The organism is Candidatus Eisenbacteria bacterium, from assembly GCA_016867715.1.
Classification (GTDB): domain Bacteria; phylum Orphanbacterota; class Orphanbacteria; order Orphanbacterales; family Orphanbacteraceae; genus VGIW01.
In genome coordinates, this window is sequence record VGIW01000022.1 from 1 (window position 1) to 40859 (window position 40859).

Sequence of the window (40859 nt, forward strand, 5' to 3'; positions counted from 1 at the left end):
CATCCAAGAGCCGCCGCAGGCGTAGATCTTCCCGGTCTCCGCGTCCAGGCAGAGTTCGTGGACGTTTCCCGCCATGTCCTCGATCCCATCGGGCGTCGCACCTTCCGGGTAGACGCCGACCGGCGAGGTCATGCCCAAATATCCCGCATGCCAACAGTTGCACCGTGAAGGATCCGGCTCGTCTCCCCACGGGTAGAGCCGTCCCTCCTTTCCCCGCGCACCCGCCTGCCACTCCGCGACGGTCGGAAGCCGATAGGTTCGCCCGTCGCGCGCCGCCCGCGTGAGCCAGCGGCAATACGCCTCCGCCTCGAACCGCGCGATCCCCACGACCGGCTGGTTCGACTCGTTGTACGCAGGGTTCGTCCAGAAGTCCGGACGGCGGTTCTCCCCGCCGTTCTTCTGGAGCCACTCCCAAGCCGCGTCTCCCGCCTCGTCGCCCATCCAGAACGCCCGGGTCCCGTAGCCTCCAGTCTCGACAAACCGCGTGAAGTGAGCGTTCGTCACCGCGTACTTCCCGAGCAGAAACGCCGAGAGAACCTTCTCACGAGCCGGATGTTCCGACGGGGCGATCGTCGAGGACTTCCTGCCGGAGACACGCAAGAGCCTCTTCCGGTCATCCTCGGAAAGACCGATGCGGTACGTGCCGCCCGGAACGAGCGCGAGCTTCGGAACGATCGGCCGGGCCGGCTCTTCCCACAACCGAGGATCCCCGAGCATGCCGAGAGCGCGTCCGAACACGACGCGCTCCAGAAGGCTCCGATCTCCCGAAACGACCTCATCGAGATAGACCCGCACGAGCTCGGCGCGGGTTGCCTCGTCCTCGGGCGGCGAGCCGCGGTCGGCGAGGAGGGAAGCGGACAGTGCGGGGTTCCTGCCGAGAAGCCATCGATAGAAGTTCGCGCGATGCTCCCCCTGAAGCAAGCCAGAAAGGAACCGGCAGGCGCCGATCCAATGCAGCTCCGCTCGGGCAGCCGGCGGCAGCGGCGCGAACTGATCCTGTGCGGTTCGCACGAAGTCGGCCCGTCGACTCCGCTCCGTTCGATGCGGCAGCTGCTCGGGCTTCTCCCCGCGCACAAAACGCCGAGCCATCTCTCCCGACGCCAGCACGTCCCGCCACAGCGCGTGCGTGAAGAACAGCTGCTCGTTCTCGTAGTCGGCCTGGATCAGTCCCAGCGCCGCGGCAGCCTCCAGCAGGCTGTCGCGGGGACCCGGACGCGGATCGGGAAGGAGGGGCAGCCCGATTGGAAGCCTCAGGTCCTTCGCGAGCTCATGGGCCCTTGCGCGAAGCGACGACCAGTCAATCCGCATCTCTCCCCCGGATTCGAGCGAAGAGAGCGAGACGCGGCCGAGAACATGAAGGACGAGATCTCCGACGTCTTTCGCGCTCCACGTCTTCTCGGTCAAGGTCCTCCAGCCAAGCCCCTTCCCGTGTGATCGAAACTCCCGCTCGATCCGCTTGCGAAGGAGATCGAGAATCGCGAGGCCCGGATCGTCGGGGAGCGACTCCCCTTCTTCAAGAAGCTCCGCGATGACGCTGACGAAGAAGGGGCTTTCCCCCATCACCTCCGCCGCGGTTCCCGGCTCCGCAATCCAGGGCGGGAGGCTTCTCCCCAGCGCCTGTCCTTTCCGCGAGAGCCACTTCAGCAATCGCTCACGCCCCTCAGCGTCGAGGCGAGGAACGTGGACCTCGGTGAAACCCCATCGCTCCCCCGCGCCGCGAGGAAGAGTCCCCGGACGCGCGCTGACTACGATGCGGTTACCGCGGTCCATCGAGCAATACCGTTCGAGAAACGCGCGTACGGCTTGAAGGCGCTGTTCCCACTCCTTGCTCGGCATCTCGTCCAGTCCGTCGAGGAGGATCAGGCAGCGCCCATCTTCCAGAATCCTCGCAATCCGATCCCAAGGTCTCCCGTACCGGCCGAGGAACCCCTTGAGCCCTCCGGCCGCGAACCGCTCCATCGCGTCGACGCTGGGGTTTTCGCACTCGAAGTGCAACGCCTGGAGCCAGAGTGGAATGTGCGCATCCTGCTCCGCTCCACCGTCGATCCTCTCAACGAGACCGCGCAGTTTCGACTTCAGCTTGTTCGCCGCCTCCATCAGAAGCTTCTTCATCACCACCGTCTTGCCGCATCCGGAGGAGCCGACGAGAGCCGCGCGAGAATAAGGCGCCATCACTTTGGAGAAGGGGCCTGGGACGGATCTCCTCTCGCTTGGCGAGCGCACTTCCCAAACAAGGTGAAGATCGGGCGCCTCGTCGACCGGCCGGCCGGCGGGGCCGTCCTTGAGAAGGCTGCTTTCGAGAAGCCTCTTCGGGTAGTCCCACAACCACTCGAGGTCCGGGAGCACGTTGTGAGCCAGCCGCACGATGCGCACTCTGAGGTTATCGATGGAGTCGAAAGGCTGCGCGGTGTGCTTCGTCTTCAACTTGTTGAAGTGTTCCGTTTGGAGCTTCGTCTTCTCGGCATCCTCCTTGGAAGCGCCGTCGATCATGCATTTGGACGAATCCGGGTAGTAGACGAAGACCGGCTTGTCGATCTTGATCGCGAGATCGTACTCCAGCTGTGTATAGGACCTTCGAGGTCCGGACTGTTCTTTCGGTTCCGATCCATAGTGCGATCCCACGAGGCAGACGACGGCGATGCACTCCCCGATCCTCTTTTCGAGGGAGACGGGAAGAGGAGATGGGTCCGGATCGGAATAGTCCTGGACGTCGAAATCAAAGCCCGCTTGGTGCAGCTCTTCGCAGACCGCACGACGGTGGGTGCCGAGGTCGGCGGTAGTTGCGCTCACGAAGACGCGCGGCCGATCAGCCTCCACTCGGGAGCCCTCGCGCGGCAAGGTGGTCGGAAGCGCTCCCCCCTCGGGACCGGGCCGGCCCTGTCAGCGGACCGCGCGGAAGAGCCTTGCGCGGGTTCCCCGCTCCCTTGGAACGAGCACGCGACGGCCTGTAGCCTGGCGGATGCACGCATTTCTAACTGCCGACGCGGTTCGCGGCCTTCGAGGCCTCTCTTCCGTCGCCTCTTCCTAGAGCGTAGCTCCGGGCCTGCGCTTCCGGGAGCGGCTCGTACCGGTCGGCCTCTCGGCTCGCGCCCCGCACCTCGCAACGAAAACGCGTGCACCCTCCAGGCTGGGACCGCCGCGCGTCTCTCAACAGGCCTTCGAAGTTACTTCACGTTCTCCGCGAGCCACTTCATGCTCACCGACTTCGGCCGCGTGATCGCGGTCCCGACCGCGCGGTTCCAGATGAGCTGGGCGAGCATCCCCATCGCGCGCGAGACGCTGAAGAGAACCGTGTAGTACTCGAACTCGGTCATGCCGTAGTGATAGAGGAGCGCTCCCGAACCCGCGTCCACGTTCGGATAGAAGTTCGCGATCGCGCCCTTCCCCTCCTTCACCCTCTCCTCGGAGAACTGCTGAAGCACCTTCGGCACCACGTTGAACACTCGGTCGACCGTGAGGAACACCGGATCCTCGGGGATGTACTTCTTGCCGAAACGATTGAACCCGATGAACCGAGGATCGGCCACCCGAAGGACCGCGTGCCCGTACCCCGGGATCACCTGGCCGGAGCGGAGCGTCTTGAAGGCGTACGCTTCGATCTCCTCCTCGTTCGGAACGCCGCGGAAGAGCTCGATCGTGTCGAGCACCCAACGGAGACATTCCTGATTCGCGAGCCCGTGGAGCGGGCCGGCGAGCCCGTTCAATCCGGCCGACACCGAGTAGTACGGATCGGAAAGCGCGGATCCCACCGTGTGGCAGGTGTTCGCGCTGACGTTTCCCCCCTCGTGATCGCAATGGAAATGCAGATAGAGCCGCATCAGCTCGGCGAACTGTCCGTGCGGATCGGGAATGCCGAGCATGTTGGCGAAGTTGCCGCCGTAGTCGAGCCCCGACGTCCAGCGGATGTAGTCGCCCTTTTTGTAGCGCAGCCGATAGACAGCCGCGGCGAGCATCGGGATCTTGGCGAGGAGGTTGAGCGCGTCGTCGAGCGTCGCCTTCCAGTAGTCCTCCTTCCGCATCCCCTTGTCGTACATCTTTCGGAACGTGCTCTCCCTCTGCATCACGAGGATGCCCGTGTCGAGCATGCACATCGGATGGCTGTCGTCCGGCATCGCCTCGAGCACGTTGTACACGTATCCGGGGAGCCATGCGCGCTTGTCCATCTCCGCGCGGAAGGAGCGGATAAGATCGCTCTCCCGTTCGTGGATCTCGCCTGTGAGCAGGAGGACGAAGGTCTGTTCCGGCCAGAGATCCATGATGTCGAGAAGGAAATGGTCGCGGATGAAGAGGCCCTTGTTCGGGTCGACGACCGATGTGTCGCAGATCATCCCCTTCACGCCGCGCATCCCGCCGAAGGCTTGGGCCACGGTGACCTCGCTGATCACCTTCTGCCCCTTCTCCTTGAGAAGGTTGGCCCTCTCGGCGCGCCACTTTGGAACCAGCTCGTCCAGTCTCTCCTGCAGAGTCGCCATGCTCATCCCCCTTGCAATCGAACGGCTTTCGCTCCGATCCAACCGCTTGAACCCGGAGATTCCGGCGGGGCGTCCGGCCATCGGCAACGAGTGATCGGACACGAACTTGCGATCGGCCGACCGGGCCGGGCAAAGAGCCCATCCCCAACTTGAACAATCTCAAACGCTTCGCCCTTCTGTCAAGCGGATTCCCCGCGCTCTCGACCGCACGCCGAACAGGAGAACCCGCCTCGGAACGGAACGCCGCGCGGGAGCGACGCGGGATCGAGAAGCCGAGAAAAGAGTTGCGGAAGCGGACCCATAGCCGTATCTTACAGGCTTGTTTTGCCGCCGGCCCCCGCGGGCCGCCGATGAACCGGCCGTCGAACGAACCCGGCTCCCTCACCCCAGCGATCGCAGGAGACCGAGGCCGCTCGAGCCCGGGTTTCCCGGGAGGACGGAGCGCGAGACGAGAGCATGACGACGAACACCGATCGGGTCCGCAACATCGGGATCAGCGCTCACATCGACTCGGGGAAGACCACGCTCACCGAGCGGATCCTCTACTACACCAAGCGCATCCACGAGATGCACGAGGTGAACGGGAAGGACGGCGTCGGGGCCACGATGGACTCGATGGAGCTCGAGCGGGAGCGCGGGATCACCATCCAGGCGGCGGCGACGAACGTCCGCTGGGCGGGCCGGCAGATCAACCTCATCGACACGCCGGGCCATGTCGACTTCACGATCGAGGTCGAGCGCGCGCTTCGCGTTCTCGACGGCGCGGTGCTCGTCCTCTGCGCCGTCGCGGGGGTCCAATCTCAATCGATCACCGTCGACCGCCAGATGCGGCGCTACGGCGTCCCGCGCATCGCCTTCGTCAACAAGTGCGATCGCTCGGGGGCGGATCCGAGGCGCGTGGCCGAGCAGCTCCGCTCGAAGCTCGGCCACAACGCCGTTCTCCTTCAGCTCCCGATCGGTTTGGAAGTGAATCATCGCGGTCTTATTGATCTTGTCTCGATGAAGGCGGTCTCTTTCGACGGCGAGCGCGGCGAGATCGTGCGCGAGGAAGAGATCCCGGCGGAAGTTCGCAAGGAAGCCGAGGCAGCACGCGAGAAGATGATCGACGACGTCTCGCATTTCTCCGAGGAACTCACGATCGCCGCCCTCGAGGATCGCGTCGGCGAAGAGCTGATTCATGAAGCGATCCGCCGCGGAACGCTCGCGATGAAGATGACGCCGGTTCTTCTCGGATCCGCCTACAAGAACAAGGGGATCCAGAAGCTCCTCGACGCGGTGGTCCGCTACCTCCCCACCCCCACGGACATTCGGAACGAAGCGCTCTCCCTCGACTCGCCGGTGGAACGGATCACCCTCTCGAACTCGCGCGAGGACCCCTTTCTCGCCCTCGCGTTCAAGCTCGAGGATCGGCCGTACGGGCAGCTCACCTACGTCCGCATCTATCAGGGCGTCCTCCGGAAGGGGGATAGCGCGGTCAACACGCGCACGAACCGAAAGGTCCGCATCGGGCGGATCGCGCGGATGCACGCCGACGAGATGGAAGACATCGGCGAGGCGGAGGCCGGGGACATCGTCGCGCTCTTCGGAATCGACTGCGCCTCCGGCGACACGCTTGCCGCCGAGGGCTATCGGTACAGTCTCCTCTCCATGCACGTCCCAGATCCGGTCGTCTCACTCGCGGTGCGGGCGAAAGACCGCGATTCCCTCGACCGGCTCGCGCGCGCGCTTCTTCGCTTCACCCGCGAGGACCCCACCTTCCGGGCGCGCGTCGACGAGGAGAGCGGAGAGACGGTGATCTCCGGGATGGGCGAGCTGCACCTGGAGGTTTATGTCGAAAGGATGCGGCGCGAGTATCAGGTCGAGACGGAGACGGGCCAGCCGCAGGTGGCCTATCGCGAGACGATCACCGCGAAGACGGATTTCGACTACACGCACCGGAAGCAGACCGGAGGAGCGGGTCAGTACGGACGTGTGCAAGGCGCGATCGAGCCGGCGCCCGGAACGGAGTTCGAGTTCGTAAACGCCGTGCGCGGGGGGAACATCCCCTCCGAGTTCATCCCGGCGTGCGAGAAGGGATTCCGAGCGGAGACGGCCGAGGGCCGCCTCGTCGGCTTCCCGGTCACCGGAATCCGCGTGACCCTCTCCGACGGCGCGCACCACAGCGTCGACTCATCCGAGATGGCCTTCCAGGCCGCCGCGCGCGGCGCGTTTCGCGAGGCTTACCCCCGCGCGAAGCCGATCCTTCTCGAGCCGATCATGAACGTCTCCGTGGAGGGGCCGGCCGAGTTCCAGGGAGAGATGCTGCGCACGCTCCTTCAGCGGCGGGGCGTCATCATCGGCACCACGGACGAGAACGAGTTCGTGCGGATCGACGCCGAGGTTCCGCTCGCCGAGATGTTCGGATACGTCACCTCGCTCCGATCCGCCACTCAGGGAAAGGCGGAGTTCACGATGGAGTTTGCGCGCTACGCGCCGGTCCCGAGGGAGATCGCCGAGAAGCGCATCGAGGAGCTTCGGAAGAAGAAGGAGGGGAAGACGCATGTACCGTAAGGACGTGAACGAACGAAGCCCCTTGAGGATCTTCGAGCGATCGATCCACGGGGGCCTCGGGCGCGGCAACCTCGGGGTGGTCATCGCCCGCGCCGGCGTGGGGAAGACCGCGTTTCTCGTGGATGTCGCCCTCGACGACCTCCTCCGCGGACGAAAAGTCCTCCACGTGGCGATCGGCCACGCGGTCGAGCACGCGCGGAGCTTCTACGACGAGACGTTTCGCGAGCTCGTGCGAACCGCCGATCTCGCCGACGCGGCCGCCGTGCGCCTCTCCGTCGAGAAGAACCGCCACATCCACTCCTACCAGCCGGGGACATTCACGGCCGCCAAGCTTTGCGCCGAGGCCCGTTTCCTCCGCGAGCACGCCGACTTCGCGCCGGATACTCTCGTGGTGGACAACTTCCCGTTCGCCGCGGCGGAGGAGCAGGATCTCGCCTCGATCCACGCGCTCGCCCGCGAGCTGAACGCCGAGGTCTGGTTTTCGGCTCTCTCGCACCGCGACACCCCGACGCGCACCGCCGGCTACCCGGACCCGCTCGTCCGGTTCGACCGCTTCCTCGCGGTCAAGATCTTCCTCGAGTCGTCGGGAGACTCGGTCCGCCTTCGAATCTTGAAGGATCACGAGAACCCGGACGTCGGCGATCTGTCGATCGAGCTCGACCCGAGGACCCTCCTCCTCAGGGAATCGGCGGAGCGCTGATCGGGCAGCCGCGGGGCGCCGCGCGCCCGCGGGCTGCGAGCCGCAACCTATTGACATTCCGTCGGAAACGTGGTTAGGTGTTGATGGTCCCCCTGACGCGCTTCACCCTCCCGCAGCGGGTGTACGAATGACTCGCCTCTTCAGAAGATCCTCGGGCCCGCCCTGGGTCTATTTCGCGTCTTGGGCCCGGCTCCCCGTCGGAGCCTTCCTTCTCGTCTTGTTCCAGACCTCGTTCGCCGGACCGGCCTGTGCCGAGGAGGTCCTTCTTTTTCTTCATATTTCGAATATCGATGACCTTTGGGATTTCGTCGACGAATGGGAGACCAAGGGGGCTCGTTTCCCCCACGTGTATCCGCCCGACGCCGTCGCAGGCGATGTCCCACCCGCATTGGAGAGTGCGATCCTCGAGGACCCGCGCGTCTTCGAGATGCATCGGAGACCGGTTGTCCGCCCGCCCGAGAAGGACGGCGGCCGGCGCGCGATCCTCCTCGACTCATGGCGGGAAGGGCTCCGCGCGGAAGATCTTCCCGTCTTCCCGGAAGCGAGAACCGAGTTCCGCTCGCTCGTCGTTCCCCCCTTCGCGCCGGGGAAGCACTCGCCCCCGTTCCCCGATATCGGATCGAAGGTCTATGGGCAGGCGTTCGGGGCGAACTTCATCCAAACCTCGGAGTGGATGCTCGGAAGGGTCGCCGTCGGCGTGATCCTCCCCGATTGCCCGGGCCACACGTACTCCGCGAGCGAGATCGCATCGGTCGTCGAGGCGGTCCGGGCGGCGATGGGCTTCTGGGCGTCCAACGTGAAGGTCCTCCCCGGCGTGCGCTTCGTGTACGAGATCCATCACGGCATCCCGACGGTGAAGGACTTCGCAGCCGCGCCGCCGAGAATCGACGAGGAGGTGTGGATCCCCGAGATTCTCGGCTCGCTCGGTTATCGACTTCGCATCGAGGGAACGACTGCGGGCCCGGTGTACGAGATGATCGACTCGCTCCGGACGAAGCTCCGCGCCGAGTGGGGGATCTGCATGATCATCCCGAAGGTCCCGAGCTTCCGCGCGGCGTACACCTCCTACTCGCACTTCGGCGGACCGCTCCTCGTAGCCCCGGCGGGCATCAAGAAGGAGAGCGGCCGTCTCGTCGCCGGCACCGTCTGGCTTCCCCATCTTCTCATGCACGAGACAGGGCATCTATTCTGGGCGCTGGACGAGTCGTGCGAGAGCGGCTTCTGCTCCCCGTGCCATGTCGGCTCCGGATATCTCCACGTGAAGAACGCGAACAGCACAAACCATGACTATTGGTGCGACCGCCACGTCGATTGCTGCATGGACATCCCCGGTCCGTTCGTCTGCCGGTACACGCTCGGACAAATGGGCATCCAAGACATCGACGAAGATCTCATCCCGGACGTTCTCGACACGCATCCGTACGTGGCGCTCGACTCCCTCCCCGACACGGTGGACACGATTGCCCCGCTCCTCACCGGCCTCGCCGCGGAGATCCCGATGGTGAACCGCGCGATCTACTCCGGCTCTGGAAAGGAGGAGGTCTCCGCGACGGTCTTTCCGCGGAACAACGTCACGTTCAACTCGATCGAGCACGTGATCTATCAAATCGACGGGATCGTCGGCGAGAACGGTCAGGATCTTTGGCTGTACGCGGACCCGCCGGGAGGCTGGGAGCGGGATACGACCTTCCAGCGCTTCGCCTTCCGGCCCGACTCGCTCACGGGGGGGGACCAGACGATCACGATTCGCGCGGTGAACACGATGGGGAACCGCTCGACGTGGGGCGAGCAGCGCCTGCGTGTCTTCGTGAAGGCGATCGCCCTTCACGACTTCGCGGCGTATCCGGACTACGACGGAAATGTGCGGATCTCTTTCCGCGTGCGGGGCGGAACGTTTGGAGCGACCGCCGCCCTGTATCGAACCGATGCAGGCGGCGTCGAGACGCTGGCGCGGACCTTCCCGCTCCGGCCGAACGCGCCGGAATCGCTCGTCGATTCGCTTTCAACTCCGGGCGCAATCGTTCGCTACCGCCTCGAGATCTCCGCCCTCGGCAAGAGCTGGAACTACGAGACCGAGATCATATCGCCCGCTCCTCTCGCGCGCGGGACCTTTCTCTCGCGCGTGACCCCGAACCCGTTCCGCGACCGGACGGTCATCACCTATCGCATCCCGCGCGGTGAACCGACGCACCGACCCTACGACGGCGGGAAACCGAATCCCGCGACGAACCCGCCCCCCACCGGCGATCTCGCGCCGCAACGCGCGGAAGCGGCCGGCGGACGGTACAAGATCGTCCGCGCGGAGATCGACATCTTCAACTTGGCCGGACGCAGGGTCCGCTCCTTCCCTCACATCCACTCCTACGAAGGGATCTACGCGGATCCGGTCGTTTGGGATGGGAGGGACGACGCGGGGAGGCGCCTCCCCGCGGGCTTCTACTTTATCCGCCTCCGCGCGAACGACGTCTGGGAATCGCGCAAGGTGCTTCTGTTGGACTGACCGGTCCGTCCCGCTCGAGGTCTTCGATCTCGCCCCTCGCGCCGAACATTGACGCCCAAGCCTCGCTCGCTTACGCTGAACGTGTTACGGGCGATCCGTTTCCTCCCCGGGCGGAGGCATGCACATGACCCGCGCTTCTTTCTCGCCTCCATCGCACTGTCTCCGACCGAAAGGCGTTCTCGTTTCGCTCTGCGCGCTCGCGGTTCTCCTCGCCCCGCCCGCGGTCTCGAGGGCGGACGAGCGCTCAACCGGCAACGCGCTTCTTCATCTTCGCGTCGGATCGATGGAGGAAGCGCGCGCTTTCATCGACGAATGGGAGGCGAAGGGCGCGCGTCTACCCCATGTCTATCCGCCGGACATTCTGATCGGCGATGTGCCAGAGAATCTCGCGCGCGCGATGGCGCGCGACCGGCGCGTGCGCGCGCTGTACCGGAAGCCCGCACTCCTGCGGGAAGCGGAGGATCCGCATCTTCGAAGGATCGCGGATTCATGGAATCGGGAGCGATCGATCGGCTCATCGCCGGAAGAACCGGTCCTCTCCCCCGCCCTTCCGAGCCTCGCGCTCCCCCCGTATGTCCCGCGGGACTCCGAGCGAAAGCGGGGGGATCGCGGCGACGCTCCGGCGCGCTACGGCCGCGCGTTCGGAGCCGGCTACTACCAGACCTCGGAGATCTTCACGGGGCGCATCGCGGTCGGCATCGTCCTCCCCGATTCGCCCGAAGCGGCCTACGCTGAGCACGAGGTCGAGGCGGTTCTCGACGCGGTGCGGGGAGCGATGCAGTTCTGGATCGACAAGGTTCCCTATCTCGGCGTGCGCTTCTACTACGACGTTCGGACCGGCGTCTCGTGCGCGAGGAACTTCGTCACGACCCAGCCCCGCTTTCTCGACGCCGAGTGGATCGGGGAGATTCTCGGACAGATGGGATACGAGGCGTCGGGCGATGATGCGGCCGCGCTTGTGTATCCGTACATCGAGGATCTCCGGACCGGGTTCGGCACGGAGTGGGGGATCTGTTTCTTCATTCCAAAAGTTTCCGTGTTCAACGCGAACTACCTCACGTACGGAAGAACCGGAGGGCCCTATTCCGTGCTCCCCGCAGGAAGCCCGCGCGAGGGGAACCGATGGGTCGCCGGGAGGGCCTGGCTCTCGCACCTCGTGATTCGCGAGACCGCCCGGCTCTTCTGGGCCGAGAACGAGTACCGGGAAGGGGACGGCGCGGTCCCCTGCAACACGCGCTCGGGATACCTGGGCGCGCTCAACTTGAACAGCCGGTTGCCGGACTACACCTGTCTCGGCATGCGGCGCACCGCTTGCTGCATGGACAGCACGGAGGCGGCGGTCTGCCCGCACACGCTCGCGCACATGGGCCTTCGGAACAGCGACGGGGACGCCGTTCCGGACATCTTCGACACCGATCCGATCGTCGAGCTCGAGCCGTTCCCCGACACGATCACGACCGTGCGCCCGACCGCCTCCGGACGCGCGCGCGTCGATGTCCTCCCGAACCGGGCGGGGAACGGAACGAGGAACGCGATCACCTTCAACACGATCGAGCACATCGACTATCGGATCGACGCGGCGCGCGATTCCCTCGGGCGCGAGCTCTGGATACGGGTCGATCCCCCGGAGGGTTGGGGCGACTCGACGAGCGTCCGTTTCGCGATCGCCCTCGATTCGCTGACCGCCGGAAGGCACCGCGTCGCGATCCGCGCGGTGAACACCGCGGGAAACGCCTCCGACCACGCCGGCGAGAGTACTTTCGACGTCTATGTCCGCGCGGTCGCGGTTCACGACTTCCGCGCGGAACCCGATTACGAAGGAATCGTGCGCGTCGCCTTCCGCGTCCGCGGAAAGACGCTGGGCGCGGAGGGTCGTCTCTATCGGCGGACCTCGGAGGGGAACGAGACGGTGCTCCATTCCTTCATGTTTCAAGAGGATGGCGATCACTCGCTCTTCGATGTCGGGACGAGGCCGGGAGAGAGCCTGGCCTACCGGCTCGAGGCCCGCCTCGACATGCTCTCCTGGACCTGGGAGACATCGATCCTCGGCCCCGCGCCGATCGAACGCGGGAGAAACCTCTCCCTCGCCGTCCCGAACCCGTTCCGCGACGCCACCGTGATTTCTTACTATGTGCCGAGGGGCGATTCGCTCGAGGAGACCGCGATCGATCGGGATCGGGACGGGATCCCCTACCCGATCGGGACCGAGAGCGCCCCCGCTCGCACGATGGGAACCGCGGTCCGTTACCAAGAGACGCGCGTTGAGATCGACATCTTCGACGCGGCGGGGAGGCTCGTCCGAAGCTTCCCCCACGTCCACTCGCACGAGGGCTTTTTCATCGACCCGATTCTCTGGGACGGGCGCGACGACTCGGGGCGCCGCCTCTCCGCCGGTCTCTACCTCGTTCGGATGAAGGCCGGGAAGATCCGCGAGACGCGCAAGGTGATTTTGCTTCCGTAGAGCCTTTTCGTGACAGACACCTTTTTCGAAGGCTCGCTCAACGGGCCGACCTCCCCCTCGGGGACGCCTCCGAACGCGCCCCGCGCGTTCTCGGAAGGCTCGCTCAACGGGCCGACCTCCCCCTCGGGGACGCCTCCGAACGCGCCCCGCGCGTTCTCGGCTCCAATCGCTCGGCCACCCGCCCCCCCGGTGCGGGAGCCTTCGGCTCCATCATCGAGGGGGCGGGTACCCGGCCTCGTCGATCAGGCCCCGAGAAGGAGGTCGGCCCGCCGAGCGAGCGAGAACGAGCCCTGGTTGTCTCCGTATCGGACAACGCCACCACGGCGGGTGGGGGTCAAGACGGAAAGCCGCTCCCAACGTCTGGTTCTCGCCGTCCGACGACCGAACCACGGCGGGTGGCGGCGGCAGGTATCCGCGAGAAGCGCCTAAGCCGCGTAGAGGGCGGTGTACTTCTCTTCCAGGTATTCCATGAGATAGGACGATCGGAGCGGCTCTCCCGTCACGACGCGGACGAGCTCGCCCGCGCGGTAGGTTCGGCCTCGCCAGTGGATTTCGCGGCGGAGCCAATCGAGAAGCAAACCGAACTCCCCTCTCCGGAGACAACCCTCGAGATCGGGAATCGCGCGTGCGGCCGCCCGGTAGAACTGCGCCGCGTAGAGGTTCCCGAGCGTGTAGGTGGGGAAGTAGCCGAGAAGCCCAGCCGACCAGTGGATGTCCTGAAGAACGCCTCTCGCATCATTCGGCGGCTCGATCCCGAGAGACGCGCGCATCTTCTCGTTCCAAATCGACGGAAGATCCGCGACCGCGGCCCGCCCCTCGACCAGATCGACCTCGATCTCGAAGCGGAGAAGGATGTGAAGGTTGTACGTCACCTCATCCGCCTCGACGCGGATGAGCGACGCCTCCGCGCGGTTTACGTTCCGATGCCACGCGTCGAGCGTGAGACCCGCCGCGTCCGTGAAGCTCTCTTTGACTAGGGGAAGCGCGTGCTCCCAAAACGCGCGCGATCGTCCGACCATGTTCTCCCACAGACGCGATTGCGACTCGTGAATTCCAAGGCTGACCCAATCGGCGCGCGGGGTTCCTTCGTGCGCAGGATCGAACCCCTGCTGGTACAGGGCGTGCCCTCCCTCGTGAAGGGCGCCGAAGATCCCGACGGTAAGATCGTTCTCGTCATAACGATTCGTGAATCGAACATCGTGCAAGGTTCCCGTCGTGAAGGGATGCGCGGAGACGTCGATCCGCCCCGCCTCGAAATCGTAGCCGATCATCCCAGCCAAGCGGCGCGCGAGCTTTTCCTGATCCGGAATCGGATACGTCCCGCGGATCGGCTCGAGCGCGGCCCGGCGCGCGGCCTCAAGGATCCGCCCCGCCAGGGGAACGAGCTCCTCCTTGAGCTCGTCGAAGAGGGTCGCAATCTCCGCCGTCGTCGCTCCCGGCTCGAACTCGTCGAGAAGAGCATCGTAGGGGGATCCCTCGTAGCCGATCGCGTCGGCGATCCGGCGTTTCAGAGCGAGGATCTTCTCGAGCCACGGTGCAAAGGACGGGAAATCCGATTCCTTGCGGGCGCGAACCCAGGCATCCTGTCCGAGCGATTGGAGCCTCGCGAGCTCCCGCACGAGTTCCCCCGGCACCTTCCGCGCGCGCCCGTGCAGACGCCGAAGCTCGCGCACGTTCACGCGCGCGTCCGGATCGAGTCCTCCCTTCTCCGATTCGTCGAGAGCCGCGAGGAGCTCGGCCATCCGGTCCCCCGCGAGCCGGTCATGACGAACCCCGGCCAAGACCGCCATCTGCGACGCGCGCGCCTCCGCCCCCTTCGGCGGCATGAAGGTCTGCTGGTCCCAGCCGAGCAACTCCTCCGCGCACCCGAGGTCGTGAATTTCCTTTACCAATGAGGAAAATAATTCTAAACATTTCTCCGCGGTCATCACATCCTCTTGTCCCGCGCGTGTCCGGCGCGCCGGAATCTCATCCGCCGGGCGACCCTCGCCTTCGGCCTTGATGATCGCCCGAGTCTCCGCTAAAGTCGAGAGGTTCGAAACATCGAGTCCCCTGAATGACGTCCGGTCCCCGAACGCGCGGGACAGAACCAAAGGAGATCATCGTGGTCGGAAAGCACGCCCTTCTTCTCGCATCCCTCGTTCTTCTCGCCCTTCCGGCGGCGATCGACGCGCAGCAGGCGGCCCGCGAGCGCGCGGACATCCCGGAGAAGTACAAGTGGGATCTCACCAATATCTACGCGAACGAGGCGGACTGGGACACGGAGCTGGAATGGGTCGATTCGATGGTCCCCGAGGTCCTCGCCTTCCGCGGGAAGCTCGGCGAGTCCGCGGAGACCCTGCTCGCCTTCCACAAGAAGTCGGAGGAGATGGACCGCATCTTCTCGCGCCTCTTCGCCTATGCGGGCCTGAAAGCGGACGAGGACGCGCGCGTCTCGCGCTACCAGGGTCTCCGCCAGCGAGTGCGAAGCGCCGGCGTCGCCGTGCAGGCGGCGACCGCCTGGGTGCAGCCGGAGCTTCTCTCGATCCCCGAGGAGAAGCTCCAGGGGTTCCTCGACGAGCTTCCCCGGCTCAAGGTCTACCAGCATTCCTACAACGATCTCTGGAGATCGCGCGAGCACATCCTCTCCGAAGAGGAGGAGAAGATCCTCTCGCTCGCCGGGGATCTCGCCGCGACTCCCCGCGACGTCTTCAACCAGATGACCAACGCCGACCTCAAGTTCGGAACGGTCGTCGACGAGAAGGGCGAGGAGATCGAGCTGACTCAGGCGCGTTACGGGACGCTCTTGGAAAGCCCCGACCGACGCGTGCGGAAGGACGCCTATGACGTGTTCTACGAGGGTTACGGCCGCTACCTGCACGGAAGCGCGGCCGCGTTTGCCGGCGTGTTGAAGCGCGACCTCTTCTTCGCCCGCGCGCGCGGCTACGACTCGTGCGTCGAGGCCTCCCTCGACGACGACAACGTCCGGACGGAGATTCTCGAGAACCTGATCGCGACGGTGAGCGCGAACCTGGATCCGGTCAAGCGGTACTATCAGATCCGGAAGCGCGTGATGGAGCTCGACACTCTCTATACCTACGACACCTACGTTCCTCTCACCCCGGAGCTCAACGAATCGTACGAGTACGAGACCGCGGTCCAGATGATCGAGACGGGCCTCAAGCCGCTCGGCCCGGACTACGTGAAGGAGGTCGGAAAGGGATTCCGCTCCCGTTGGGTCGACGTGTACGAGAACGTCGGCAAGAGGAGCGGAGCCTACTCGTGGGGATCGAGCGCTCTCCCCCACCCGTTCATGCTCATGAACTACGAGGGGAAGATCGAGGACGTGTTCACGCTTGCGCACGAGATGGGCCACTCGATGCACACGTTCTACACGGTCGCGACGCAGCCGCAGGTGTACAGCGGGGTTCCGCTCTTCACCGCGGAGGTCGCCTCGACCACGAACGAAGCCCTTCTCATGGACGATCTCTTGAGAAAGACCAAGGACCGCGACAAGAAGATCTTTCTGTTGAACTACTACATCCGTCAAATTATGGGGACGGTCTACACGCAGGTCATGTTCGCCGAGTTCGAGACGATCGCGCACGGGATGGCGGAGAAGGGGGAGCCGATCACGGTCGAGTCGCTCGGCGAGGTGTACCGCGGTCTTCTCGAGAAGTATTCCGGAGGCGAGGTCGTCTATCCGGAGACGTCGACGACCGGTTGGGCCCGGATCCCGCACTTCTATCGCAACTTCTACGTCTACAAGTACGCGACGAGCTACGCCGCGGCGACCGCGATCTCGCAGAAGATCCTCAAGAAGGAGAAGGGGGCGCGCGAGGCGTATCTCGACTTCCTGAAGAGCGGCTCGAGCGACTACCCGATCGAGATCATCAAGAAGGCTGGCGTCGATCTCTCCTCGCCGGCGCCGATCCAGGCGACGTGCGATCTGTTCGCGCGGCTCGTCGACGAGCTGGATCGGGAGCTCGCGAAGAAGGGGATCTGAGCGCTTCGAGACGGAACGCGGAGGGGCAATCGGGCGCGAGCGCGCACTGGTCGCAGGCGGGCTTGCGAGCGGAGCAGACGCGGCGCCCGTGCAGGATGAGCGCGTGCCCGAGAAAGGTCCATTCCTTCCTTGGGACGATCTCGATCAGATCCTCCTCGATGCGGACGGCGTCCTTCTCGTTCCGGCTTCGCCAGGTGAGCGCGAGGCGGTGCGCGAGCCGCCCGACATGCGTGTCGACGACGATCCCTTCGTTCTTTCCGAACCATGTGCCGAGGACGACGTTCGCGGTCTTTCGGGCGACGCCGGGGAGCCGCACGAGCTCCTCCATCGTGTCCGGCACCTCTCCTCGGTACTCCTCGACGATCCTCCGCGCCGCGCCGAGAACGCTCTTCGTCTTCTGGCGGAAGAAGCCGGTCGAGCGGATCTCTCCCTCGAAGACCGCGGGATCCGCAGCGGCGTAGTCGGCCGCCGTCCGGTACTTGGCGAAGAGACTGGGGGCGACGCGGTTCACCGTCTCGTCGGTCGACTGCGCGGAGAGGATCGTCGCGACGAGAAGCTCGAACGCGTTCTCGTGCTTCAGCGCGCAAGTCGCGTCCGGATAGAGACGGCGAAGCTCCCGCACGATCCTCTGCGCGCGCGCGGTCCGCTTTGCCTCGCTCTCGCTTGTCATCTCACGCGCCCCTCTCCGGCTCGACCCACGCCGATGCGCCGCTTCGACGGATCTCCTTCTTCCGGATCGGAACGCATGATTTCAACGTGTCGATCGCGTGGCGGCAGGCGGCGAGCGCCTCGCCTCGATGCGGAACCGCCGCGAGAATCGCCTTGACGTGAGCGCCGAGCGTCGCGCCGTCCGCGACCTCGATTCTCTCTCCCGGGACGCCCGCTTCGTCCGCCGCGGGTCCGAAGTAGCGAACAGTGACGACCATCGTGTGGGCCTCGCATCGCGCCCGTCGTGGAAGCTCGACCTTCGACCGAGCGCAGGGGAGATTGTAGCACGAAGAAGAAGAGCGCTCGTCTCCGTGAAGCGAGAAGCGGACCGGCACGGCCTTTCGATCTCGATCTAGCGAACCAAGATCAGCCGCTCGGTCGCCGCGCCCGCGCTGCCCGAGATGCGAAGGAAGTAGATGCCGGGGGGCGCATCGCGCCCCGCGTCGTCCGCGCCGTCCCAAGGGAGGGTCCCTTCGCGGCCGTTCGCGGCGAACGAGCGAACCACTCGCCCGCGCACATCATAGATGGAAACGGATGCCGGGCCCCCGGAAGGAAGCGACCAGCGGACGCTCGCGCGCCCCGCCGCCGGGTTCGGAGAGACGAAGATGCCGAGCGCTCGCGCGGGGACGATTTCGCCCGCCGCGACGCCGGTGTATGTGTCGCACCCCTCGCCGAGCGCGCCGATCCGCCCGCAGGCGTGAAGGCTGAGACAGGGGGACGCGGCGTCGAGCGAGTAGTCCCCCTCCGAAGTAGGTGCGTCCTCGCTCGACCTCGGGTCACAGAAGAGAGGATCGGCGAGGGTTGTGTCGTTGTAGTAAGGCATGCCCCCCTGACATCGTACGAGACGCGAGTCGATCGCCGCGCAGCTCACATAAAGGTCGCCCCACACATACAAGCCTTCCGCCAGCGACGCGGAGTTGTCCCAGAAGATCGACCAGAGAACCCACACTCCGTCCGTATCGAGGAACATCCCTCCCCCGGTCCGCTCGGCGCGGTTCCCCGCGATCGTCGTGCGGGTCACAGCCGCGTAGCCCCCGCCGAACCCCGCATAGACGCCTCCCCCGTCCGTCGTCGCGCGGTTCCCGGTCACGAGGCATGTATCCAGCTGGACGTAATCGGTGGTTGAGACGCCGCCCCCCCACCCCGCGCTGTTTCCCGCGACCGTGCACCGAGTCAGCCAGGTGTATCCGGTTCCGATTCCCGCGATCCCCCCGCCGTTGTTCGCCGAGCACCTGAGGATCCGACAATCCCGGAGTTCAAGGTGCAGGGAATGTTGGATGCCGCCTCCGGCGCCCAACCCGCCCGCGATGCAATCCTCGATGACGCACTCGCGGATCATCGGCCATGCCTCCTCGATCCGTATTCCTCCGCCCCCTCCCTCAAGCGCGTAGCCGTTCCGGATCGTGATCCTCTCGATCCGAGCGCTCGAGCCCTCGCCGCTGTGAAGGTGAATGCCGCGCCCCACGTTTTCGCAGTCGATGATCACCCCCTCGGGCCCGCAATCGGAACGGAGGACGAGGTTCTTCCCGCCGAAATCGAGGTTCTTGTTTCCGCTTCCCGTGTAGATCCCGTCGTGGAGGAGGATGGTGTCCCCCGCCGCCGCCGAGTCGATCGCCGCCTGAATGGTCGGAGCATCCCCCGATCCGTCCGCGTAGACATTCCAGAGGTTCGAGAGGGCCGGGGCCGGACCGAGAAGAGCGAGAGCGAGAGGCAAGTGGATTGCGAAGCGGGAGATCATGCGCCACCTCCGGGAAAGGTTTCCAAATCGACGATTCTCGAGGCCGGCCCTGCGCAAGTTGCTTCCGAAGCAAAGCATACACCAAGAGAGAAGGGGAAGGCAAGAGGATCACGCCGTGCGGCGCCGGGCGCCCGAGGGAGAGCGAGAAGAAGGGTTCAACCGAAGCGGATTCGCGATCGGAAACGCTACGACGCTTCCCTCCGACCGACGAACGACGCCTCGACCGCCATCCTCGCCAGCGCGCGGACATCGCTCTCGGAAAGACCGAACGTGTCGATCGCGAGAAGGTACTCTTGTAAAAGGTTCGTTCCCGAAACGGTCGGGTTGTCGGTGGAGAGCGCGCAGCGCACCCCCGCGTCGAGGAACTTCGGAAGCGGGTGGTCCTCGATCCGCGGGATCGCGCCGGTCTGCACGTTCGATGTGAGGCAGACTTCGATCGCGATGCCGTCGGCGGCGATTCTCTTGAGGAGCTTAGGGTCCTCGGCCGCGCTCACCGCGTGCCCGAGCCGCTCGGGGCCGAGCATCTCGACCGCGTCCCAGACGCGCGCAGGCCCCTCGTCCTCGCCGGCATGCACGGTTTTGTGAAGGCCCATCGTCGCCGCGAGCTTGAACGGCTCGATGAAGAGAACAGGCGGGAAGGGGCGCTCCGGTCCCGCGATGTCGAAGCCGACGACCCCGAGATCGTTGTGAAACCGGTCGAGCTCGCCGATCACCTCGCGGAGGAGGATCTTCGCCATGTTTCCGCCGTGGCTCCGCATCGCGATCGCGACGATCCCCGCCCGGAAATCGGGATGCGCCCGGATCGTCTCCCTCATCCCCTTTCGCACCGCCGAGATCACTTGGCGGGTCGTGAGCCCCGCCCGCCGGTGGATCACCGGGTTGATTCGAAGCTCGAGCGTCCGGATCCCCTCCGCGTAGGCGTCCTCCGCGATCTCGGTCGCGAGGCTCTGAATGTTGTCGTAGAACTGCGTGTATTGGAGCGGGATGTGGAACTTGTCGAGATAGTCGAGAAGGGTTCGATCGGTCTTCGGGTCGTAGGTCAGCTTCGCACGGAACTCCTCGAAGTCGAGCCCCGGAATCGCCGAGTAGTACTTCTGCGAGAGACCCCAAAGAGTCTCCGGGCGGACCGCCCCATCGAAGTGGCGATGAAGATCGGCGAGCCCGAGAGAACGCAGGAACTCGATTTTCTCTTCACGCGAACGGTTCTTCATGCGGCCTCCCCGGTCTGCATTCTACAGGCTCGCCCCCGACGCCGGACGGCTTTCGAATCAAGATAGCAAAACCGGCGCCGCAAGGCTACGCCCGCACTTGCGGAAGATCGCTCCCCGGGATGCGGGTCGGCCGGTCGCCGTCGTGAACGAGCAGTCCGCCCTCTCCGCTTCCCGCTGGGAATCCGCGCGCCGGGGAGGTACACTCGTTCCTCACGCGGTCCCTTCGCGGAAAACCGACTTCCGCGAAAACCGAAATCGTGCGGCGCGAGACGAGGAAGAAGAAGAGATGATGACGAGCGGACCGGCCCCGACGACTCATTTCATTCGAGAGATCATCGACGAGGACTTTCGCACCGGAAAGCACGCGCGGATCCACACGCGCTTCCCCCCCGAACCGAACGGGTACCTCCACATCGGGCACGCGAAGGCGATCTGCCTTAACTTCGGGCTCGCGGCCGACTACCCGGGATCCCTCTGCAACCTCCGCTTCGACGACACGAACCCGACCAAGGAGGAAGAGGAGTTCGTCCGGTCGATCATCGAGGACATCCGCTGGCTCGGCTTCGATTGGGAGGACCGTCTCTACTACGCGTCGGATTACTTCGAGAAGCTCTACGAGTGGGCGGAGGATCTCGTCCGCAAAGGGAAGGCGTACGTCTGCGATCTCAGCGCGGACGAGATCCGCGAAAGCCGCGGCACGCTGACCGAGCCGGGACGGGAGAGCCCGTATCGGAGCCGTTCCGCTGAGGAGAACCTCGATCTCCTTCGCGGCATGCGCGCGGGCGAGTTCCCCGACGGGGCGCGCACCCTCCGCGCCAAGATCGACATGGCGCACGGAAACATGAACATGCGCGATCCGATCATGTACCGGATCCTCCGCGCTCGGCATCATCGGACGGGAGACGCGTGGTGCATCTATCCGACCTACGATTGGGCGCACGGACAGTCCGACTCGATCGAGGGGATCACGCACTCCCTCTGTTCGCTCGAGTTCGAGGATCATCGCCCTCTCTACGATTGGTTCCTCGATGCGCTCGGCGTCCATCACCCGCGGCAGATCGAGTTCGCCAAGCTGCGTCTTTCGTACACCGTCCTCAGCAAGAGGCGTCTTCGCCGTCTCGTCGAGGAAGGGGTCGTGGGCGGGTGGGACGATCCGCGCATGCCAACCCTAAGCGGTCTCCGTCGGCGCGGCTTCACGCCCGAATCGATCCGTGCTCTCTGTGACCGGGTCGGCGTCGCGAAGAAGGAGAGCGTGGTCGATCTCGCCCTCTTCGAGCATCTTCTCCGCGAGGATCTGAACAAGCGCGCGCGGCGCGCGATGGCCGTTCTCCGTCCGCTCAAGGTCGTGCTCGTCGACTACCCCGAGGGGAAGACCGAGGAGCTCTCCGCGGTGAACAACCCGGAAGATCCATCGATGGGAACGCGCCTCGTCCCCTTCTCGCGGGAACTCTTCATCGAGAAGGACGACTTCCTGGAGGACCCGCCGAAGGAGTTCTACCGTCTCGCTCCCGGGCGGGAAGTGCGCCTTCGCTACGCGTACTTCGTGAAGTGCATCGAGGTCGTGAAGGATCCGGCGACCGGCGAGCCGATCGAGATCCGCTGCACGCACGATCCGGCGACGCGCGGCGGCGACGCTCCCGACAAGCGGAAGGTGAAGGCGACCCTGCACTGGGTTTCCGCCCGCCATGCCGTTCCGGCGGAGGTCCGCCTCTACGATCATCTCTTCACGGTCCCCGATCCGACCGATGCCGGCGAAGGGAAGGACTTCAAGGATTACGTGAACCCCGGCTCCCTCGCCGTGATCCCTTCGTGTCGAATCGAGCCGTCGCTCGCCGCGGCCGCACCGGGGGATCATGTCCAGTTCGAGCGCGTCGGCTACTTCGTCGTCGATGCGGTCGACTCGAAGCCGGGGAAGCCGGTCTTCAACCGGACCGTCACCCTCCGCGACGAGTGGGCGCGGATTCAGAAGCGGATCGGTACGTGATTCCTTTTCCGGATACCTTCTCCGGTCGAAGAGAGGGTTGGGCACCGAATCGGAGGAAGAAGGTGCGCGATACCGCTTCGAGATCTCTCGCGGCACCCATTGCGAGAGCACAGGTGGATCGGTTCCCGGTTTCCTTGGACAGGGGTTTGGGGGGATGATGGGGTGACCTCTAGGGGAGGGGGAGTTCATGGAGACCAACAAGAGGGAGACGGAGCGGGTCGGAACGGAGGGAGCCAGTAGGGCGACCGGAGTCCCGACCCGTCGGCAGCGGGAGGACCGGGGCCGGTGGAGTTCGCGGAAGAAGCGGGAGGTCGTGCTCCGGATTCTTGGCGGAGAAGACCTCGACGCGCTGTCGCGGGAGCTGCGTGTGGCGGGGCGACACTTTCGGCATGGCGGAGCTCGTTTCATGGGGGGGACAGTCGAGGTCGAGGAAGCGGGGCCCCGAGGGTGCTCGGAGCGACGCGGACCTTCTTCTTGCGATTCGGGAGGTGTTGAGTTCCTCGCCGTGGGTGGGAGAAGGGTACCGGAAGGTGTGGGCGCGGCTCCGGTTCGCCGGCGTGCGGACTTCTCCTCGCCGGGTGTTGCGGCTCATGCGGGAGAACGATCTCTTGTCCCCGACGCGGATGGGGCAGGCGCACGGCTCGAAGGCGCACGAGGGAACGATCGTCGTCGATCGTCCGGATGTGTTGTGGGGGACGGATGCGACGAGCGCGCGGTCACCGGAGAGGGGAACGCGGCGATCTTCTTCGTGATCGACCACTGCACGTGTGAGTGTCTGGGGATCCACGCTGCGCGTCGCGGCCCACGGTTCGAGGCCCTCGAACCGCTGCGGCAGGCGGTGCGAGAGGTCTATGGGCGGTACGCGAAGAACGTGGCGACCAGGTTGTCTCTCCGGCATGACCACGGGAGCCAATACATGTCCGACGATTTCCAGAACGACCTGGTGTTCCTGGACATCGCCTCGAGCCCGACGTTCGTCCGGGAGCCTGAGGGAAACGGATGCGTGGAGCGGTTCGTGCGGACGCTCAAGGAGCAGCTTCTCTGGCTGCAACGGTTCGAGATCGTCGAAGAGCTCCGCGTTGCGATCGAGGCATTCCGGGAGCGCTACAACCGGGAGTGGATCGTGGAGCGACACGGGTATCAGTCGCCGAGCGCGAAGCGCGCGGCGCTCAAGAGCGGAGCGGAGGTCGCGGCGTGATTACCCCGACTCTTGTGTCCAAGAAACCGGGTGCGCTACACGCATGATTATTCTTGACAGACAATTAGGCCTCACGATAGATTGCATTTAGGGTACAATGACGTGTAATTACTGATCATAGAAGGTCTACCTGGAGAGAAGTGGAGGTATGCTATGCGAATACTCCCCTGCCGATGCTACGGGCTGATCGGAATAATGGTCTTGCTCTGCGGATGTGGAGCTTCCTACAAAGTTATCGACTTCGAGAGGACCAATCCTGTTCGAATCGAAAAGAGCATTCAGGGGCTCGATGCAACTGCATGGATCGGGGATCGAGCACGGCCGAATGCCGCTATTGCTCTTCTCTCAATCGAGGAGAATCGAATCATCTATCAGAGCGAGGTGCGCGGCAACTGGGTGATGGACTCCCTCCGGCCGGGTCGCATTCACCCCACAGAGACTTCCCAAGTTCGCGCTGGCCTTCTCAACACTGCCAGCCTGGACTGGGGCGTCCGCCAGATGGTTGAAGACAACCTGATTAGCTCACTTGTGTCCGGCGGTTTCCGCATCGTTGAGAGAGATCCGGAGATGGTCGCACACCTCCTATCTGAATCGAGCAGGACATACTCTCTCTTGGACTTCGAAAACCTCCCCTCGAGGCGACAAGGAAGGTCCCTTGTTGAGGGGAACCTAGTCGACGTTCTCGTGACGGAGAGCGGTAGTAGCACTCCGGCTCAGCGGGATGTGACCGTCCGTGATATTCAGATCCCAACCGACATCAACTCTGCAGATCTGATCCTCGCGTACCGTGTGCTTGAGTGTGGGGTAGTGTATCGAGCGATCCCAGAGGAGAGGATCAACGTCGAGAGGCTGGCACGTACAAGGCTTCATTGTCGTCTTGAGGATGCGAAGACCGGTGAGATCCTCCACGCAGGCCTTCTTGAGTACGAAACAAGCGATATCGTCGCGGAGAAGGATCTGAAGAACCTGCAGACGATGCACTATAACTACTTCGGTTTTCGGATGCCGAACCTCGATGTAGAACAAGGAGTCGGCTCCCGAAGCGCACAAGCGGGCGAGCCGGTGATCCTCGGAATTACTCAAGAAACGGAGAACTTGCGCAGTGGCCGCGAGGCGCGCATCGTCGGCGGCGTTATCGCGGCAATCGGCGCCGTCGCCCTCCTCGTAGGCTTGCTATGAGGCCCTTTGGATGGCAGTTTCTTACAGTTCTATGATACACGGGAAGTCTGTTGGCATCGCTTGGAGTGCTTGACACTTCGGTACCTGATTCCCTACTTCCGTAGAGGATTCAGGTACGCAGGAGGTCGAGACCACGCCCACGGCGGGTGGCGGCCACCGAGTGCGTAGGCGCGACCGGCGGATACACGAGTGGACTACTGCCGACAGGGAAATCGAGCATCAAGTGCCGAGAAGCTCGGGTGCGAAGCCGAGGCGCTCGCCGAGCCTGCGTCCCGTTCGCCCCATCGGAACGCCCTCGTGTTGTTGATCGAGGAACTCGTCCTGAAGAAATCCCGTGTCGCGGAGCGGAAAGCCCGACTCATCGAGCCCCTTCAGCACCGCGAGAACGCGCGCGGCTCTTTCTTCCGCGTCCCCCTCGCGCCTCCGCCGGAGCGCCCGGAGAAGCACCGCGCGGATTTCATCGTTGTCGGAAATCCCATCGAGCGCGACGCCGAGCCGATCCGCGTGAGCGCGCGCGGCGGCGAGCCTCGCAAAGACCGAATCGAGCGCGCGTCCGTCCTCCAGCGCGGCGGCGATCTCCCGAACGGCGGTTCGGAGCCGGCGCTCGATCGCCGGGAAGAGCAGACGACGGACCCATTCCGGCGCCGGGAGACACGCTCGCTCGAGAAGCGCGATCGCCGAGAAGAGCCTCTCGTCGAGAGGGTCGCTCGCCTCGAGGATCGCATCCCTCTCCTCCTCGAGGAGCTTCCCCGCCGTCGGCGCTCGGAGCTCGCTCGGAAGATCCTCGAGAAGGAAAGGAGACGGCGGGAGCGCGCGCTCGAGATCCTCAATCGTCTCCGCGCGGTCGGCCGCATCGACGGGAAGATCCTCGCCGCCGACCCACACGAGAAGACGGGCACGCGCATCGCGCGCGGCGACGAGCCGGAACGACTCCGGGCGAATATGAAGCGGATCGGAGAGACGGAGAACGCCGGAGAGGATCTCGAACCCCTCCGCGCGCCGCCGCTTCTCTTCGAAGAGATTCGCCTCGCGCCCGGCGAAAAGCCTCTCCGGGAAGGGCGCGCCGACGAGCCGCGCGGCCCCCCACGCGCCGGCCCACGCGGTCGACGAAACCCTCGCCCCCTTCACCCGATCGTCGAAGATGCTCTGCCCGTCCCCTTCTTCCGGCACATTGCTCCGCGCCGCGCGAAGCCTCCTTCGAAACTCCCGCTCGGCGGATGCCGCCCGTTCCGGATCGATCGCGCGGGCGAGATCGATCGCGTGCCCGGCGAAGAGGAGGTTCTGCACCGCCTCGATCCCCGCGAGGTCGTCGAAGAACCACCCGCAGCTCGTGAACATCCGGATCGCCCCGTGGGCGGTTTCGAGAACTCGATGCGCCCTGAGCGAGCCCTCCGGGCTTTCGAGCGCCCGATCGCTCCCCTCCCGCTCGAGAAAGCGCCGCCACGACTCCGGCGTCCGCTCGAAAAGAATCTCGGCGTAGGTCTCGAATGCGCGGCGCGGATCGCGAAAGAGACGCGGGGCCTCTTCTTCGAAGAGCGCGAAGAGATCGTTCCTTAGATGAATCATCGATTCGCGAAGCGATCCCCGCCACTTCTGGTTCCATCCCTCGCGGTGCGCGATCTGGCACCCGCAGTCGCGGCTCCAGCGGCCGACCCCGTGGGTGCAGCTCCACGCGGTCCCCTCTCCTTTCATTCCCGGCGCGAGAAGAACTTCCTGTTCCGGAGGAACGCGGTGGAGGAACTCGCCCGGGTTCGTGACGCGAAGGCGGTTCCGCTCCGCCGCCGAATCGAAGAGCGCCGCGAGACACATGTCCCCGAACGGCTCGTGGTGGCCGTACACCTCGCCGTCCGTCGCGACGCACACGAGGCGCTGGAACCCGGTCGGCTCTCCTGCCGCCTCGACCATCCTCCTGGCGAGATCGTCCGCGCTCCAAAGATAGTGCTCGAAGCTGATGCCGACCGCGAGACCGCTGTCGTAGAAGAGAACATCCAAATGAAGCGCGCGGTCTTTCGGATCGGGGAAGAGACGATAGGCGCGCCGGGGATCGATCGATCCCCCCGAAACGTCCGTCCAGTCGCCTCCCGCGAGCGGTCTCGTCTTCGACGCCTGATGCGGCGAGAGAATCACGAAGCGGACTCCCGCGCGCGCGAGATCGGCCGCGGTCTCCGCGTGGATCGCCGTCTCGGGGAGCCAGAGCCCCTCGCTCTTCCTTCCGAAGCGGCGCTCGAAGTCATCGAGCCCCCATCGAATGAGAAGCTCCCGATCTTCGCTCGGAAGGAGCGGAAGGATCGCGTGGTGGTATGCCTGCGCGATGGCGTTCCCGTGGCCCGAACGCCGATCGACGCTCCGTCGGTCCGCCTCGAGGATCCGCCGGTACGTGTCCGGATCCTCGCGCTCGAGATAGGTGAGGATCGTGGGACCGAAGTTGAAGCTGATCGACTCGAAGTTGTTGGCGACCTTCCGCACGCGCCCGAACCCGTCGAGGATGCGCGAGCGCGCGTTCGGGCGATAGCATTCGGCGAGGATCCGCTCGTTCCAATCGTGGTACGGCCGCGCGCCCTCTTGCGCTTCGATCGCGAGAAGCCACGGGTTCTCGCGCGGGGGCTGGTAGAAATGGCCGTGAACGACGAGAGCGATCTCCTCGGCGCCCTTTCGCATCCGTCCTATCCTTCCCGAACCGGCCGCGCGAAGTGAAGGAGGCTCGCGGTCCACTCCTCGCCGGCGGAGAGCGCGAGCCGCCAGCGCGGCACGATCATCGTGCATTGATAGACCGACTCGAACCCGCCTTCCGAGAGGGAGACGGTCCGAATCGGAAAGACCCAGATCGGCGCTTCGGTGTCCATTTCGATCCCCGCGAAGAGGCCGAGCCATTCGTCCTTCGCGCCGACCCGGCGGCACGGAGCGAGATCGAGACGGCTCGCGAGAGGCCCCGCATTCCTCTCCTCGTGGACGAGAAAGCGGTCGGGCGCGTTCCCCGCAAGAAGAGCGTACGCGAACTCGACGGCGAAGAGCGCTTCGATCTTGGCTTTCCCCTCGTTCCGCACGCGGTAGCGAATCGAGAAATCGGACACGCCGGGGGCGATCTCCACTTCCTTCTGAACGAACACCGAATGCGATCCCCGTCCGCCGCGCACGTTCCCGAGACGCGTGAGATGCGCGCGCGCGCCGCTCTTCGTCTCCCGAACGTCGCACGCGTACTCACCCGAAGCGAAGTCGCCGAGCTCCGGCGGATCGCCCGACGCGATCTCGTCGAGCGATGCGCCCGTCCGAAAGAAACGATCGACGAGCGTCTCGCGCCGAACGGAGTCGTACACGAGAAGCTCCGCGAGCCCCTCTTCCTTCGACACGACCCGGTGGTGGATGCTTGACACGTCGTTGGAATCGGCGTCCGACCCGCCGCGCACCTTCTCGTGATACGCCTCCGGGCGGCGCGTCATCGTCGCGACGAGGTTGAAGCGGCGCTCGCGGTCGTCGATCGTGAAGATGTGCCCGCCGCGCCTCGGATGGATCGCAAGCACGAGCCGGTCGGACGAGAGACGTACCTCCTCGCTCCCGTCGAGATCGAGATCGACCCTCTCCGCCGCCGCCCACTCCTTCGTCCTTCGCGCCGCTCGCTCGGCGATCGTCTCCGCCGCGATCAGCTTTGCGTAGATCGCCGACCGAAGGTGCGGGAGGTAGAGCCCGCCGAAGACGCCGTGCCAGTAGGCGCAGTTCGTCTGCCCGCGGTAAAGTTCCTTCTCCGCTTCTCGCTTCTTCGCGTTCCCTTCCGGAAGCGCGGCCACGCGGCGGCTCGCGTCCGCCATCTTGCCGTGCATCTCGGCCGCCTCCGGGTACTTCGCGAGAAAGATCCGCCATTGCCCGCCCCGGAAGAAAGGGGCCGCGCGTCGCGCAAGCTCCTCTCCCATCTCCTCGCGGAGCGCGTGGAACTCGATCTGCGCGCGCGCCGGGAGAGCCCACTCGGTCATCTCGCGATAGCTCGCGTCCGGGAGATAGACCTTCCCGCGCGGGGGAAGATCGAGGGCATCGGAAAGCCTGATGAGACGGATCCACGAAGCGTTCTCCTCGAGCGCTTCGAGAAAGCGCGCGAGCCAGCCGTTCGCGTACACGTGTTCGTACGTCCCCGGCCAACCGCCGAACTTCTCCGTGTCGTCCCCGTACACGATGAGACGATCCCCCTCTTCCGTCGCGAGCGAACGGAGCAGGCGGACCGTCTCCTCGACCGTCTTGAACGGAATGTGGTAGCGGAGCGCCTCGCTCAAGGGGAAGATCCGGATCATCCGTCCCCGATCCTCGGTCGTGAACGAGCCGAGCATCTCCTCGCCGCGAAGCCCCGCGAGCCGGAAGTGCGAATCATCGACCATCGAATAGTCGATTTCTGAAGCGGCGAGATCGTGGGCGAGGCACTGCTCCCAAACCCGTTCGGTGAGCCACGCGCCCCGCGGTTTTCGGCCGAAGCGCTCCTCGAGATACGCGCTCATCGTGCGGATCTGCCCGGCGCGGTCGCGGTCGGAGAGCATGACGAGGATCGGCTCGCCGAACCCGCTTCCAAGAAGCTCGACCTGCCCCTTCTCCGCGAGCGCCTTCAAACGATCCAGATACTCGGGAGCGTTCTCATCGAGCCACTCGAGAAGGATGCCGCTGTAGTGGAGCGTGAAGGGAATCGCCGGGTGTTTCTCCAGCTCATCGAGAAAGGGGAGATACGACTTCTCGTACGCCTCGCGGAACACGTGATCGAAGTTGCCGGTCGGCTGGTGCGCGTGGAGCGCGAGCGCGAAGCGGATCGTCTTCATATGATATCGCCTATCTTCACCCGGAAACCGGGGCCGGCTCCGCGAGGAGCCTCTTGAAGAGCGTCTCGTACTCGCGGGCGCTCCTCTCCCAGGAGAAGTCCGCGGCCATGCCGGTTCGGACGAGCCGGAGCCACGCGCGCCGCTTGGGAAAGAGAGCGAACGCGCGCCGAAGCGCCTCCCCGAGGGCTTCCGCCGTCGCCTCTTCGAAGCGGAAGCCGTTCGCGGTCCCCGCATCGACCGTGTCCCTGTTGTGGTCGATCACGGTGTCCGCGAGCCCTCCGGTCGCGCGGACGATCGGCACGGTCCCGTACCGGAGGCTGTACATCTGGTTCAGCCCGCACGGCTCATAGCGCGAGGGCATGAGGAAGAGATCGGCCCCCGCCTCAATCCGGTGCGCGAGCGCATCGTCGAACTTGAGGTGCACGCTCACCTTCCCCTTCATCTTCTTGGCGAGCCCGCGGAAGATCGTGTGGTACCTCTCGTCGCCGGTTCCAAGGAGAACCAGTTGGAACTTCACGCGCCGGAGTCGAGGAAGAACGTCGACGACAAGATCGAGCCCCTTCTGGTCGGCGAGCCGCGTGATCATCCCGACGAGGGGGACTTCGGGATCGACCCGAAGCCCGCACTCTTCCTGGAGCGCGCTCTTGCACCTCCGCTTTCCTCCGAGCCGGTCGATCGAGTAGCGCGCCGGGATGAGCGGGTCCGTCGCCGGATTCCAGACTTCGGTATCGATCCCGTTCAGGATCCCCCAAACACGATCCGCGCGCTCGGCGAGCACGCCCTCCATCCCCTCCCCGAACTCCGAAGTCCGGATCTCCTCTGCATACCGGCGGCTCACCGTCGTGATCGCGTCGGCGAACACGATGCCCGCCTTGAGGAAGCTGACCTTTCCGTAGAACTCCAGGCCGCCGTGCGGGCGGTAAAGTTCCTCGGGAAGACCGGTCCACGCATAGTCCTTCGGAGGGAATACTCCTTGATACGCGAGATTATGAATCGTGAAGACGCTTCGGGCCTCGCGGAGCGGGCCTTCCGATCCGCGCTTCCGGGCGACGTATGCCGGAAGGAGCCCGGTCTGCCAGTCGTTGCAATGGACGATGTCGACCTTCTCCCCGATCCCCTCGGCGATCGCCGCCGCAGCCTTGGAGAAGAAAGCGAAGCGGGCGGCGTTGTTCGGATAATCGCCTTCCGGCGTCCCATAAAGCCCCTCGCCGGCTTCGTAGTACTCGGGATGTTCCACGAGCAGAAAGCGGCTCTCCCCCTCCATCGGCGACTCGAAGATCCGCGCGGTCTCCTCGCTCCGCCCCATCGGGACGCGGACGGTTCGGTTGGCGGGACGGATCGGAAGGGACTTCTTCTTCACGGCGCCGTAGTAAGGGAGAATCACCGTCACCTGGTGCCCCTTCCGGGCAAGCGCGGGGGGTAGAGCGCCGGCGACATCGGCCAGACCTCCGGTCTTCGCGAACGGCTCGACTTCGGATGACACATAAACAATATGCATACGATCGACCGTTGCGCCCTCTGGGCGCGGTTTCTCTCCTCACGGGCACCGCGTGTCGACATCGAGGGGAAGCGCGGCCGGCGGGCGAGGAGAGCGTGTTTCCCGGGGAGTATGCCCGAGATCGCCGGGCCTGTCCAGACCGGCGCGGAAGGCGCGCGAGGGTTGGGAGGGGGTGCATAACGAATTGTGGAAAAAGAAGTTACAAGGGCGCGATCCGCGGAGTCTTCGCGAGGACTCGCCTTCGGAAGCGGGCGAAGGCGAGGCCGAGCCTCCTCGTGACCGGACCCGGCGCCGGAAGACGAAGAGACGCCCCGTTCACGCGTCCGATCGGGAGAACCTCCGCCGAGGTGGCGGTGAGGAACGCCTCGTCCGCCTCCCGGATCTCGCCGAGCCGGACCGTCCTCTCCTCGATCGGAATCCCCTCTTCCCGCGCGACGGCGAGAACGACGCTCCTCGTGATCCCGGGGAGAAGGCCCCGCACCGCGGGCGTGACGAGCCGTCCGCGTTTCACGAGAAAGAAAGACGAGGAGGTTGCTTCCGTCACCCGCGCGCGCGGACCGCGCCCGCGATGAAGCACCGCCTCGTGCGCGCCCGCTTCGTCCGCCCTTCCTCTTGCGAGAACGCTGGCGAGAAGGTTCGTGCTCTTGAGGTGCGTTGAGAGCCAGCGTTCGTCCGGAAGGGTGACGACATCCGCCCCGCGCCGGCGGAGCGCGGCGGGGATCATTGGGAGATCGAGCCGGACCGCGAAGACGGTCCCGCGAAGACCGGGGGGCGGCGCGAGTCTCCGCGGCCCCTCCCCGCGTGTCCACTGGAGCAGGACGAGCCCGTCCGGTTTCTCCGAACGCGCGACGAGGCCGCGCACCGCGCGCGCGATCGCTTCACGTCCGAAGCGTTCCGGAAGGGCGATCGCCTTCGCCTCGCCGAAGAGACGGTCGAGATGTTCGTCGAGCAAAAAGATCTTGCGGCGGTAGAAGCGGACGACCTCGTAGAGCGCGTCCCCGTAGAGGACTCCTCGGTCGAGAACGGACACTCGTGCGCCCGACTCGCTCACGAACCGCCCGTTCAGCCAGAACCGCTCGCGCTTCGCCGCGCGGGAGGACTTTCTCAATATCCTTCCCCGGAAGAGACGCTCCGCCTTCGCCGCGCGATGAGTCTAGTCGAGGAAGCCCGCGGAGACAACAAGAGGAGCGGGGCGCGCTCAGGCTTCCGGATCGTGCCAGTAGACGCTGATCCGGCTGATTCGACCGCCGCCTGAATCGCATGCTTCGAAGGCGAGGGTGCTGTTCCCTCGTTCGTAGCGATACGTGCTCTCGGAGGGGCCTGCCGCGGGAGGTCCGAACACCTCAAGCAGATCGCAGAGACGTTTGCCGACAAAGTCGAGGAGCGGCTCGGAGACGCCGCGCGTCGCGAGGAATCTCTTCAGCTCTCGGCCGTCGCTCTCAGCGTCGGCGAGAACGGAGACGTACGTGATCCGCTCGGACTCCGTGTCGCAAATCACGCCGATGCTCTCGGAGCGGGTTCCATCCACGCGGTAGCAGACAAGGACTCGACTGGTCTCCTCGTCGACGTGAATCCGGTCGCGATGCGCGGCTCCGAGAAGAGCGAAGAGACGCTCCCGCGTGTCTCCCGGCTCGAGACCGATGAACCGCCGACCTTTCATCATCGCGACCCCGCCCGAGCCCTCGACCCGCCCGGCGCCCGGCTCGTTGTCAGACCTCTTCATCCGCCTCACATGCTCTCCCGCGCATCCTGGAAAAGGAATAGGCTCCGAGCAAACGCTCTTCAGAAAGAAAGACGGAGCCGGAAGAGGGAAGCGTACCGCGGGCCGCGGAAGGCAGGCGCTCAATTCGAAACAGACGGCCGCCTGTCGATCGGACGCCACCCTTCGGCGGTGAGGAAGCGGGTCTCACACGCGAGCCGTTCGCTCTCAACATCGAGGTCCGCTTCGACCGCGTCGGGATGACTCTTGAAGATCAACCGGCGGAACGAGTCCGTAAACTGGACGCTCTCCAGAGACGGACGACTCGGCTCCGAGAAGTCGCACGCATAGAGAATGCTCCTCAAGGTCACTTCCCCCGCTTCCCCCCCGCCCTCCACGAAGATGCGGAAGACGCCGGGTCGATCCTCGACGACTTTCAGCACGTGCGCGCGCGTGTGAGAGAAGGCGTCGAGCGGGAAACGGATCGAAACGACGACTCCTTGGTCCCGGCTCTCCGGGTCCGTCAGCGACGGAATCTCGCCCGCAAACCGCGGTCCTTCCGGCAAGGAGAGCCGGGAAGAGCGGATCAGCGAGAGGAGTCCCATTCCCGTTTCGTTGTCCGTCCCGCATAAGAAAGCCGCCGGATCTCGGTCGACCGCTGCGGGATACACGCCCTCGATGTGCCCTTCGTTCCGCAGCATGCCGAGATGCTCTCCCGTCGCTCCGTCGATCCGATCGACGAAGCTGAGCGCGCGCAGCGGAACTTTGCGCAGCGTGAGGAGAGTCAGCGAACCGCCTTGCCGTTCCCCGGAATAGAAAGCGAGCCACTGGAGTTCCTCGCAAGGAGCCGTCGGCGGGAAACCGAAGGAAGCCGCCGAATGCTCCCACCGCCGCGTCCCATTTCGGTCGAACGCGGCGAGGAGGTCGGTCTTGGTGGGGTTTCCTCGGTACATCGCCACGACCTCGTTCTTCCCGTCCCCGTCGAGATCCAAGACGGCGAGTCGCGTTCCGATCTTGTCGAAGGTGCAGCTCTCGACCATCTCCGGGCGCATGAGGCGGCCTTCGAGAACCGCCGTGTCCCTTCCGTGCGTGTTCGTGGCGACGATTCGATTCCCCTCCCATCGCGCGGTGACCGGGAGGTTTCTCTCAAAGACGAATTGTTGAACGATCAAAAATCCGAGAAGAGGAACGGCGAGCGCCGCGATGCCGACGAGAAGCGGGCTCATCGGGAAGCGCTTCGCCGCGGCGGCCGCTCTCTCCCGCACGTTCCTCGGCGCGGCCTCGACCGCATCCGGATCTCTCCAAAGCCCGGAGAGCGTCGAAACGCCGCGCACGCGAAGATGACGATTCGGATGCCGCTCCTCGATCACGCGGGCGGTTCTCTCCGCTTCCCCGAGCTGCTCCGCCGGCACGAAAAGCGCGTCAACCGGACCGTGAAAGCACGCGGAGACTTTGGCGGCGAGCGTTCCCTCGTCGACCGGACCGACGCGGTCTCCCTCGACGACGCCGGTGAAAGCGGTCCGCGGCCGCACTCGCCCGCGCAAGGAGCCGACCCCGAGGGCGGAGTAGGCGGAAGCGCCGGCGAGGAAGAGGCCAAGCTCCGCGCTCCGTCCCTCGAGGCTCGCGGCGGCTTCGTCCCAATCGACGCGAAAGAGACACCTGCGAAGAGGCGGAACCGATCGGATTCCGAGCGAAGGGATCTGCGCGAAGACCTCGCGAAGCTCGCGCTCGCGCTGGCCGGGCACGCCCCGAAGGATGACCGGAGCGCTCCCCGGCGTGGTCCGAAGCATCCCCTCGACTCGAACCGTGATCGGAACGAGAAGACCGCAAGCGATGCCGCGGAAAAGGGGAGAGAGAGCCTCCGCGCCGCGCACCGAGGCGACGACGGGGACGAGGACGCGTTCCTCGAACCCACCGCGCGCGGAGAACGCGGGAACGGTCCCGGTCCCCTTCCGCGATTGTGACGCGTCTCGCTCCGCGGCTTCGAACGCTTGCGCGGCTTCTTCGAGATCGCGCCTCCATCTTGCCTCCGCGGCGTGAGACGGGACCGGCCGCTTCCGGATCTCCTCGAGAACACGCCGGATCTCGTCCAGGGAGTCGCCCGAGAAGAGATGCGCCGGCGAGGAGGCAAGCGCCGAGGCGAGACCTTGCGCCGCGCGGAAACCGTATGCGCTCCACGTGGTCGCTCCGAGCGGGAAGACCGCGGCGAGAAAACGCGCCCGAAGGAGAAGAGCAATTGCGGGAGGCTGCCCGATCGCGAGGAGTTCCTCGACCTCCGCGTAGGCCTCGTGAACCTCCCTCGGATTCATGCGGGCCCCCGCCTCGGCTTCGTGCGGCCGATCAAGGAAGCACAAGTTGGATCCGACCGGACGGGATCTCGGAGAGGACCGCGTGCCCCGACTCGTCGAAGGGGACCTCTCCGCCCTCGAAGCGGAGAAGCGCGCGGCGATGCGATTCCTCCTCCCCGCCGGCGAGAAGAACCGCTGTTCGACCCGCTCCGCTCTCGTTCGTGAAGACGCGCACGAGGTAGAGACCGTCGCGGCTCGCGAACGAGCGGACCGCGCTCCCCTCGGCGCGGTCCGGACCTTCCGATGCGGGAGTCGCGTGTCGCGCGGCGAGGGAATAGGCGCCTTCGCGGTCCGGAGGTCCGACCCGGCGGGAGGGCCTCTCGGAGATCTCCTCCAACTCGATGACGTTCGGTCCGGGCGGAGCGGCGGCGAGAGCGGGGGAGATGTACTCCGCGGCCTCGGCGAGAACGCGGCGCTCCGTCTCGAGAAAGAGGGAGAGGAGATCGCCGCAGCGGAAGCACTCCCTCGCGTGATCGAGAAAGGCGGAGAGGTCGCTCGGGAGGCTTGTCTCACCCGACGCCTCCGCCGCCGCCCGGAGGATCGCCGCCCGCTCGATCCGTTCCTCGTCCCAACACCCGTTCATTTCGACCTCAAGGAAGTTCGTTCGCCCCTCATCGCGAGCCACCCGCGCAAGCGGCGCACCGTGTAGTCCAAACGTCTCTGATAGAGATCGCGATAGAGATCCTCGGTCACCCCGGGGAGAACTTCGCCGACGAGGCCCTTCTGCGAAAGCCCCGACCAGTACGGCCGCCCCATCCCGAAATCGCGGCAGACCATCTCCGCAGCGATCTCGGAAAGCGCGCCGAGACGGCCGTCGACGGGCGGGATGAAGGGCTTCCGCTCGTCCGCTTCCAGATAGAGACGCGCCTTCGCCTCGACGGTCCGGACAACTCTTTCGACGAACAGCGACTCGGGGAGCCCTCCGCGCGCGAGGCGGACCTCGAGCGCCTGAGGAAGCGCGCCGGTTCGCTCGCCCGGATGCGCCATCTTTTCGGTCGCGAGGGCATGAAACGCGCGCACGAGATCGAGAAGAAAGACGTAGCCTCCGTGCTCCTCGCAGGGAGCGAGGCCCGTTTCCAGGACGCGGACCGCGTCCCTTTCGTCTCGGCACCCCGCGCCGAGGAGATCGAGCACCTCCTCGGAGGAGACAGGACGGCGGCGAAGATCCGCCGAAGATCCCGCGACGATCCATCCGCGCGTGTCGCGAAGAAGCGCGAGCGCGCGGCTCGCCTCGATGTGGACGCGGAAGCGCCTCCAGACGCCGGCACACTCCCGGTTCCTCTCCTTCCACTCCGCATGCAACGCTTGCCGGCCAAGGCGCCGGAGGAGCGCGCGGAGAAGAAGCGCGAGGTCTTCATCGCGGGCGGCGCGCACCCATTCCGCGAAGGCCAGCGGCGGCTCCGAGACCTTTTCTCCGTTTCCCTCTCGCGCGCGCCGCACACCCTCAAGTCCCCTCGCGAGAAACGGGTAGGAGGATCCCCCCCCTCGCCGCTCCCGAAGGAGAAGGCTCACCGCGCGATCAGCGGCCCCGTCGACCGCATCGAGGAACTCCCCGCGAAAGAGATACGCCCAACCTCTTCGGTTCGACCTGAGGAACGATCGGAGATACTGGAGAGAGAACCGCGCGAAATCCTCGCGAGCGATCGTGGAGGGGTGAAGAAACAGCGCCCGGAGGAGCGCCGCCGAATCGCGCTCGAATCCGGACGGTCCCTGGCCGCGCGCCGACACGTTCATGTGCGCTCCGCAATCCGACAGAAACACTACATGTCTCTTCCACCTCGAAGAGAGTTGAACCTCCGAGATGGCAAGGACTGGGACCTGGATGATGGACGCGCTTTCGTCGCGAGGGTGCGGAGTGCGAGCCGAGAGGCCGACCGGTACGAGCCGCTCCCGGAAGCGTAGCCCCGGAGCTACACTCTAGGAAGCGGCGACGGAACGGAGGCCTCGCAAGCCGCAATCCGCAACCGTAGTAGAAAACACGTTCATTGTTCAGGTTACCACGAACCGATCGGCGAGGTCAAAAGGTCTTGCCGTCGGGTCGAAGCGTCCTACTCGTGCGCCGTGCGCCAGCCCTCCGGGATCGCCTCGGGAGGCGTGAGAAGAACGGGCGCTCCCTTCCCCTCCGCCAGCGAGCGGAGATAGAGAAGGTCGTAGTCCTCCTCGCTTCCGGAAGCGGAAGCCTCCGCGAACGGCGAGAGGAGAAGCTCGAGCGGACCGCCCCCCATCTTCGGCATGCGGACGCGCGGCCGTTCCGGGTACTCGGCGAGGATGATCTCGGCTTCCGGTTCGATCCCCGCGAGCGCCTTCGCCTCCGCGATCGCGTCGGTGAGCCCGCCGATCCGGTCGACGAGCTTCCTCTGGATCGCGTCCTCTCCCATCCAGATGCGCCCCTCGCCGATCGGCCGCACCTCGGCCTCGGTCATCCCGCGCCCGGCGGCGACCATAGAAACGAAGTTCCCATAGAGCTCCATGAAGATGTCGCGGATCCTGTCCTTTTCTTCAAGAGTCAAGTTCCGAGTGGGGAGCCGGCCGAGCATCGGGAACCGGATTCCGGTGAAGAGATCCGAGTGCTCCCCGCGCTGCACGCCGTCCGCGGAGAACCCGGTCTTCTCCCCGACCCCCTCGTCCCAGAGCCATCCGCCGATGACGCCGATCGAACCCGTGATCGTGAAGGGGGTCGTGAGGATCTTGGTTCCGTCCATGCTGATCCAGTAGCCGCCGGAGCCCGCGACATCTCCCTGGCTCACCACGACCGGCTTCTCCTTCTCCTTGATCTTACGCGTCGCCTCGGCGACAAGGTCGCTTGGGAGGGCGTCCCCGCCGGGCGAGTCGGCCCGAAGGACGACCGCGGCGACGTCGTTCTTCTTCGCGAGACCGCGCATGTGCTTCGAGGTCGCCCGTCCGCGAATCCCCTCGTCCATCGCGCACTCGCCGAGCGCGTAGACGAGCGCGACCGTCGGCGGGCGCCCCCACGGCTCGTCCGGATAGATCCTCTCCTCCGGCGGCGCCGAAGCGAGGCGGGCGCCGTCGCGGCTTTCCTTCAGCCAATCCTCGAGCGCATCCCAGCGCGCGACCGTGTCGACGAGGCCCTTCTCATACGCCCTCGCGGCGGTGAACATCGCCTGCTCGTCCACGAGCGCGTCGTAGGCGCCCGGCGTCATCTTCCGCCCCTCGCACACGCCGCTCCGCAGCGCCTCGTAGACGACGTCGACGAGCCGCCCGAGCTGCTCGCGGTCCGCGTCGGACATGTCCTTCCGCGAGAGCGCCTCGAAAGCCGATTTATGCGTGAAGAACCTCCACTCGTCCACGCCGATGCCGAGTTTGTCGAGAAGGCCGCGCATGTACGTTCGCTGGAGCGCGAGGCCGGGAAGAAGGAGCCGCCCCTGCGGATCGATGCTGAGCCGGTCGGCGACCGATGCGACGTAGTACTCGATGTTCCCTCCCCGATCGATATGCACGACGACCTCTTTCCCGGACCTCCGGATCGCGCCCAGCTTCTCCCGGAACTCCCAGGCGATCGACGGGGACATGCGCGTTCCCGCGAGGTTGATCGCGACCCCCCGGAGGGATTCCTCCTCGCGGATCCGATCGAGCGTGCGGGCGAGGTCGATCCAGGCGATCCTCTCCTTGTCGAACCAGATCGCCTTCTGATACGCGATCGTCTTGTTCTCGAGATCGATCCTCGCGTACGACTTCTTGCCGAAGAGCTTTCGGGCCGAGGCAGCGAGCGGGAGCCCTCGGTGCGGCGGGTTCGTCCGGACGAGGTAGGTGGTCGTTCCGAGCTTGTCGTCCTGATCGTACGCGGGGAGGGCGTGGAAGCCGCTCCCGTCGATCGTGAGCCCGAGGTTCAGACTGTACGTCGGATCGCCGTCTTCCGCCTCCAGAAACTTCATTCCCAAATGAATCCCGCGCCAAGGACGAAGCTCGAACCCCGCGCCCCAGAAGCCGTCCTCGAGCCGGTCGGCGTCGGTCATCGAGTACTCGCCGAAGAGGGTGATCCACGGCTTCGCGAGGGGGCGAATCCCGAAGTCGGCGATCCCGAGGCTTCGTTCCGATTGCGACGAGAAGACCCCCGAAAGACCGAAGGAGAGACGCGGGTTCGGGCGAAGAATCGTCCCCGCGACGAACGCCCTCTCGCGTCCCGCGCGCCCTGCGTTCTCCCCCGCGAAGCGCCACGCCGCGCCGAAGTGGGCGCGGCGATCGCCGCCGGCGAGACCGAGCTGGAAGTCGTAAAGGCCGAACGTCCCCCCTTCGTCCTCGAGAAGACTCCTCTGCATCGCGAACCCGAGGCCTTTCCCGAACGAGAGCCCCCAGTTGTCCAGCTCTCCCTTCTCGATGTTCTCGTCGCTCCACCAATACGCGAACTCGCCCTCGCCGCTCGTCGCCCAGGATGCCGGGTTCGCGTACGCGCCGACCGCCCCGCCGCTCACGCTTGGGGATTGCGGGATGTACGCGGTTTGTCCGTGGTAGGCGAGGAGGGGAGATCGGATCTCTGCGGGAGCGCTCCACGCGCAGGCGAACAGGAGCCCGAGGACGACCGGCATTCGACGCATGATTCCGTACACCTCCAGTCCGGCGCGCGGGGATGCCGCGACGCGGGAGGATGAGGACCGACCGATTTCGAAAGACCCGGATATTGTAGGCCGCGCAGCCGCTCCGTCCAAGCCGCTTGCGGAGGCGGTCCGGCCGGGTGTTTTCGGCGAACAACTCCCTCTACGCGATCGGAAGCCGGGGAGTTTCGCGCGCGGGCGGCCTTCTCAGGCGGGAAAGAGCGCGAGGCTGTTCGCGCCGAGAACGCGCTCCTTCCATCCGTCGGGGAAGGGAAGCGCGAGGAACTGGTCGATGTTCGTGCGGAAGTCGCGCACGCCGGGCCCGGGCCAGTCGCTCCCCCAGAGCACGCGATCGCCGAGATCGGGAAGGCGCGGGAAGCACTCGGCCAGCTTCCTCGGCGGGATCCCCGAAAGGTCGAGATAGATGTTCGGGTGTCGGCGCGCGACGAAGAACGCTTCGTCATACCAGAGAGGGCGCCCCCCGTGCGCGAGAAGGATCGGAAGGCGCGGGAAGTCGACCGCGACGTCGTCCACGTCGATCGGACGCCCGAGACGGCTCCGCGCCCCCGGGAAGACGCTCGTCCCGGTGTGGATCATCACGGGGAAGCGGCGCTCCTCGGCGCGGCGATAGATGCGGCCGAGCGCCTCGAGGTCGTCGAGATACGCGTTCGCCGCATACCCCTGATGCGGCGGATGAATCTTGAGCGCGACGAAGCCGGACTCGATGAAGCGGTCGACGGTCCCCTCCGGGTCGCGCACGCGAAGCGCGTGGATGCCGGCGATCGGAAGAAGACGCTCGCGGGCCGCGGCGGCGTAGCAGAGCGAGAAGTCGTTCGACGCCTCGGTGAAACCGGTGACGTCCGGGCTCACGTCGTTGACGAGCCCGACCCGCTCGATCCCGGCGCGGTCCATCTCAGCGAGAAGAAGCGAAGGGTCCGCCTCGATCTGCCGGAGAAAGTCGAGATACCCCACCCCTTCCCGGCGGATCGCTTCCTCCACGCCGGGGCGGAGCTCGGCGAGCGGCTGCACGTGGATGTGGATGTCCGTGATGCCGCGGGTGGCTTCGTTCGTGCTCACGGCGGGAGGATAGCAGAGGACCCGCTCCTCTCTCCACGAAATGCGATACGATAGGAGTTCCGGTGCCAGGCTAGGCGGTTTCGGTGCCATGGCGGTTTCGGTGCCAGGCTACGCAACTCCGGTGCCAGGCGGTTTTGGGGGGTTTCGGTGCCAGGCTACGCAACTCCGGTGCCAGGCGGTTTTGGGGGGTTTCGGTGCCAGGGGGGGTTGG

Annotated in this window: 25 protein-coding genes; 8 read left to right on the plus strand and 17 right to left on the minus strand. The window is 65.5% G+C overall.

Going from position 1 to position 40859, the window contains the following annotated elements:
- A partial coding sequence (locus tag FJY73_06035; GenBank protein ID MBM3320217.1) for an SUMF1/EgtB/PvdO family nonheme iron enzyme occupies window positions 1-2817 on the minus strand: 2817 nt, incomplete at its 3' end.
- Window positions 2818-3164: 347 nt separating this feature from the next.
- The gene (locus FJY73_06040; protein ID MBM3320218.1) at window positions 3165-4472 is read right to left on the minus strand and encodes a citrate (Si)-synthase; all 1308 of its coding nucleotides are present in this window, start codon (window positions 4470-4472) and stop codon (window positions 3165-3167) included.
- Window positions 4473-4928: 456 nt separating this feature from the next.
- Between FJY73_06040 and FJY73_06045 the strand changes: the two genes are divergently transcribed.
- The 4 genes from FJY73_06045 (at window position 4929) to FJY73_06060 (ending at window position 12683) form a co-directional block, all read left to right on the plus strand.
- On the plus strand, window positions 4929-7022 hold the full coding sequence (locus tag FJY73_06045; GenBank protein MBM3320219.1) for an elongation factor G: 2094 nt from the start codon (window positions 4929-4931) through the stop codon (window positions 7020-7022).
- A complete protein-coding gene (locus FJY73_06050; GenBank protein ID MBM3320220.1) occupies window positions 7012-7722 on the plus strand; it encodes a hypothetical protein in 711 nt (236 codons plus the stop codon). Before FJY73_06045 ends, FJY73_06050 begins: the two co-directional genes overlap by 11 nt.
- A 127-nt stretch (window positions 7723-7849) precedes the next feature.
- Window positions 7850-10222, plus strand: coding sequence for a hypothetical protein (locus tag FJY73_06055; GenBank protein ID MBM3320221.1), 2373 nt, complete (start codon window positions 7850-7852; stop codon window positions 10220-10222).
- Between the two features lie 124 nt (window positions 10223-10346).
- Window positions 10347-12683 (plus strand): hypothetical protein, encoded by a 2337-nt coding sequence (locus FJY73_06060; protein ID MBM3320222.1) that lies wholly within the window; start codon window positions 10347-10349, stop codon window positions 12681-12683.
- A gap of 425 nt (window positions 12684-13108) precedes the next feature.
- Here the strand turns inward: FJY73_06060 and FJY73_06065 are convergent, their stop codons facing one another.
- Window positions 13109-14575 carry a carboxypeptidase M32 gene (locus FJY73_06065; protein MBM3320223.1) on the minus strand — a complete coding sequence of 489 codons (1467 nt, stop codon included), beginning with the start codon at window positions 14573-14575 and terminating at the stop codon, window positions 13109-13111.
- A gap of 212 nt (window positions 14576-14787) precedes the next feature.
- Here FJY73_06065 and pepF point away from each other — a divergent pair, with 212 nt between their 5' ends.
- A complete protein-coding gene (gene pepF, locus FJY73_06070; protein MBM3320224.1) occupies window positions 14788-16668 on the plus strand; it encodes an oligoendopeptidase F in 1881 nt (626 codons plus the stop codon).
- On the opposite strand, the gene nth is transcribed toward pepF, so the two are convergent.
- The 4 genes from nth to add form a co-directional block, all read right to left on the minus strand.
- The gene (nth, locus tag FJY73_06075; GenBank protein ID MBM3320225.1) at window positions 16556-17338 is read right to left on the minus strand and encodes an endonuclease III; all 783 of its coding nucleotides are present in this window, start codon (window positions 17336-17338) and stop codon (window positions 16556-16558) included. The genes pepF and nth overlap by 113 nt on opposite strands.
- Before the next feature lies 1 nt (window position 17339).
- The gene (locus tag FJY73_06080) at window positions 17340-17594 is read right to left on the minus strand and encodes a hypothetical protein (GenBank protein MBM3320226.1); all 255 of its coding nucleotides are present in this window, start codon (window positions 17592-17594) and stop codon (window positions 17340-17342) included.
- Window positions 17595-17728: 134 nt separating this feature from the next.
- A complete protein-coding gene (locus tag FJY73_06085; protein MBM3320227.1) occupies window positions 17729-19114 on the minus strand; it encodes a T9SS type A sorting domain-containing protein in 1386 nt (461 codons plus the stop codon).
- A 185-nt stretch (window positions 19115-19299) separates the two neighbouring features.
- Window positions 19300-20325 (minus strand): adenosine deaminase, encoded by a 1026-nt coding sequence (gene add, locus FJY73_06090; GenBank protein MBM3320228.1) that lies wholly within the window; start codon window positions 20323-20325, stop codon window positions 19300-19302.
- A 289-nt stretch (window positions 20326-20614) separates the two neighbouring features.
- Here add and FJY73_06095 point away from each other — a divergent pair, with 289 nt between their 5' ends.
- The 3 genes from FJY73_06095 to FJY73_06105 all read left to right on the plus strand — a co-directional run bounded on the left by FJY73_06095 (window position 20615) and on the right by FJY73_06105 (window position 24686).
- Entirely contained in the window at window positions 20615-22309 is a 1695-nt protein-coding gene (locus FJY73_06095; GenBank protein MBM3320229.1) for a glutamine--tRNA ligase/YqeY domain fusion protein, read from the plus strand.
- A 688-nt stretch (window positions 22310-22997) separates the two neighbouring features.
- Window positions 22998-23507 (plus strand): transposase, encoded by a 510-nt coding sequence (locus FJY73_06100; protein ID MBM3320230.1) that lies wholly within the window; start codon window positions 22998-23000, stop codon window positions 23505-23507.
- Between the two features lie 153 nt (window positions 23508-23660).
- Window positions 23661-24686, plus strand: a complete 1026-nt coding sequence (locus tag FJY73_06105) for a hypothetical protein (GenBank protein MBM3320231.1) — start codon at window positions 23661-23663, stop codon at window positions 24684-24686.
- 219 nt (window positions 24687-24905) lie between these two features.
- On the opposite strand, the gene FJY73_06110 is transcribed toward FJY73_06105, so the two are convergent.
- The 10 genes from FJY73_06110 to FJY73_06155 form a co-directional block, all read right to left on the minus strand.
- Window positions 24906-27344, minus strand: a complete 2439-nt coding sequence (locus tag FJY73_06110) for a DUF3536 domain-containing protein (GenBank protein MBM3320232.1) — start codon at window positions 27342-27344, stop codon at window positions 24906-24908.
- A 5-nt stretch (window positions 27345-27349) separates the two neighbouring features.
- Entirely contained in the window at window positions 27350-29476 is a 2127-nt protein-coding gene (locus FJY73_06115; GenBank protein ID MBM3320233.1) for a DUF1926 domain-containing protein, read from the minus strand.
- Between the two features lie 16 nt (window positions 29477-29492).
- Entirely contained in the window at window positions 29493-30974 is a 1482-nt protein-coding gene (gene glgA, locus FJY73_06120) for a glycogen synthase GlgA (protein ID MBM3320234.1), read from the minus strand.
- Between the two features lie 199 nt (window positions 30975-31173).
- Window positions 31174-32082 carry an aminotransferase class IV gene (locus FJY73_06125; GenBank protein MBM3320235.1) on the minus strand — a complete coding sequence of 303 codons (909 nt, stop codon included), beginning with the start codon at window positions 32080-32082 and terminating at the stop codon, window positions 31174-31176.
- A gap of 90 nt (window positions 32083-32172) precedes the next feature.
- Window positions 32173-32697, minus strand: a complete 525-nt coding sequence (locus tag FJY73_06130) for a hypothetical protein (protein ID MBM3320236.1) — start codon at window positions 32695-32697, stop codon at window positions 32173-32175.
- Between the two features lie 119 nt (window positions 32698-32816).
- Window positions 32817-34982, minus strand: a complete 2166-nt coding sequence (locus FJY73_06135) for a hypothetical protein (GenBank protein ID MBM3320237.1) — start codon at window positions 34980-34982, stop codon at window positions 32817-32819.
- Window positions 34983-35013: 31 nt separating this feature from the next.
- Window positions 35014-35604: a hypothetical protein gene (locus FJY73_06140; protein MBM3320238.1), complete on the minus strand. Its 591-nt coding sequence runs from the start codon at window positions 35602-35604 to the stop codon at window positions 35014-35016.
- Window positions 35601-36755, minus strand: coding sequence for a hypothetical protein (locus FJY73_06145; GenBank protein ID MBM3320239.1), 1155 nt, complete (start codon window positions 36753-36755; stop codon window positions 35601-35603). Before FJY73_06145 ends, FJY73_06140 begins: the two co-directional genes overlap by 4 nt.
- Window positions 36756-37069: 314 nt before the next feature.
- Window positions 37070-39574, minus strand: a complete 2505-nt coding sequence (locus FJY73_06150) for a S49 family peptidase (protein MBM3320240.1) — start codon at window positions 39572-39574, stop codon at window positions 37070-37072.
- A gap of 204 nt (window positions 39575-39778) precedes the next feature.
- Window positions 39779-40738, minus strand: coding sequence for an amidohydrolase (locus FJY73_06155; protein MBM3320241.1), 960 nt, complete (start codon window positions 40736-40738; stop codon window positions 39779-39781).
- Window positions 40739-40859 lie beyond the last annotated feature (121 nt).

What these genes read in the sequence shown, in the direction of transcription:
- FJY73_06085 (MBM3320227.1), bottom strand. Translation starts at nt 19,114, where the DNA reads ATGATCTCCCGCTTCGCAATCCACTTGCCTCTCGCTCTCGCTCTTCTC.
- nth (MBM3320225.1), bottom strand. Translation starts at nt 17,338, where the DNA reads ATGACAAGCGAGAGCGAGGCAAAGCGGACCGCGCGCGCGCAGAGGATC.
- FJY73_06140 (MBM3320238.1), bottom strand. Translation starts at nt 35,604, where the DNA reads ATGAACGGGTGTTGGGACGAGGAACGGATCGAGCGGGCGGCGATCCTC.
- add (MBM3320228.1), bottom strand. Translation starts at nt 20,325, where the DNA reads ATGAAGAACCGTTCGCGTGAAGAGAAAATCGAGTTCCTGCGTTCTCTC.
- FJY73_06105 (MBM3320231.1), top strand. Translation starts at nt 23,661, where the DNA reads ATGCGAATACTCCCCTGCCGATGCTACGGGCTGATCGGAATAATGGTC.
- FJY73_06050 (MBM3320220.1), top strand. Translation starts at nt 7,012, where the DNA reads ATGTACCGTAAGGACGTGAACGAACGAAGCCCCTTGAGGATCTTCGAG.
- FJY73_06045 (MBM3320219.1), top strand. Translation starts at nt 4,929, where the DNA reads ATGACGACGAACACCGATCGGGTCCGCAACATCGGGATCAGCGCTCAC.
- FJY73_06060 (MBM3320222.1), top strand. Translation starts at nt 10,347, where the DNA reads ATGACCCGCGCTTCTTTCTCGCCTCCATCGCACTGTCTCCGACCGAAA.
- glgA (MBM3320234.1), bottom strand. Translation starts at nt 30,974, where the DNA reads ATGCATATTGTTTATGTGTCATCCGAAGTCGAGCCGTTCGCGAAGACC.
- FJY73_06080 (MBM3320226.1), bottom strand. Translation starts at nt 17,594, where the DNA reads ATGGTCGTCACTGTTCGCTACTTCGGACCCGCGGCGGACGAAGCGGGC.
- FJY73_06155 (MBM3320241.1), bottom strand. Translation starts at nt 40,738, where the DNA reads ATGGCACCGAAACCGCCTAGCCTGGCACCGGAACTCCTATCGTATCGC.
- FJY73_06150 (MBM3320240.1), bottom strand. Translation starts at nt 39,574, where the DNA reads ATGCGTCGAATGCCGGTCGTCCTCGGGCTCCTGTTCGCCTGCGCGTGG.
- FJY73_06055 (MBM3320221.1), top strand. Translation starts at nt 7,850, where the DNA reads ATGACTCGCCTCTTCAGAAGATCCTCGGGCCCGCCCTGGGTCTATTTC.
- FJY73_06130 (MBM3320236.1), bottom strand. Translation starts at nt 32,697, where the DNA reads ATGAAGAGGTCTGACAACGAGCCGGGCGCCGGGCGGGTCGAGGGCTCG.
- FJY73_06040 (MBM3320218.1), bottom strand. Translation starts at nt 4,472, where the DNA reads ATGGCGACTCTGCAGGAGAGACTGGACGAGCTGGTTCCAAAGTGGCGC.
- FJY73_06145 (MBM3320239.1), bottom strand. Translation starts at nt 36,755, where the DNA reads ATGAACGTGTCGGCGCGCGGCCAGGGACCGTCCGGATTCGAGCGCGAT.
- FJY73_06095 (MBM3320229.1), top strand. Translation starts at nt 20,615, where the DNA reads ATGACGAGCGGACCGGCCCCGACGACTCATTTCATTCGAGAGATCATC.
- FJY73_06110 (MBM3320232.1), bottom strand. Translation starts at nt 27,344, where the DNA reads ATGCGAAAGGGCGCCGAGGAGATCGCTCTCGTCGTTCACGGCCATTTC.
- FJY73_06115 (MBM3320233.1), bottom strand. Translation starts at nt 29,476, where the DNA reads ATGAAGACGATCCGCTTCGCGCTCGCGCTCCACGCGCACCAGCCGACC.
- FJY73_06135 (MBM3320237.1), bottom strand. Translation starts at nt 34,982, where the DNA reads ATGAATCCGAGGGAGGTTCACGAGGCCTACGCGGAGGTCGAGGAACTC.